Origin of the sequence: Nocardia sp. NPDC058640 (assembly GCF_042716995.1) — a bacterium.
In the GTDB taxonomy this organism is placed as follows: domain Bacteria; phylum Actinomycetota; class Actinomycetes; order Mycobacteriales; family Mycobacteriaceae; genus Nocardia.
Genome location: NZ_JBHXRG010000037.1, coordinates 1 through 48,263 on the forward strand (window position 1 = coordinate 1; position 48,263 = coordinate 48,263).

The following is a 48,263-nucleotide window of genomic DNA, read 5'->3' on the forward strand; positions in this document are numbered from 1 at the left end:
GCACTCGACAGGGTGTGGGAGAGTAGGACACTGCCGGAACATCATTGCGAAAGGCCCCCAACCATTGGTTGGGGGCCTTTTTGCGTTCCCGAACCGTTCGGAGACCGGCGCATCGCGGTCCGAACCATCGATATTTCAGAAAACCCGCGTGCCCGAAGTGCTGGTGAGCGACGATGATCCCACGTCGCTTCGGGAGGTCACCATGGATTGGCTCTTCACACGTCTCGTACTGCCGGCGGCACTGATCGGTGCCGTCGTTGCCACCGCGGCACCCAGTGTCGCCGCCCCCGATCCGCTGATCGGCGTGGCCGACTCCATCGCCGGTATCGCCGGCATCGAACTGCCCGCCACCTACGGGCCCGAGACCGCGATCGTAGTGCTGGGATACGGGTTGCTGCCCGATGGCACGATGCGCGCCGAACTGGGAAATCGCTTGCACGCGGCGCTGATTCAGGCCTACATGTCACCCGAGTCGCCGGTGATCGTGACCGGCGGCAACCCGCGCAACGGCATCACGGAGGCGCAGGTGATGGCCGACTGGCTCAACATCCGCGGCGTTGCCCGGCACCGGTTGCACGCGGAGACCGAAGCCGGTTCCACGGTGCAGAATGCCGAGTTCTCGGCGCGGATGATGGAGGCGCTCGGCGTGACCAAAGCGGTCCTGATCACCTCCGCCGACCATATGCGGCGTGCACTGGACAACTTCGTGGCGGCGGGCATCCCCGTGGTGGCCACCATGACCCCGGATGTCGCCCCTCTCTGGGCGCAGCCGTTCGGCACGGAGAAGTAGACACCGACCCCTGGACCCTCGCGGCATTGTTAGTTATGTCCATGAGCTGTGCTAACTGATCGCCGCGCTGATGTCGGTGCTGCCGTCTACTATGCGACTGGCGTTACTGCGGGGTTGCGCTGTCGAAGTGTGGTTGGCAGATAAGGGGATTCGAATGGACAGGCCTACGTGGGCACCCGAAGGCGTCGACATGGATAAGCCGAGCCCGGCTCGGATGTATGACGCGCTGCTGGGTGGTTCGCACAACTTCGCGGTGGACCGGATGGCCGCGGAGATGGGCATCAAGCTCGTCCCCGACCTGCCGCGCCTGGCGCTGAGCAATCGAGCCTTCCTGCGCCGGGCGGTCCGGTTCATGCTCGATGCCGGGATCCGGCAGTTCCTCGACATCGGATCGGGCATCCCCACCGCGGGCAACGTGCACGAGATCGTCCACGAACTGGACCCCGAAGCGCGGGTCCTCTATGTCGACATCGACCCGGTCGCCGTCGTGCATTCGCGGACCATTCTGGCGGGCAACGACCGGGCGGGCGCGATCGAAGCCGATCTGCGCAAGTCCGACGACCTGCTGGCCGCGGTCCGCGAGACCGGGCTGATCGACTTCGACGAGCCGGTCGGACTGCTGCTCATCGCGGTGCTGCACCTGGTGGCCGACGACGAGGACCCGGTCGGCAAGGTGGCTGCCCTGCGTGAGGCGGTGGCGCCCGGCAGTTTCATAGCCATTTCACATCTCACGTCAGAGCTTCGGCCCGAGGACGCCGGTAAACTGGGTGAGCAGTCGGCGACCGTGAACAAGATCGGCATCATCTTCCGATCCAAAGACCAGATCGTCGAGTTGTTCCAGGGTTGGGATTCGGTCGAACCCGGCGTGGTCGAGCTGCCGTTGTGGCGGCCCGAGTCGCAGCGTGATCAACACGAGCAGCCGGGCCGTTCGTTGGGTCTGGGCGGGGTTGCGCGCAAGGTATGAGCCGCCCGACGGTGGCGGTGCGATAGACGATGGACAGGTGGAGCAGCAGTGGGGTCGTGGGAGTTGGCGGCGCGATGGGCTGATGCCCTCGACGGCGTCGTCGCCCCCACCCTCAATCGCACGCAGATCGAGGAGATGCTGGCCGCGCTGGGCAGCGGCTTGATCGACGCGGCGCGTGGCGGCGAGGATGGCGATTCCGCGCGCCGGGCGGCGCGGATGCTGGTCGCGGCCAACTATCGAGATCCCGCCGCGGTGAGTCGTTCGGTGCGGGTGATCTGCACCGACCTGGTCGACATCGCCACCGACGGCCCCGATGACCCCGCGCTGCCGCAGATCCGCGACCGCGCGATCGGCCTGGCCGCCGACTTCGCGGCCGGGTTCACCGCCGCCCTGCGGGCCGCCGCACTGGCCGAGCAGGAAGCCACGCTGGCCGCGGTACTGGCAGCCGCCAGGGAAGCCGAGCATCGCCGGGCCCTGTCGGAAGCACGTTTCGAGGCGGTCTTCGACGGCGCCTCGGTCGGGATCGGCACGGTCGACATGACCGGTCAGGTGGTGAACTGCAACGCGACCCTGGCCCACATGATCGGTCAGACCCCGGAGACCATGCCCGGGCGCACCGTCGCCGACATCCTCGGCCCACAGAACCTGAACGACGCGTTCGACCAGTTGCAGCGCATGGTCGCCGGCGAATCCGAGAGCTTCCGCACCGAGACCGAACATCTGCACACCGACGGTCGGGTGACCGCGATCGACCTGTCGATGTCGGCGGTACGCGACGCCGACGGTGGCATCCAATTCCTGATCGGTGTCGCGGTCGATGTCACCGAACGCAAGCAGCTGGCCGACCGGTTGTGGCACGAAGCCAATCACGACGCGCTCACCGGCCTGCCGAATCGCCCGCACCTGTTCACCCGGTTGGGCAGTGCCCGGGCCCCGATCGGGATCTGCTATCTGGACCTCGACGGTTTCAAGGAGATCAACGATCTGTGGGGGCACATGATCGGGGATCGTGTGCTGCGGGTGGTCGCCGACCGGATGGTGGCCGCGGTGCGTGGAGTCGATGCCATGGCCGCCCGTATCGGTGGTGACGAGTTCCTCGTACTGGTCGAAAACTGTTCGGGCGAAAAGCAATTGGCGCAGCTGGCCGACGAGTTGATGGCCGCGCTGACCGAACCGCTGGAGGTCGACGGGCACATGCTCGCGGTCGGGGTGAGTATCGGCACCGCGTTCTTCGAGCAATTGCCCTGTGCCGTAGACGAATTGGTGCACGCCGCGGATACGGCGATGTACCGCAACAAGAATCACGCGCGCCGCGACCCGGCCCGGTAGCGGCCGGGCCGGCGCCGATCAGACCAGTTGCGCTTCGCGTGCGGCCGCGCGTGCCAGTGAACGATCGCGTTGCTCCTCGAAGCGCAGCACGTCGCCGCGCAGCCGCTCGAGGAACACCGCCAGGTCCTCGCGGGCTTGTTCGCCGCGCGGCCCGAAGTCGGTGCGCTCGAACACATTCCACTTGCGCAGCACCGGCAGCAGCACCTCTTCCAGATGCTGGCGCAGGTCGTAGATGCCGTGCTTGGCCATCAGCACGCCGTTGCGTCGCCAGCCCGGCATCCCGGCGCCGGGCATCTGAAAGTTCTGCACGATGGTGTTGATCGCCTCCATGGTCTGGTCGGGGGCCAGGTCCAGCGAGGCGGCGCACAGGTTGCGGTAGAAGATCATGTGCAGGTTCTCGTCGGCGGCGATGCGGGCCAACATCTTGTCCGCGATCGGGTCGTCGCACACGCGACCGGTATTGCGGTGGCTGACCCGGGTGGCCAGCTCCTGGAAGGTCACATAGGCCACCGAGAACAGGAATCCCGCGCCCGAGGCGGAGTTGATGTCGAAGCCAGGGGCCTTGTCATCGACCACGGCCATCGCCGAATAGCCGTTGGTCATGTGGATCATTCGCGCCTGTTCCAGCGCCACGGGGTCCACGCCACGGGTCACCACGAGGTAGTCGCGGATCACGATGCCGTGCCGGTTCTCCTCGGCGGTCCAGCGACCCACCCAGGTTCCCCACGCCCCGTCCTTGGAGAAGTTCTCGGCGATCTCGCGATGGTAGGAGGGCAGGTTGTCCTCGGTGAGCAGGTTGGTGACCATCGCCGCCTTGGCCAGCTCGCTCAACGCGGATTGTTCTGGGTCCCAATCGATTCCGCCCAGCGCGGCGAAGTTGCGGCCGCGATCCCACGGCACATAATCGTGGGGGTGCCAATCCTTGGCCATCGACAGGTGTCGGTTGACATTGCCCGCGGCGATGGGTTCCAGCTCGATCAGTAGTTCCAGTTGGGTCAGGTTCCTGGCCACGCTCGTTCGCCCTTTCCGGTTAGTGAAAAGCTCCCAAGTTGCGTCGGTCCGGTAGTGTTGCCCGTCGTCACAATAGACCCGGCGCATCGCGCCTGGAAACGACACGGTGCTCTTACGCACTGTTCGAAGAATTTGGGCGCGTCGCGCCGAGTGCATATACGCTCCACCAGTTCAGCTCCATCAGCGGTTCCCGTTCAGTCGTGGCATAGCTAGAGAGAGTGAGCGAAAAATTATGACGGACATCGTGGTCACGAGCCTGGCGGCGACCACGTCGATCGCGGGCGACGTCGATTCGACCTGGAAGGGTCTGCTCAACGGCGAGAGCGGTATCGACGTCCTGGAAGATTCCTTCATCGACGATTTCGAACTCCCGGTGCGGATCGGCGGACATCTGGCGGTGTCGCCCACCCTGTCGCTCACCCGCGAAGAGGCGCGCAAGCTTTCGTATGTCGAGCAGATGGCCGTGGCACTGGGCCGCGAGGTATGGCGCAACGCGGGCAGTCCCGAGGTGGACCGCGACCGGCTCGGCGTCTCGATCGGCACGGGTCTTGGCGGTGCGGAATCGCTGATCTACGCGCGTGATCGGCTGCGCAACGGCGGTTATCGCAAGGTCTCGCCGCTGACCGTGCAGGCCATCATGCCCAACGGTCCCGCGGCCTGCGTCGGCATCGAATTGGGTGCGCGCGCCGGGGTTTCCACCCCGGTGTCGGCGTGCTCGTCGGGCTCGGAGGCGATCGCCAATGCCTGGCGGATGATCGTGATGGGCGATGCCGACATGGTGGTCACCGGCGGTGTCGAGGGGTCTATCCAAGCGGTGCCGATCGCGGCGTTCACCCAGATGCGGGCCATGAGCACGCGCAATCACGATCCCAAGGCGGCCTCGCGACCGTTCGACCGTGACCGCGACGGGTTCGTGTTCGGCGAGGCAGGCGCGATGATGGTGATCGAGACCGAGGAGCACGCCAAGGCACGCGGCGCCACGATCCACGCGCGACTGCTGGGCGCGGGCGTCACCTCCGACGGATTCCACCTGGTGGCACCGGATCCCGAGGGCACCGGCGCCGCGCGGGCGATGACGCGGGCGATGCAGACCGGCGGGATCACCCGCACCGACGTGACCCACATCAACGCCCACGCCACCGCCACGCCCATCGGCGACACCGCCGAGGCCAATGCGATCGGCAAGGCGATCGGCTCGCACGCCTCGGTGTACGCGCCGAAATCGGCACTGGGACATTCGATCGGCGCGGTCGGTGCGCTGGAATCGGTACTGACCGTGCTCAGCGTGCGCGACAGCATCATTCCGCCCACCCTGAATTTGGACAATCAGGACCCCGCCATCGATTTGGACGTGGTGTCGGGTCAGGCACGGCGCGGGCGTATCGATTACGCGGTGAACAACTCCTTCGGATTCGGTGGTCACAACGTCGCCCTGACGTTCGGTCGGTACTGACGATTCGGCGTTGTTGGCGGCGGCCTCTGGTCACGGTGCGTTGAAAAGGATGGGGAATGATCGGCGAGACATTCGACGACTATGTAGACGAACTGGGGACAATTCGGATTCCCGGTGATCAGACCTTGATCGACTTCGTCGACAAGCACAGCGAGGCCAACGGGGACGATCTGGCCTACCGCTTCATCGACTATTCACGGGAACGCGAGGGCGAATACCAGGAACTGACCTGGCGCGAATTCGGCGTGCGGTTGCGCGCGGTGGCGGCACGGCTGCAGCAGGTGACCCAGCCCGGCGACCGGGTGGCCGTGCTGGCGCCGCAGGGTCTGGACTACGTGGTCGCGCTGTTCGCGGCGGTGTACGCGGGCAATGTGGCGGTGCCGCTGTTCGATCCGGAGGAGCAGGGCCACAGCGACCGGCTGCACGCGGTGCTGGGCGACTGCGAGCCCGCCGCGGTGCTCACCATCGGCAGCGCGGCCGCGGGCGTGCGCAACTTCTTCCGCGAACAGCCCGCCGCGCAACGGCCAAGAATCATTGCGGTGGAAGCGATTCCGGACGCGGTCGGCTCGCGGTGGCGCAGGCCCGATATCAACATCGACAGTGTGGCGTATCTGCAGTACACCTCCGGGTCCACCAGGGTTCCGGCCGGTGTGGAGATCACGCACCGCTCGGTGGGCACCAATCTGCTGCAGATGATCGACGCCATCGGGATCACCGAGAACGCGCGCGGGGTCACGTGGCTGCCGCTGTTCCACGACATGGGGCTGCTCACGGTGATCCTGCCGACCATCGGCGGCAAGTTCATCACCATCATGTCGCCCAGCGCGTTCGTGCGCAGGCCCTCGCGGTGGATCAAGGAACTGGCCGCGCAGGCCGACGGTGCCGAAATCTATTCCGCGGCACCGAACTTCGCGTTCGAACACGCGGCGATGCGCGGGCTGCCCAAGGGTGACGAGAGTCTTGACCTGTCGAATGTGATCGGGCTGATCAACGGCAGCGAGCCGGTGTCGGTGGCCTCGATGCGCAAGTTCAACGAGGCGTTCGCGCCGTACGGGCTGTCCAAGACCGCGATCAAGCCCTGCTACGGGATGGCCGAGGCGACGCTGTTCGTGTCGGCGACCAAGCGCGACGACGAGGCGCGGGTGGTCTATGTCGATCGCGGGCAGCTCAACGAGGGCCGGATGGTGGAGTGCGACGAGCACGCCGCGAACGCGGTGGCGCAGGTGTCGTGTGGGCATGTGGCGCGTTCGCAGTGGGCGGCGATCGTGGACCCGGACACCGGGATCGAGCGCCGTGACGGCGAGGTCGGCGAGATCTGGTTGCACGGTGACAATATGGGCATCGGGTACTGGGGACGGCCGGAGGAGACCGCGGAAACCTTCCACAATCGCGTGATCGCGCGTACGCAGGCGGGCAGTCGGGCGCAGGGTGCGCCCGATGACGCGAAGTGGATGCGGACCGGCGATTTCGGTGCCTATCACGATGGTGAACTGTTCATCACCGGTCGGGTGAAGGACCTGGTGATCGTGGATGGCCGCAACCACTATCCGCAGGATCTGGAATATTCGGCGCAGGAAGCCAGTACGGCGTTGCGGCCCGGTTTCATCGCGGCGTTCTCGGTGCGGGCGGGGGAGTTGCCTGCGGCGGTGCAGGCTGCGGGCAGTGCGTCCGATCCCGACGCGGAGCAGTTGGTGATCGTGGCCGAAAGAGGCACCGGCGCTGCGAAATTGGAGCCGGGGCCGATCACCGAGACGGTGCGGGCGGCGATCGCGCGCAGGCATGGGGTGATGGTGCGCGATCTGCTGCTGGTGCCGGCGGGGTCGATTCCGCGGACGTCGAGCGGGAAGATCGCGCGGCGGGCGTGCAAGGCGGCGTACCTGGACGGGACGTTGCGGGGCGGATACCGGCAGCAGGCGTATCCGGACGCTCCCGAAGAGTGAAAGACGGTCGGCCACTGGGTATTCCGGTGGCCGACCGGTTCAGTTGACGCAGGGGATGGTGTCGCCGAGCTCGGTGGAGATCGGTTGTCCGGCGTCGGGTAGTGGCATCGCGTCGGGCAGCGGCATGGTGTCCGATGTTGTTGTCGGCGGGGAAGTTGTCGCGCTCGGCTCGGCGGGTGGTGTTTCCTGGCCGAAGGCCGCGCGCACCTCACGTTTGATCGCGTCCGGGTCGACGATGTTCACGTCCTGTCCGTCGATCACGTCGTAGCGCACCACCGGCAGCGTGCGGAACTCCACCGGCACCGAACCGGCGGCGCCGAGGTCGCGGGCGAAGTCGAACAGATTCCAGCCCTGCGACAACACCACATCGCGATGCGCCACATCCATCAGCTCCGACAGCTGGTGCAGGTTGGTCAGCGTCCCGGAATCCCTGAGCGACTTGGCCACCGAGGTGAGAAAGGCCTGCTGGCGGTGGGTGCGGTCCAGGTCGCCGTTGAACAAGCCGTGACGTTGACGCACGAACGCCAGCGCTTGCGCACCGTCGAGATGCTGGTGGCCCGCGGGGAAGACCGCGCCGGAGAACTCGCTGTCGTCGACGGCATTGTTCAGGCACACGTCGACACCGCCGACCGCGGTGGCCAGGTCGTAGAAGCCGGCCAGGGAGATCTCGGCGAAGCGGTCGATCGGCACGCCGACCAGATTGCGCACCGTGGTCACGATGGACGCGCGCCCGGCCTCACGACCGCGACGCTCCAGGACCACCGGGTCCGTCTCGCCCCGCTCGATCAACATCGCCTGCACCGCAGCCTTTTTCAGCCCGTAGGCTTCTTTGATCTTGAGCTGGGTGTAGCCGGGGATACCGGTGACCGGGACGTAGTTGTCACGAGGGATCGAGAACGCGACCACCTTGCTCGCATCGGCCGGAATGTGCAGCAGGATCAGCGAATTCGCGTTGTAGCCGCCCTCGGTGCCGTCGCCCGCGTGCAACTGGTCCAGTATCTGTTGCGGTAAGTCGTTGCCGTTGAGGTCTTTTCGGGTATCGAGGCCGATCAGCAGGATGTTCACGGCGCCGCCGCGCGATCGTGGCGGGTCCTCGCCCAGCGCGGTGGAGTGGGTGAAGCCGGTGTCGATATCCTGCGTGGCCGACCAGGCCAGGCCGGTGCCCGCGAGCACGGCCAACGCGGTGCTGGCCACCAGAAGCCTGGCCGCGATCATCGCGACTCGGCGCGCACGGCCCGATTTGGTCGCGCGGTGGCTGGCGGCCACGCGCTTGCCCACCCGCTGTGGCCCGCGGCGCGGCGGCGGAAAGTCGTTGTGCGCGTTCACCGTAGCGCGCTACCCGCCTGCCACTGTGCCCACGGCACACCCCAATCACCGTTCTGCCACACCTCGAGCGGGGCGCCGCCGGTGTTGCGGATCTCGACGACGTCGCCGGGTTGGGAGAAGTTGTAGAACCAGCGGGCGTTCTCGCCGCTGAGGTTGAGGCAGCCGTGCGAGACATTGGTGTTGCCCTGCGCCCAGACGGTGTCGTCGAGTTGGTGCAGGTAGATGCCGTCGGTGCTGATCTTGGTCGCCCAGCCGATGGTTTCCTTGTAGCCCAGGCGCGAGTTCACCGGCAGGCCGTAGGTGGAGGAATCCATGATCACCGGATTGGCCTTCTCCATCACCGTGTAGATGCCCGGCTGGGTCCAGAAGGTGATGGTCTTGCCCGCGACGGTCTCGCTGCCGCCCCGGCCCAGCGAGGTGGGCATGGATTTGATCAGGGTGCCGTTGTCGAAGACCTGCACCTGCTTGTCGTTGTCGTCGACGATCGACACGTGCGAGTCGCCGATGGTGAAGCTGGTCTTGGTGTCCTGCTGGCCGTAGAGGCCGCCGCCCAGGTCCTTGCCGTAGATGTCGGCGGCGAGCGTGACCTTGGTGCCAGAGGCGAAGTATTTCTCGGGGCGCCAGTGCGCGTTGCGGTTGTCGGTCCAGTACCAGGAGCCCACGACGGGCGGCTCGGTGGTGACGGCCAGGTGTTTTTCGGCGGTGGCGCGGTCGGGGACGTCTTCGTCGAAATGCGCGACCACGACCGTGCCGACACCGAAGGTGGTCGATGTCGACAGTGGGACGCCGCCGGTGGTGCGGAAGGAGACCACGGTCTGGTTGTTGGGTGCCAGGGTGGAGAACGAGGAGGTGATCGGGCCGACCGTGCCGGTGACGGTGACCGCCTCGGCGGTGATGGTGTAGGTGCGGCCGTAGCCCAGCGGTTCAGAAGGTTTCCAGGCCGATTGGTCAGGGGTGAGCAGGCCCTCGACGGTGCCGCCGTCTTCGTTTGTCATGGTGACCGAGGTGAGCTGGCCGTCGCTGGTACTGACGCGGACCGGGCCCAGCGGGTCGATCTCGGTCGCACCGTCTTGTGGCGCGACCGAGATCGTCGGGACAGGTGGGGCCGCGGATTCGAAGTCGGGGTCGGTGGGTGTGCCACCACAACCCGCGACCAGCACGAGCAGCCCGGCGGCGAGCCAGGCTCGGAAACGTCGTCGCGACATGTGCCCTCCTGACCTGCGCGCGGGTCAGCTCTGGAGGCCGACCTCGACATCGAGCGAGAGGTTGATCTTGTCGCCGATCACGGCGCCGCCGTCGGCCATCGGCATCTCGGTGGTGAGGCCGAAATCGCGGCGGTTGATGGTGGCGGTCGCGCTGAAACCGGCGACGGGGGCGTCGGCCATGCCGGGGCCGGTGCCGAGGAATTCGACGTCGAGGGTGACCGGGTGGGTGTTGCCGCGAATGGAGAAATCGCCGGTGACCGAGAACTCGGTGCTCAGCGCCTTGAAACCGGTGGCTTTGAAGGTGGCGATCGGGTGGTTGGCGGAGTCGAAGAAGTCCGCGGTGGCCAGATGCCCGTCGCGTTGCGCGTTGTCGGTGGTGACCGAGGCGACGTTCATCTGGACATCGGCATCGGCGGTGCCGTCGGGATGGACCACGAGCGTGCCGGAGAAATCGGTGAAGCGACCGCGCACTTTGCTCACCATCAGGTGGCGCACGGAGAACTGCAGCGTGGAATGGGCGGGGTCGATGACCCAAGTACCGACGGGCAGGCCATTGGAAGGTGCCGACATGATCTCTCCTCACTGGGCGATCCGGCCGATGCCGACCGGCGGGCGTGAAGCGATAACGCCAACCAGCCTAGCCCGCTCGATCACCTGCGGGCCGGTGCTGACCGTCGGTGCGTTCAGGTTGTTTCGCGATAATTCACCGCGACCAGTGCCAGGCAGCAGGCGGTGATCGCGGCGGTGACCAGGTACATCGCGGGGTAGCCGAAACCAGCACCGCTGTGCAGGGCGGACAGCAACGCCGGGACGCCGAAGCCGAGGTAGCTCACCGAGTAGAAGACGGCGGTCAGGCCGGCCAGGTCCTTGGGGCCCGCGATGCGTTCGATCTGCTGCAGGCCTGCGACCAGGCCGATGCCGTAGCCACTGCCGAGGACCACAGCGGTCAGCAGCGTGACCCAGATGCTCAGGGTGGCCGCGGTCCACGCCGCCATGACCATGCCGGTGGTGAGCAACACCAGCGCGACCACCGCGGCGCGGGCGGTGCCGGGGCGGTCGATGCGGCGGGCTACGGATTGGATAGTGAAACCGCAGCCCAGCGTCACCATGGTGACCAGGGCGGAGAAGGCGATCGGGGCCTGTTGCACGCGCGGCAGTAGGAGGGTCGGCAGGACGGCGTAGGCGGTGGCGTTGGCGGTGAACAGCCACAGGGCGATCGGCACCGCCACGCGCAGGAATCGTCGATGTCCGGCGGCGGGGATCTTCAGGTCGTCGCGCAATCGGCCCGAATCAGCTTGCCGGGTCACTGTTTCCGGTGTTCTGAACACCCAGAACGCGGTCGCCAGACACAGCGTCGCGTTGACGAGATACGCGGTGGAATCGGGCAGCGGACCCCACTGGGCCAGGGTGCCCGCAACGCCCGCGCCCAGCGCGAAACCAGCGGTGAGGCTCATCGCCGAGCGGCGAGCGCCCTTGCCCGCGACTGCTTCGGCGAACGGTGGTTGCGACAGTTCCTTGAGCCAGCTCCCGCCGACCGCCATCGCCAATCCGAGCGCGACACCGCTGAGCAAGCGTCCCGCGGCCAGCATCGGCACCGAGTCGGCGCCCGCCGCCAGCAGCAGCGAACCGGCCGCGGCGATCAGCGGCGCGGGCAACATCAGGGGGCGGCGGCCGAAGCGGTCGGAGAGCGGGCCACCGATGAGCAGCGCGGGCACGATACCGAAGACGTAGTAGAACAGCAGCAGGTCGACCGCGGTCAGGGGCAGGCCGTTGAGTTTGTACATCACCAGCAGCGGAGTGAACTCGTTGCCGCCCCACGCGATCGCGACCATCGCCGCGCACACGCCGAGCCACGCGCGAGTCGCGGTGACAGCGCCGGGCCGTTCGGTGGTGAGAATCGCCATCACAGGCCCTTTCCGTCGTGCGCACCGGAAGATCGGCGGGGGTCGATACCCCGCCACCGCGCACAGGGCGAATGGTGGCAACCGGTCTCATTTTAGGTGCGGGCGGTGGCTGTATTACGGTCGGGCTGTGCGTGAGCTGCGGGTTGGGTGTGCGATGTGGACGCACCCGCAGTGGCCCGCGCCCCGGGAACGGTTGCGGGCCTATGCCGGGCACTGTGGGGCGGTCGAGGGCAACACGACCTTTTACGCGACACCGTCCGCGTCGACCGTGCAGTCGTGGGTCGCGCAGACCGCGCCCGATTTCCGGTTCGTGCTCAAGCCGCCGCGTTCGGTGACCCACGAGCGTCGGCTGGTCGACGCCGAGGGTGAGCTCGGGGCTTTTCTCGACGTGATGGCACCGCTCGGGTCGCGGGTGCACGCGCTGTGGATCCAGTTGCCCGCTTCGTTCGGGCCCAATGATCTGGGTGCGCTGGCCCGGTTCCAGCGGGCGCTGCCTGATGGGTTGCGCTGCGCGGTGGAGGTGCGGCATCCGGCCTTTTTCGAAGACGAGCGGGCCGCGGTGCAGTTGGAACGGGTGCTCGGGCGGATCGACGCGGAGTGGGTGCCTTTCGATACGACCGTCCTGTTCGACGGGCCGCCCGGTGATCCGTCGGAGTACGAGCCACGGGCGAAGAAGCCTCGGGTGCCGCGGCGGATGCGGGCGCTGACCGAGTACCCGATCGTGCGCTATCACGGCCGCGCCGACATCGAACGCACCGTGGCGGGCTGGGTTCCATGGGTCGACACCGTCGCCGGCTGGCTGCGGGAGGGTCGCTCGCCGACGGTGTTCGTGCACACTCCCGACAACGCCGCCGCCCGAGAGCTGGCCCGCCGCTTTCACGATGAGGTCCGCGCGGTCGTCCCGGATCTGCCCGCGCAGCCGACTCCCACACCGGACGAACCGATGACGTTGTTCTGAGGCGGTTCGCCCGATTCGGGACTTATGTCGAGAGTCGGTGTTACGCGCAGGTTTCCGGCTGGTCGGGAGGTGGACAACGTGAGGTGACCTGCGTTGATTTCGCGCCCACTTGTCGTACCCCCGTGTCATGCTGTGCGCCACCACTGGGGAGTGGGAGGGCAGCCGAAGGGGACGGGCTTATGTCTACGGAGGAATTGGTGTTGTCGCCTGCACCACATTGCGAGCCGCAGTTGGAGAACGGGGCCATCGTGCAGCGATCCGTGTCGACGAATGTTGCTGCGCCGCATCGTGTTACCGGATCAGCTCGACGACGAGCGCCGGGTGGTACGCCGGCCAGTATCCGCAGGGCTGTGCGTGCGTCGTGCCCGCAAACCTTGCCTCCTACGGTCGAATCAGCTTCGGGGGCAAAACGATTCACCGAACAGGTCCTACGCCTGCTGCTCGAGGTGGTCGACCGACGGAGATCGCCGGGCCACCTGCGCGCCTTCGTCGACGCACGAGCCCTGGCCGCCATCAACACCATGCTCACCCAAGACCTGGTCCCCGGACGAAACCTGGGCAGCGCCACGCTGTCTCGCGTGAAACTCACACCCACCGACGACGGCGCGGCAGAAGTCTTCGCGTCCTATCAACGCGGCCCGCGCACACTGGCCATCGCCGGCCGCGTCGAATCCACCAAGGACGGTTGGCGTTTGGTGGCAGTGCGCATGTTCTGAGATCAGCGCACAGTCGTGACGCCCGAGAAATCATGGCGTGCACCGTGATTTCGGTCCGTGAGGCTGCCCAGAGCGTGATCGGGGTGCAGGCCGAAGTACTGCTTGCGGGTTCTGCTGGTCCAGGCCAGCGCTGCCGCGGCGGCGATGCGGTGGAAGTGGACGGTGTAGCCGCGTTCGTAGATGCGCAGCAGCGCGTAGCCGCCGGGGTATTCCTTCACCGCGGCTACCTCCAGGTATTCGACAGAATCGGGGCGGGAGCGGCGATTTCGGTGAGTGTGACCGCTGTGATGAAGGAAGACGCCGGGTGCCGTTCGGTAGCAGGCCTGCAGGGCGGCCGCGCTCGCGCGATCGAGGACGAATCCGGGGCCACCCGGATTGCTCAGCGCCGCATGGCGACTCGCAGGGTGATGGCCGAAGACCAGGGTCGGCATGTCCGAGTCGGCGGCCAATGTCGCGCGCAGGTGGGCGATTTGGTCGGGGCTGATCATGCCGCCGGCACCTCGTCGACGGGTGGTGTCCAGACCGATCAAACGTAAGCCGCCCAGCTCATGGCAACTGAGCCGGCCGAACGGCCCGAACACCGCACCCCAGTGGTCGCCCGACTCGCGTGGCGCGTCGTGATTGCCGCGGCAGACGAAGTAGTCGCGACCTCGCACACCCCACTCGTCGAGGCGAGCACCCACGCCCGCGCACTGTTCGGCACTCCCGCAATCGGTGAGATCGCCCGCGATGACCAGGTGATCGGCCGCGCGTTCGGGACGACGGACATCGTGGAGCAGCGCCTCGGTCATGACCTGCGGGTAGTGGCCGTCGTCGTGGCGCAGACCAGGTGGCAGCCCGGCCAGGATCAGACCGCTGCGTTCCTCACCCCAGTGTGTGTCGTTGGCGAGCGCGATCGTGCGCAGCAGCCGTCCCGGCGGTGGCGGTGCGGTCGTGAACACGCCCGTGACCTCGGGAGTTCCGGGTCGACGGGTCACCCACGTGCGCCCTGGCACCGCGGTTTCGCCGTCGGAACAGGCGGTGAACCGATAGCGGCGGCCCGGCTCGAGACCGCGCACCTCCGCGTAGTGATGCGCGGTGCGGCGGGCGTCGAAGTAGCGGGTCACCGGTGGGGCCGCACTGTCGGCCGGTGCGAGTCGAACCTCGGTGTCCGACGCCGCCGGGTGCCACCGTCCTGCGCGATCGCGGCGATGGGTGGACCAGGTGAGGATCGCCGTGTCGTGGGTGACCGTCACGACCTCGAGATCGGTGACGACCAGCCGATCGCGCACGCCCGTCCACGAGAACGGCCTGGACATCGGTGCCCGCACTGTCGCCGCGGCGGCACCCGATGCCGCGTTGACCAGCCAGGTGGTGTGCAGTCGCGGATCGAGCATGTCGGGCTCCGTTCGCCGTCTACCGGTGACGGTACGGCGGCGGACTGAACACGCGTGGACGGCGATGTGGCCGGAAACCGCCGAGGTGGCGACCGTGCAGTGATGTGGCCCGTCGCCGGAAACCCAGCTACTCCGAATGCGGCAGGTTCCGGCTCGGTTGTTGGCCATCGCTTTCCGGGCTGTCGCCGTCGAGGCCGTCGGGGAGACGGCGTGCGCCGCTGGCTACCTCACCGATGAGATCGGCGTAGCCGCAAGCCAATTCGTGCAGGCGTTGTTGGGCGGCGTGCAGGTCGGCTTCGGCGCCGCAGGCCAGGGCACGGTAGGTCAGGGCGGCGAAATGGGCCATGCGGTCCACGACGGCGCCGATGCTCTCGGTGTGGATCGGCGCCGAGATGGCGGGAGTGGGGGAGCGCAGAACCACCCAGCGGTCGATTTCGCACACCAAACGCGCACGCGCCCAATCGATGTCGCTGGTGTCACCGGGGAGCTGCTGTTCGCGGCGTTCGTGCAGGGTGGCGAGTTCGTGCGCGGCGCACAGCACGGGGTCGGCATCGCCTGCCACCCCGCAGACCGCCTGCATCATCTGCGCACGGTCCGGCAGTACCGGTTCCTGTTCGGGTCGTCCCGTCGAACCGTCGCCGTCCGTCTCCACTGTCGCCGCACCATCCCCTGCTCGTTGTCCATCTTCTTCCGAAGGACATTCGGCTCGGTCGTGGCGCCGGATAGGTCACGAAATGGCCTCTCAACAGCGAAAACCGGCCGCGAACAGGTGTTCGCGGCCGGTGCGGATCGTCGAATCCGAAGCGGTACTACAGGCTTCGGGCGATGATCTCCTTCATGATCTCGTTGGTGCCCGCGTAGATCAGCTGCACGCGGTTGTCGACCCACATGCGCGCGATCGGGTACTCGTTCATGTAGCCGTAGCCGCCGAACAGCTGCAGACAGGTGTCGGCGATCTGCATGGCTTTGTCGGTGGTCCACCACTTCGCCATGGCCACGGTGGGGATGTCGAGTTCGCCGCGGATGTGCTTTTCGACGCAGTCGTCGATGAACACGCGCGCGATGCGGGCCTCGGTGGCGACCTCGGCCAGCTTGAACTTGGTGTTCTGGAAACTGAACACCGTGCGACCGAACGCCTCGCGCTCCTTGGTGTAGCGCAGGGTGTGATCCAGCGCCACCTCCATGCCCGCGACCGCGCCCATCGACACGATCAGGCGCTCCTGGGGCAGCTGCTGCATCAGCTGGATGAAGCCCTGGCCCTCCTGGTCGCCGAGCAGGTTGGTCACCGGGACGCGCACGTCCTCGAAGAAGAGCTCGGAGGTGTCCTGGCCCTTCTGGCCGATCTTGTCCAGCACCCGGCCGCGACGGAAACCTTCGCGGTCGGCCTCGACCAGCACCAGCGAGACGCCCGACGCACCCTGGGTGGGGTCGGTCTTGGCGACCAGGATGATCAGGTCGGCCTGCGCGCCGTTGGTGATGAAGGTCTTGGAGCCGTTGATGACGTACTCGTCGCCGTCGCGGATCGCCTTGGCCTTGACGGCCTGCAGGTCGGAGCCGGTGCCGGGCTCGGTCATCGCGATCGCGCCGACGACCTCGCCGCTGGCCATCTTCGGCAGCCAGTGCTTCTTCTGCTCTTCGGTGCCGTACGCGAGCACGTAGTGGGCCACGATGCCGTTGTGCAGGCTGATGCCCCACGAGGTGTCCACCGCGCGGGCCTGCTCCTCCATGAGCACGGCCTCGTGCGCGAAGGTGCCGCCACCGCCGCCGTACTCCTCCGGGATGGAGATGCACAGCAGGCCGACCTCGCCCGCCTTGTTCCACAGGTCACGGTCGACGTGGTGCTGATCGCGGTACTTGTCGATATTGGGGACGAGTTCCTTGGCCATGAACGCACGGGTCATGTCGCGCAGGGCGTCCAGGTCCTCGTTCATCCAGCTGGACCGATTGGCGGCCATGCAGTCTCCTAGTTCGGCTCGGCACAGCACCGGTCCAGGCGTGACCGGTGGTTACGGTCACCAGTGTGCAGCAGTATTGGCGCGGTGACAATAGTGGCGGCGAATCAGCCTCTCACCAGCGGATCATCGGCAGCGGTGACAGCGGATGGATCAGTGCGCGCCGGATCGTGAGCTCCACCAGCTTGTAGTGGAAGCCGCTGTCGGGGTAGCGCCGCGTCAGGGTCGAGTAGGCCGAATACGGCAGGCCGAAGCGGATCGCGCCCAGGGACACGTCGATCAGATCGGCGCGTCGGAACAGCTCGACGGGGTCGGTGGGCTTGCCGGCCGGGCGGATGCGGTGGTGGTCGTGGATCATCGAGCCGACGACCTCGGTGAGATCCTCGCGACGCTGCGCGATCAGCCAGTCGCACGACAGCGCGCACGACGGTTCGAGATAGTCGAAAGTGCCTGCGGCCCAGATGCCCAGATCGTGGAAGACCGCCGCGGTGCGGAACTCCTCGCGAGTGCTCGGCGGTGCACCGGGTTCGCCGCTGTGGGTGAACAGGAGGTCGGTCAGGCGCAGCACCCGCAGCACGTGATGGAAGTAGGCCTTGCGGTCGTCGCCCAAGCGCGCGGTCCACGGCTCGAGTCGGTGCGCGATCGTCTGATCGAGTTCGCCTGTGTGCTGGGTCAATTCGTCACTCCGCCATCGATCTCACGGGCGTGCGCGAACCCCCGGCACCCCCGGACCCAACCCTAGGTGCCGCCGGTTGCCGCCGCCCGGCGAACCGATGATTCCCGCGCGGTTTCGACACCTGCGGTAGCGGGCGATTATCTTCGCCTATCCGCGCTCTGACCGAAAATGTTGCGCGTGTCGCGCGCGGCGCGCCGTATGCGAGGCGCTGTGGGGGAGCATCGGTTTCACACTCGAGGGTATATCGACTAAGAATGGTCCGTGCCGTTCACACGTGTGGTCACCTGCCTGCCTTTGCGCGCCCTCGGCGGTGGTCTGGCATGACGATCGAGTCAGGTCCCGCCACCGACGACGTCAGCCAGCTCGCCCTGCGAGTCGAACGTGCCCGGGGGCGTCTGGCCTACCAATTCGATCCCGCGCTGACCGACGCCCTGTCGGAGTCCGAGCTCGCCGCCGAACGTGAACTCGCCGAACGCATCCGCGAACAGGATCGCGAACAGCGCTGGAAGCACACCCAGGCGATGGCGTCCGCGTCGGACCGCAGCCGTCAGACCACCGAAGCGATCGAGAAGGCCGACATGCGAGATCTGCTGCTCGCCAGAAAGGCGATGGCCGCCCAACGACGCGAATCCAGCCCGCACGCCCGGCTGGCCTCGCTGTACCGGCACCGGTCGTGGTCGCTGAAGGCGCTGGCGGGCGTGGTCGGCGCGGGCATGCTGTGGTCGGCGGTGAACGTGCAGCAGAACATCGCGCCCGGTGGGCCGAGCGACCCGCTGTTCTGGTTCAGCTACCTGCTCGAGGCGATGATCAGCGTGTGTCTGATCATCATCATGGTCGGCACGAACAAGGTCGCCGAGTGGGGCGTGATCGACAACCGTCGGCAGGTCGCGCTCGCCGAACTCGCATTGCTCGGTCTCACCGTCACTCTGAACACGTATCCCTATGTGCGCGACGGGCGTTGGTACGACGTCGCGGTGCACGCGGTCGCGCCGGTGATGATCGGTGTGGCGCTGCTGATCCATGACGCGGTCAGTGCTCGCTACGGTCTGGCGATCACCCGTGCGACCAGCCAGGTCAGGGATCTGCCCGACCCGGCCGACACGATCCTGGCCCGCCAGACGACCGAGGGCATCCGCCTCACGTACACCCCGCCGATGACCGGCATGGCTCGCGCCGAGGCGCCCGCTGCCCTCGAACTCGCTGCTCCCGTTACCCGCGAACCTGCCTGGACGCCTACGGAACCGGTCGCTGCCACCCGTCCCGCGGAGAAGCGCAAGCGTTTCGGCATCGGCAAGCCCGCCGCTACGGACAAGGCCACCAAGCGGGTTCCGGCCGCTCCGGTGGTCGCGCCCGAACCGCCCAAGGCGCCGGTAGAGCCTGAGGCGGTCAAGCCCGCCGAGGTTGTCCCCGCAGCGCGTAAAACCGCCATCTCCGATATCGAAGCCCGCGTCGAAAAGGCTTTCGCGGAAGCGAATTTCGGGTATGAGGCGATCGAACCGACCAGCATCTACGACACCGGGCAATTCCGGATCGCGGAAAGTCTGGAGCAGGAACTCAACGATATGCGTGAGGCGCGGCGTCAGGCGCGCAAGGAGCGCACGGGGTAATCGATCATTTGATAGCGAAGAAGGTCTTGGAGTCGTTCATAGTCCAGGACTCTTCGACTATGACGGCACCCTTGTCGATTTGGTCGGCGGGTACTGAGAAGCAGACGTTTCCTTCATCGCCTGCGTCTGGATACAGCTCGTCCACATCATTCAGCGAGTCCGGGATCACGCCGCAACTGTCGCCCGTGTCGTAGGTATTGCCCTTCGATCCGTAGAACTGGTAATCCAGATCGATCCACGGCAAACCGGTCTCCTCGCCCACATACTTCGCGGCCGTGCGAATGATCACGAACTGTCGGCCGCTGGCCGGTGGATCGTTGAACTGATTCTCCGCGAGCACGTCATCGGTGGCGTTCGTATCCACCGATATGACGCTGACCTGCCAATCCTCGCCCACGTCAAAGGTCTCACCGAGCGGAACCGGCTTCTCCCGAGTCCCGAGATCCTCACTGTCCTGCATCAACGCAACACTGTGCTCCCGCGCAGTGGGCACCTGCCCGAGCGTAGAATACGCCACCGGCAGCACAAGCACGCCCCCGATAGCGGCTGCGGTGATCAAACAATTCTTCATCATGATTACTTCTCCCCAACACGCACAACTCGTGCGACATAGTTCGAAAGTCCGACCGCGCCCCGCAGCGATCCGTCGGTGACCATGCCTGAACAACCGGACATCCGCCCGGCGCCGGTACAGCCTTGTCGTGGCAATTGACCACGGCGAAGCGCTTGCACCGCAACACAATTACCACCGCGGCACAACACGCCCGTTCGAGTATCCTCCGCCCGACAGCAGTTCTAAACCTTTGTCCGCCCGATCGTTATGTTGGTATCGACTAACACAGTTGCCGAATAATCAGCCGAAGAGGCCGCCGCCGGTTCCTGCTTGTTGGCCGGCGCCGGTGCCGCCGATCAGGCCGCCGGGTGGGAGTTCGGAGGGTTGGACGATGACGAAGCCTCGGCCGGTGAAGGTGAGGGTGCTGGCTTCGCCGGTACTGCGGCCCATGAGGCGGCCCAGGCCGAAGGAGTCGTTGCGTTTGATGCCGGTTTGGAGACTGGAGGACCAGGCTACGGCGGCGTTGGGGTCGGCGTAGGTGGCCTGGTCGACGGTGAGGACTACCGGGGTGCCGTGGGTGGTGATCGCGATGCGGCCGCGGCCGGTGAACACGCAGTTGAACAGGCCGGCGTTGGAGGCGTAGCCGGCGGCGCCCTGGACTCGGCCGACGTCGTAGCGCAGGGTGGAGTCGAAGGCCAGGACGTTGGCGCCGTTGATGGTGAGGCCGTCGGTGCCGTCCAGGTCGATGATGTGCACGTCGGCGGCGGCGTTGGCCAGGAACAGGTCGCCGCGGCCGGTCACCTTCATCAGCGGTACGCCTTCGCCGGTGAGGTGTTGGCGGATGGCGCGGCCGATGCCGCCGGAGCCCAGCGCTTCGAATTTCAGGTCGCCCTGGTAGGCCACCATCGACCCGGCCCGCGCCATCACCTCCCCGTTCATCCCGACCTTGACCATCTTGCCGCCCTGCTTCTGGATGCCTTGGCCGCTGACCTCGGCATGGGAGGGGTCGAACAGGTCGCTGTGCACGGGGCGGGCTCCTTGCTGAGAGGCATACGTCGGGGCGCCGGGGTTGTAGCCGGGCGGTGGGTAGCCGGGTGCGCCTGCTGGGGGCGCTCCGAGTGGTGGGGCGAATTGGCCGGTCTGCGGTGCGGGCTGGCCGGGCTGCTGGGCGAATTGGCCGGGCGGCGGCACGTTGGACCCCGGTTGGTGCGGATGACCGGGCGCGCTCTGCGGCGGATGACCGGACCTCGGCGTCGAGCTTCCCAAATTACCCTGTGCTGCTACCGGTTCAGGCTCGTCGTCGAGATTCACGCCGAAAGCCGAAGCGATACCGGCCAATCCGTCGTCGTACCCCTGACCGATCGCCCGGATCTTCCACACCCCACCCCGACGGTAGACCTCCACGCACACGACACCGCTCTCGGTGGTGAGCCCGGAAATCGGGAAAGTCAGTGCGGTGGAACCGAATTCGATCGTGGTGGTCAGTGCGCCGACCGAGGCGAAGGTCGCGGGTCCGCGCCCGTCGAGGCTGGCGGTGACGACCACCTTGTCCACATCGGCGGGCAACGCCGAGGTCTGAACCGACACCACATCCGACCCACCGTTGCCGTGCCGGTACACCACGCCGGGCCCGGTCGGCTGGTTGAAGAACACGAAGTCGGCGTCGGAGCGCACGGTGCCTGCCGCGTTCACCAGCAGCGCCGACACGTCGACCGACGCGGAACTGGTCACGGTGACGGTCAGCTGATCGCCGGGTGCGGGCCGGTTTTCGCCGGGAGCCAGCACGGTCACGACACCACGCCCGAACAGGAGGCGGATTGTCCGATTCGCAGGAGTTCCACGAGTTCGATAGTGCCGTGTCGGCGCCCACCGCGCCACCATCGAACGCGGAATCTAGTTACCGCTGCGAAGGGCCACCGTTTCGCATTACGCTGCGGGGATGAGCTCTGCCGTGCACGGATTCACCGATGATGCCCTGGGAACGTTGGACGCAGTCGGTGTGGCAGCGGCCTTGCGTGCGGGGCAGGTGAGTCGGTCGGAGGTGCTCGAGGCCGCGATCGCGCGCACCAACGCCGTCGATCCGAGCCTGGACGCCGTGCAGATGACGTGCTTCGAACGCGCCGCGGCGACCCCGGAAACCGCGGGCGTGTTTTCGGGAGTGCCGGCGTTCGTCAAGGACAACACCGACATCGCGGGCCTGCCCAGCTGCCACGGCTCGGCCGCGTTCACCCCGCGCCCGGCCACGGTGACCACCGGCCCCGGCGCGCAGTTCCTGCATTCGGGCGTGATCGTGCTCGGCAAGTCGACCCTGCCGGAATTCGGCCTCACCGCCAGCACCGAGTTCCTGCACCGAGCCCCGACCCGCAACCCGTGGAATCCGGAGTACTCGGCGGGCGCGTCCTCGGGCGGTTCGGCCGCACTGGTCGCCGCCGGTGTGGTGCCGATCGCGCACGCCAACGACGGCGGCGGTTCGATCCGGATCCCGGCCGCGGCCAACGGCCTGGTGGGCCTGAAAGCCACCCGCAACCGCCTGCTCGACCAGCCGGGCGCGCGTCGACTGCCGGTCAACCTGCTCGCCGAGGGCGTGGTCACCCGCTCGGTCCGCGACACCGCGCACTACCTCGCCGCCGTCGAACAGTTCGGCGCGAATCCGAAGCTCGAGCCGGTGGGCCTGGTCGAAGGTCCGAGCGCGCGCCGACTGCGGATCGGCCTGATCACCGCGGACATCTTGGGCCGCCCGGTGCATCCCGACAACGGCGCGATCCTGGCTTCAGCGGCGAAGGTCATGGCAGGTCTGGGCCACGAGATCGTCGAGATGCGCCTGGAAGTCGACCCGCAGTTCATCGAGGATTTCAAGCAGTACTGGGCTTTCATGGCCGCCGCGATGACCCTGTCGTTCCGACTGGGCCACCGCGGTCACTTCGACGCGAGCAAGCTCGACCCGTTCACCACCGGTCTGATCGGGCTGGTCAAGCGCAATCCGCTGGGTGCGGCGGCGTCGGCGTGGCGGTTGCGCAGCGGTCCGGCCACCTACGACAAGCATTTCGCGCAGGTCGACGTGCTGCTGACCCCGGTGTTGGCGCATCCCGCGCCGCGCATCGGCGAACTCGCGCCGGGCCAGCCGTTCGACCAACTGTTCACCAAACTGGCCGACTACGCGGGCTTCACCCCGCTCAACAACGTCGGTGGGGCCCCTGGCATTTCGCTGCCGCACGGCCTGCTGCCCACCGGTCTGCCCGGTTCGGTGCAGCTGGCCGGTCGTCGCGGTGACGAGCGGACCCTGCTCGATCTGGCCTACCAGCTGGAAGCGGCCAGCCCGTTCCCGCGGATCACCGACCGTCGCGCCGCCGCGGGTGCTGCCTGATCAGTTGTTGCGGGTCGCGACGTTGATCGGACGCAGGCGGCCGGGGCTGTCGGTGCCCGCGTCGAAAGCCCAGTGCTCGCCATCCCAGCCGGGGTGATCGATGCGCCACCGGTCGACCAGGCGCGCGTCTTCGAGCGAGGCGACGACGCCGGCCGAACCGGTGTACTGCAGTCGCTCGTACTTGTGCCGGGTGACGGTGTCGACGGTAGTGGCCAGTGCTGACATTGATCCTCCGAGATCGAGGGGGAACGGGTGACGTGACGAGTGCGGGACCCAGACCTTTCAGTCTGAGTGCTGCGGTGGCGCGTCACCGCTCGCTTCGAGAGTATTCCGCGCGCCGCGACCTCGCGCAGGTTTTGAAAATCCTGTTCTTCGGATTATTGGATATCCGGTATGAAATCGCCGCCGCACCCCGATTGGTTACGGCGGTGGTGACGATTCACCAGCTCGGGCGCACCCGACCGGGCGTGACCACACGCGCCAAACCCTTCCTGACCTGGGCGAGCGCGGTGGGGCCGAGGGCGTCGGACCAATGTCGAGTGAAATCCGCCAGGGCGGCGTCGGCGGCGCGCGTGCACGCCCAGCCGCGGTCGGTGAGCGTGATCAGCCGGGCGCGCGCATCACGCGGGTGCGGATTGCGGTCGGCGTAACCCTTGGTGACCAGCTCGTCGACGAGCTGGCTGGCGGCCTGTTTGGTGACGCCGAGGTGTTCGGCGAGCTCGCCGACCGTCGCGCCGTGCGGTGCCATCCGCGCGAAGGCGTACCCGTGCGTGGGCCGCACATCGGTGAAGCCCGCCGCCGCGACGCCCGCCTGCACGGCGTCGGTCACCTCGGCCGCCGCGGCGAGCAGCAGCAGGGGTAGATCTGCGTTTTCCGGCACGACAGTCATTGTGGCACTTGACAGGATGGTCAACCTAATTGACTATATAGACAAGTTACTTGACCTTATGGAGGTTCGAATGCCGGTAATCCACGCCACCGACGCCCAGGTGCACGAGCTGCACAACGCCCGCTTCACGTCCCTGATCCGCCCAGGAACCGGCAGTGCCGAGCTGTGCGTGTGGCAGACCGAGATCGCCGCCGATTCGGTCGGCCTGCCGCACCGCATCCTGGGGGAGGAGGCGTTCGTGCTGCTGTCGGGCGAGGTGACCATGTCGATCGACGGTGACTCCGCGCCGATGAAACCGGGCGACGCTGCGGTCGCGCCAGCCGGTTCGATGATCGGAATCTCCAACTCGACCAGCGAACCCGCTGTCCTGATGGTCACCGCGTGCGTCGGCTTCGCCGGGGAACTGCCCGATGGCTCGACTTTCACCCCGCCTTGGGCATCCTGAGCCGTCTACGTGGCTGTTTAAAGCCCAAAACTTGAAAGTTCGGCGACCCGAACAATATAATTTTGGGATGAAGGTTGGGTTCCACCGTTCGCCGGTGCGACGCCGAGTACTCGCGGCGTCTGTTTTGAGTGTCCTGGCGTTCGCGCTCACCGGCTGCGGTGGCATCACCTCCGCAGAGGACGACGGCAAGAAGGTGGTCCTCACGACCTTCACCGTGCTCGCCGACATGGCACGCAATGTGGCAGGCGAGCACCTGCGGGTGGAATCGATCACCAAGGTGGGCGCCGAGATCCACGGTTACGAGCCGACGCCGGGCGACATCAAAAAGGCCGCCAAGGCCGATCTGATCCTGGACAACGGGCTCAACCTCGAGGCCTGGTTCGGTCAGTTCGTCGCCGACCTCGACGTGCCGCACGCGGTGGTCAGCGACGGCGTGACCCCGATGAACATCGGCGAAGACGCCTACCGCGGCAAACCCAACCCGCACGCCTGGATGTCACCGGTGAACGCGCAGATCTATGTCGACAACATGGTCCGCGCGTTCACCGACCTCGACCCCGAACACGCCGACGCCTACCGTGCCAACGGTGACGCCTACAAAACCCAGCTCGGCGCGGTGCGCGACGATCTGGTCGCCGCGGTGAACGCGCTGCCCGCCGACCAACGCGCCCTGGTCACCTGCGAGGGCGCGTTCTCCTACCTCGCTCGCGATGCCGGCCTGACCGAGAAATACATCTGGCCGGTCAACGCCGAACAGCAGGCCACCCCGCAGCAGATCGGCTCGACCATCGACTTCGTGCGTCAACGTCGGGTGCCCGCGGTGTTCTGTGAATCGACGGTGTCCGACGCGCCGATGCAGCGCGTGGTCGAAGCGTCCGGTTCGCGATTCGGCGGCGTGCTCTACGTCGATTCGCTGTCCGAAGCCGACGGGCCCGTGCCGACCTACCTGGACCTGATCCGCCACGACGCGAACGTCATCGCCACAGCGCTGTCCGGAGCTCCGAAATGACCGCGCCGGTAGTCGAAATCCAGGACGTGACAGTCCATTACGGTGACGTGCTCGCCCTCGACAACGTCGAACTGACCTTGAAGTCGGGCCGGGTCTGCGGGCTGATCGGCATGAACGGTTCGGGCAAATCGACCCTGTTCAAAACCGTGATGGGCCTGGTCGCGCCCGATCGTGGCCGGGTGCTGATCAACGGCGCCGCGCCCGCCGCCGCACGCAAGGCGGGCAGTCTCGGGTACGTGCCGCAGTCCGAGGATGTGGACTGGAGTTTTCCGCTGTCGGTGCGCGACGTGGTGATGACCGGGCGCTACGGGAAAATGGGGTTCACCCGTCGGGCGAGCAAAGCTGATCGTGCCGCCGTTGACGAGGCACTGGCTCGCGTCGACCTCACCGAGCTGGCCGACCGGCAGATCGGCCAGCTGTCCGGTGGTCAGAAGAAGCGCACGTTCGTGGCGCGCGGCATCGCCCAGGAGGCCACGATTCTGTTGCTCGACGAACCGTTCGCCGGTGTCGACAAGCGGTCCGAGGCGACCATTACGGCGCTGCTGCGCGACCTCGCCGCCGACGGCGCCACCATCCTGGTGTCCACCCACGACCTGCACGCCCTGCCTCAATTAGCCGACGAGGCAGTGCTTTTGAACCGCCGGGTGCTCGAACACGGCGACCCCGCGGTGGTGTTGCGGCCGGAGAACTTGGCCAAGGCCTTCGGCCTCGATGTGGAGGAGAACCGATGAGCCTCGAGGAGTTCTTCATCGAACCGCTGCGCTACCCGTTCATGGTGCACGCGTTGGCGACCACGGTCACCGCCGCGCTCGTGTGCGCGGTGCTGTCGTGCTGGTTGGTGCTGATCGGCTGGTCGCTGATGGGCGACGCCGTGTCGCACGCGGTACTTCCCGGCGTGGTGCTGGCCTACATCGTGGGCTGGCCGTTCGCGGTAGGCGCGGTGATCTTCGGGTTCCTCGCGGTGGCGTTGATCGGCGTGGTGCGCGACACCAGTCGCGTGAAAGAGGACGCCGCGATCGGCATCGTGTTCACCACACTGTTCGCCTTCGGTCTGGTCCTGATCTCGAAGACCCCCAGCCAAACCGACTTGAACCACATCGTTTTCGGCAACCTGCTCGGCGTGAGCCGCGGCGAAATGATCCAGATCATGATCCTGGCCGCGATCGTGCTGATCGCCCTGCTGCTCAAACGCCGCGACTTCACCCTCTACGCCTTCGACCCCACCCACGCCCACGCCATCGGCCTCAACCCCCGAATCCTGGGCACGGCCCTGCTGGCCCTGTTGGCCCTGACCTCGGTAGTGGCCCTACAAGCCGTCGGCGTGGTCCTGGTGGTAGCCATGCTCATCATCCCCGGCGCCACCGCCTACCTACTCACCGACCGCTTCTCCCACATGCTGATCATCGCCCCCACCATCTCGGTCCTGTGCGCGGTCACCGGCCTCTACATCAGCTACCACCTCGACACCGCCGCCGGCGGCATGGTCGTCGTCACCCAGGGCGTCGCCTTCGCGTTCGTTTACCTCTTCGCTCCCCGTCACGGAGTAATCGGCCGCCGAATCACCGCCGCCCGCGCCCGCGCCAAGGTCGCGATCGCCGACTGAATTCAGTTCCCGCAGAACGGAACTCGGGTAGCCGAACACCAGAACGGCGACTACTGTCAGCCAGTTGTCCATGGGGTCATCCGACCCCGCGGTGAGCTGTGAAGGGTAGACGCTCGATGCTCGGTATGGGTGTGGTCGATTCGGTTGCGTTGGAACTGGATTCGTTGGGCGGGCGCCCACGACAGGTTCGGCGCGCACAACAGTTGGCGGTGTGGCAGTTGATCTATGGCACCGGGGCCGTCGTGCTCGCCGTGACAGCCGCGGCCATCCTCCCCCCGCAATCGCCGATGGTCGGCATGGCAGGCAGCGTGCTCATCGCCTGGCCGCTGACGGTCCTGCTGGCTGCGTTCACCCTGAGTTTCACCCAGCGTTCGCGATACGCGCACGCACTGGGCTGGTACGGGGCAGCACTGGTGATCCCGTTCGCCGCACTCGGCGTGCTCACCCTCCCGATCGTCGTCACGTCGGTGGCGATGATCGTCCTGCTCGACCGCCCCGCCTCGAAGCACTGGTTCGAGGTTGCCGAAACCCCCGAACTGCGCGCTTTCCGCAACCACACCACCACCCTGCCCGCATGGACCGACAGGTTCGTCACCCCGATCCGCGTCGGCTGGACCGCACTGCTCGGCGAGCGCTGAGGCTTCATCGGGTCGGTATCGACTTGCAGGACAGGCAGTATGTCGGTGGGTCCTGCGATGATCAGACCATGAATGTCACCGGGGATGACGTCCGCGCCTACGTCCTGTCGCTGCCACAGACCGCAGAGCAATTCGCTTGGGGTATGCCGATTTTCAAGGTCGCGGGCAAGTTGTTCCTCACGTTGCCGGAGGAGGAGACCTCGATGGCGGTGCGGTGTCCGATCGTCGAGCGTGATGAGCTGGTGCTCGCCGAGCCTGCGAAGTTCTGGATCGCGTCGCACGAGGCGGGCAACCCTTGGGTGCGGGTCCGGTTGGCTGCCCTCGACGACCGCGAGGAGTTGCAGGCCATCGTCACCGACTCGTGGCGCCAAGCCGCCCCGAGGGAGCTGCTCGACAATAGGTGAAGCTAAGCGGCGAGCAGCTCGCTCTTGCGGTACAAGCCATTGACGGGCTCGTCGGAACCTTCGACTGAAAATGTGACGTGGACGTTGTCGCCCGAGACGCTGGTCACCACCGCATCCATCACATACAGGCTCCATCGGACTCGGACCGGATCTCCCGGCTTCACCTCGGTGTTCTTCGCCTTTGCCATCGAGCCCACCTCCTATCCGTGCCAGCCGGTGCTTGCTACCTCTGTCAAGTATGCCCCGGTCACTTTGTCGAATCCAGTGGCAGCGCCGTCCAACGATCGGCGCCATCGTTTGAAGGTGGCCAGGTCGAGCGGTTGTGCTGCTTTTACTGCGGCCAGCTGGGCGTCATTGCGATGTGCGATGGCGTTGCGTGCACTGTTCAAGCTGGTCAGAGTCGCGTTCCAGCCCTTGCCCCGCGATGGGTAGGCGGCATGCACCGCTGACCACAGTGGGAATCCGAGGAGTTGGAAGTCCGCGCCGAGTGCGCTCGGCTGTGCGTTGCCCTGATCGAGCTTCCGCCCACGAACGAGGGTTGCCCGCAGAGCGGTGATTCGAGGGTCGGTCGCAGGGCCGAGACTGAGCGCGAAGACATTTGCTGCGTCGTCGTGGAGGTCACGGCAGTAGCCCTGGAACTCTGCCGCGAGACTGACGAACAGGGCCAGGTTCAAATGTTCGGTCGCGTACTGGCGTCCACGGCGCCGACCCGTGACAGCACCATGGACTGCTTCCAAGCTGTCGAGTGCGGCGCAGCGTCGATTGGACCATCTAGCGAGCGCAGCGGAATGGGTGCGTGGCACGCGAGGACAGTAGAGCGCTCCACGCGTGCCCGTCAAATCATTTGGCTATCAATCGCTTACGGTGAAAATGTGCTGGTGGCGGTGGGTGGGTTCGTAGCGACCGGTAGGCTCGGACCTCCTATGGCACTCAGCGCAACACTGCACAACTTCGCCGTTCAGCTCGCCGATGTGGATCGGGGGGTGTATGAGGATCTGGAATTGCGGGTCGCTCGGCATCCTTCGGAGACGGCGGAATACATGATCACCCGGATCCTCGCCTACTGCTTGCAGTATGAGGAGGGGATCGTGTTCAGCGATGGGGGGATTTCGGCTACCGATGAGCCCGCGGTGCAGGTGCGGGATATGACGGGGCGGACCACCGCGTGGATCGAGGTGGGGGCGCCGGACGCGGATCGGATTCATCGGGGGAGCAAACTCGCTGGTCGGGCGGTGGTTTACACCCATCGGGATCCGGCGAAGGTGCTCGCGCAGTATGCGGGCAAAAAGATTCACAACGCCGCGCAGATTCCGCTGGTCAGTTTCGATCGCGCGTTCATCGACGAGGCGGCGGCGCTGGTGGACCGGCGCAATACCGCCACCCTGTCGGTCACCGAAGGGGTGCTGTATCTGGACCTCAACGGCACCAGTTTGCGCACCGATGTCACCGAGCAACCGCTGGGCTGACCCCGGCACGGAGTAACTTGGCGGGCACCGGTGATGCTCGAGCCGGTGTCGTGGAGTGGAGGTCGCGGTGCCCGGTGTGATGAGTCGGTTCGTGATTCCGGGATTGCTGCGGGTCACCCGGCGCAACCGGAACTATCTCGACGCCGAACGGGCGACGGCGTATGTGCGTGAGCGGGCGTTGCGGCCGGTCGCCTACGGTCCGTCGGCCAGACTTCGCGGTGTCGAGGTCTCGGTGGTGCACGACCGTGGCTGGCCGATCTACACGCTGACCCCGTCGGACGGGATCTCCCGCGGCGGCCTGGTGTACGCGCACGGTGGCGGCTGGGTGGGCGAAATCGCTTCGGCCCATTGGCAACTCGCGGCCCGCATCGCCGCACAGACCCATCTGGTGGTGACGGTTCCGATCTACCCGCTGATCCCGTTCGGCACCGCGGCGCAGGTGGTTCCGCGCGTCGCCGACCTGGTCACCGCGGCGGCCGAACGGTACGGCCCGACCTTCCTCGCCGGCGATTCGGCGGGCGGTCAGATCGCACTGTCGGCGGCCCTGCACCTGCGCGACGCCGGCCACACCGTGCCCCGGACGATCCTGATCTCGCCTGCACTCGACCTCACCCTGGAAAATCCCGAGATCGACGACGTCCTGCTGCGCGACCCGTGGCTGGGGCGTGACGGCGGCTTGGTGTTCGGCAGGCTGTGGAGCGGCGAACTGTCGATGAAAGACCCCCTGGTCAGCCCGCTTTTCGGCGACTTCGAAGGGTTGGGTGCGGTGACCGTGTTCACCGGCACGCACGACATACTCAACCCCGACGCCCGACTGTTGGCGGCGAAGATGCGCCAGGCCGACGTCGACCTCGACTACAACGAGGAACCCGGCCTCGTGCACGTCTACCCGCTGACCCCCACCGCGGAAGGCGCACACGCCCGCCGCCGGATCATCACCACGCTGCGCGCCGAACTCGATGCGGCACACAGCATTTCGTGAACTCAGCGCGCGGACAGATGCACGTTGAACAGAATCGTCAACTGCGTAACCGCCTGGTCGAACGGATGCGGTGACTTCAGCGCCCGACTGTGCACAATCGTGCCCTCGATAGTGGTGAGCAGAAACCCCGCCAGCGACACCGCAGTGGACCGCTCGATCCCCGCGGCCACGATCCCGTCCGCCAGCCTAGCGGTCCACTCGGCAAACGCCTGACCTGCGATGGACTGCAATCCGGGGTCCAGTTCGTCCAACGCCGCGGCCATCATGAACGACCCCGCCGCATAGTCGGACTTCTCCAGCGGCACCCGCCAGAAGGCGAGCAGATCGGTCAACCACTGCTGCGCGGAAGGCGCGGTCTGCAATGCGTCGGCCATCGCGCTCACGTGTGAGTACACCAGTCGCGCCACGATCCGCGCCGCGGTCTGCACCAATTCGCCTTTGCCCGAAGGGAAGTGCTGATACAGCGAGTTGCGCGACGTGTTGCTGCGCTTGAGCAGTTCACTCAGCGCTGCCGCGTGGACGCCGTGTTCCTGGACGGTGCTGATGGTGTGTTCGATGAGTCGGGCGCGCGGTCCGGCTGCCATCCGATCTCCTCCTACCCCTTGATTGAACCGATCGGTTCATGTTAGACCTATTCCTACGTGAACCGATCGGTTCATGCGGAGAGGATGTCATGCCCACCCCTATCGCCACCGCGGTTCCGGTCACCCACGCGGGAATCTGTGGTCTCGGTGTATATCGGCCGCGTCGCGTTGTGCCCAACTCCGAGATCGTCGAGGCGATCGAGTCCTCGGACGAGTGGATCAAGACCCGTTCCGGGATCGCCGCCCGGCATTGGGCCGAACCCGACGAGACGATCGTGTCGATGAGCGTGGCGGCTGCCAGGGACGCGTTGAAGGCGGCCGGGCTCGACGCCGACCAGGTGGATGCGGTGGTGCTGGCGACGTCGTCGCAGATGGTGCTTGGCCCGTCGGCGGGCGCGGTGGTGGCCACCGAACTCGGTATGCACGACACCGCAGCGTACGACGTTTCCGCGGGGTGCGCGGGTTTCTGTTACGCGCTGGCCGACGCGGCGAATCTGGTGCGCGCGGGTCAGGCGCGGAATGTGCTGGTGATCGGGGTGGAGCGGCTGTCGGATCTGCTCGACACCACCGACCGTAGTTGCGCGTTCATCTTCGCCGACGGCGCGGGCGCGGTGGTCGTCGGCGCGGCCGAGCAGGAGGGGATCGGCCCGGTCGCGTGGGGCTCCGACGGTAGCCGCACCTCGGCGATCAAGCAGGACAAGGACTTCGCGCAATACTTCGCCGAAGTCGCCGAGGCCGAAGCCAGCGGCGGCACCTCGCAGCGCCCGTACATCCGGATGAACGGCACCGAGGTATTCCGTTGGGCTGTCACATTTTTGGAGCAGGCCTGCCGCGCGGCACTCGACAACGCGGGCATCACCGCCGCCGACCTGGACGCGTTCGTCCCGCACCAGGCCAACATCCGCATCACCGACGCCCTGGTCCGCACCCTAGACCTGCCCGACACGGTCGCCGTAGCCCGCGACATCATCGACACCGGCAACACCAGCGCCGCCTCGATCCCGATGGCCATGGAACAACTGCTCCGCTCCGGCGCCGCCAACCCCGGCGACACCGCCCTGCTACTGGGCTTCGGCGCGGGCCTGGCCTACGCGGGCCAGGTCGTCCACCTACCCCCGATCGCCTAATTCATCAACGCACGCAGATATCGGCGACGGTAGAACCGTTGCGCGACAAGCAGTATCGGAAAGGCGAAACGCCAAGGTCCAGCCGGTGCCGGTCTGGTCAACGACCGCAGGGTCAGCGAAACGGTACCGTCCGAATCACGGTGGACGACAAAGGCTTCCTCGCCGCTCACCGGATGCCCTGGCAGGGTGCCATACGCGAACCCACACCGGTTGTCGGTGGCGACCACTGCGACCACGCGAACCGGTTCGTGGATGGACAGCCGTCCCCATCCCGCGCTGATCCGGTACTGCGCGCCAGCCGTCACCGGCCCGTCCGGGGACACGCGAAAACCACTGCGCCGCTTGATACTCCACCGCATCAGCGCTGCCGATGCCGCAGTCCATACCTGCGCGCCATGGCCGATCACCACCGTGGTCTCGAACCGGCGGAAACCGGGATATTCGCCGGTCCAGTCGTCGTCGGCGGGGCTGGTCGCGCCGACGGGTTCGTAGGTGAGCGCCTCGTGCATGAGGGTGACGATAGGCGCTCCAGTTCAGGCGTTCGCTTTCTCGCGCTCCGACCGCTGGGTGACCGGGATGGCGTAGGCGGCGCCGTCGCGGATGCCGAATTCGAAGCGGCAGGGGAACAGCGACGGCAGGCCGGTGGCGCGGAGGTCGAAGTTCGCGGCGAGGGTTTGCATGGCCCAGTTCTGTAGGGAATCCGGGAGTTGCAAAGTGGTGCCGTCGACGCAGCACACGTAGCAGTGGGTTTGTTCGCCGTCGATGGGCAGGGGGTTGCGCAGGCCCACCGCGCCGATTTCCAGAATGCGTCCGGCGTTGTGTGAAGTAGGCACGCTCGGCAAATCCAACTCGATGTCGTCCATGCGGAAAACCGTATCGCAGCAACTATTCAGGGAACACCGAAATCGCGTGCCCTTGACGAAATTCGCCGATGTCGCACATGTGCGAAGACAGTGCGACTTCGCGGTGGAGACAACAAAGGGGCGCGGCGCGTCACCCGCCGGGCCCCTTCGTTGTGGAGGCTGTGGTTATCCGAGGGCGAACCGCAGCAGAGCCTGCCGGTCACCCTGCTTGATCTTGCCCTTGCGGTCGAGGACCTCGAGCTGCCAGATCGCGCCGTTGCGGAAGGTCCGTGCGATCGCGTTGGCGTTGTCGGAGCCCAGCAGCGACGGCCAGATATCGGCCACGGGCTGGGTGTCGCCGCCGGTGGCGTCGTAGATCTTGAACGAAACGTTGTTCGCCTTTTCGAAAGAGGAGCCCTTCTTGAATGCCGCCGCGACGAACACGATTCCGTCGATGCTGGACGGAATATCGGCGAATGTCACGTGCACGGTTTCGTCGTCGCCCACGGCCGCACCGGTCTGCTCGTCACCGGTGTGCAGTACGGCGTTGTTGCCGATGGGGTCCAGGGAATCCAGGCCTGCGAAGCGCACCGGCTCGCTGCCCTGCATGAGAATGGCGATCAGGTCGAGGTCGACACCGCGCTTGCGCCGCGCCATTCCGAGAATTCCACCGCTGGCACCCGCCGACGGATCCCAACTCACCCCCACGCTCATCTTGGTGATACCGGCGAGATCGGCTGCGCCGTCTTCCTTCTTGAGAGTAATCACGTTTTTCAGGCTACGGACTCCACTGCCCGCGTGCACCCCGGCGACAACGGTCACGGTTCGAGGCGACGCCACGCGGCGAGAAATGTCAGCGCGGTCAGCACCGATCCGGCCGACGCGAAAGCTGTTGCGCCGAGGTAGATGTTCCACTCGTCGTCGTCGATCACGGTGTGCACGCCTTCCTCGGCCAGCGGCACACCCCACAGCACCGCGCCCATCGCCAGCGTGAGCAGCGCCGAGCCCACCATCAACACCGTGACCACCACCGGAATCACCTTCGCCCGCCCGGTATATCGGCGAACCGACCCGCGACGCACCAGCCACCAGGAGAACAGGCACGCGATCGCCAGCGAGATCGCGTCGGCGGCGAGGGTGTCGCTGAGCCGGTGCCATTTCGCGGTGAGTGTGTAGTGCCCGATGCTGACCGCCCAGGTCAACACCACGAGCATGGCCAGGCCCCGCCATCGATAGGGCACCACGATCAAGGTCGCGAACAGCACGGTCATCGCGATGGTGGTGTGCCCGCTGGGCAGGCTGTTGGCCGCGAAATGCCCTGTCACTTCGACCAATTCGGGCCGCGGGAGGATGTATCGTTTCAGCCCCTGCACCACCACCTGCCCGGTGACGATGATCCCCACCCCGGCCACCATCAAGTCCACGCGCCGCCGCACCGCCCCGATCGCCGCGATCACCACCACCGCGATGACCAGCGAATACACGGTGATCTGCGCCAGGTGCTGCGACGCCGCCGTGGCATCGCGCGTTGCCGCCTGATCCGCTCCGCGCAGGGCGGCGTTCTCCAACGCCTGCCCGGTTGTTGTCCATACCGCGAGTAGGTAGGTCAGCGCGGCGATGACCGTCGCGGCCAGCGCCAACAGGGGCCAACGACGGACCGGGACAGCGGCTTCGACGACGGTCATTCGGTCAACGTAGCGCGCGAGCCGCCTGTTACCCGGAGTTGCTGCCGTGTGTTGCCAAGTACACGAGCACGATCACCGAGAGGGCCAGCGCGCCGAGGATCCCGCCCGCGATGGTGTCGGCGCGGTTGGTGGCCTTGCCGTGCTCGATGCGGTCCCAGCTGATGAACGCCGCGGCCACGGCGCCGACAGCGGCGGGCGCGGCGAGGAACTCGCTGAGAAACGGAATGAACGAGAAGACGCAGGCGGTGATGCCCAGGATCAGCGCTGCCAACCCCATGCCGTTGCGCGGCGGGGGCGGGGCCTGCGGTTCGGGCATGGCATGAGGGTAGTTCAGCGGTGCGGTGCGAGGACGGCCGTAAGCGCCGCTGAGTCGGGACCGGCTGTGGAAACATGGCGCACATCACTGCGAATACAGGGGGAATCCCATGGCGTACCAGGGCAATACCGTCTTCTCTGAGGTGCGTGATCGCATCGCCTACCTCACCTTGAACCGCCCGGACCGACTGAACGCGATCACCGCCGAGATGGCGCGCGAGATCAGCGAAGCCGTCGCCGACGCGAACGCCGATGACGAGGTTCGGGTCATCGTGTTGCAGGGAGCCGGGCGGGCGTTCTGCGCCGGTTACGACCTGAAGATCTACGCCGAGGGTGGCGCGGGACATCAAGGGCCCGTGTGGGATCCGATCAAGGACTTCCGGGCAATGAAGATAGTGACCGACTACTTCCTGTCGCTGTGGCGTTCGCCGAAGCCGACGATCGCGAAGGTGCACGGGTACGCGGTTGCCGGTGGTTCCGACATCGCCTTGGCGTGCGACATGGTCGTGATGGCGCAGGACGCGCGGATCGGTTATATGCCCGCGCGAATCTGGGGCTGTCCGACCACGGCGATGTGGGTCTATCGACTGGGCGCGGAACGGGCCAAGCGGATGCTGCTCACCGGCGACACCATCGACGGGATCAAGGCCGAGCGATGGGGACTGGTGATCGACGCCGTGCCCGCCGACGAACTCGACGCCGCGGTCGATCGCCTGGCGCGGCGGATGTCGGGCGTGCCGACCAACCAGCTGGTCATGCAGAAGATGATGATCAACCAGGCCTACGACAACATGGGCCTGCAGAGCACCCAGAACATGGCCATCCTCTTCGACGGCATCACTCGGCACTCGCCCGAGGGCCGCTGGTTCGTGGACTTCGCGCAGGAGCACGGCTTCGATGCCGCGGTGCAGTGGCGCGACAGCGGTCGCTTCATGCCCGATGGTGGCGGGGATGTTCCCGAGCGCGACGAGATCGACGAGATGCGGCGTGAGCTGGAGGCTCGACGGTCCCCGAACTCTTGAAATTGACGCCGACTTCAACTATACCCAGTAGGGATTGCACCCATTGCGAGAGTGGATTTCGAGGGCGATGAGTTGACTGACGTCATCAAGGACGACCTGACCAGGCGGATCGCGGCATTGCTCGCGGCCAACGACCCGGCCGACGAGACCGAGTTTCTCGGCGCACGGTTCGACGCGGGGTTGGCCTGGGTCCATTATCCGGTGGGGCACGGCGGGCTCGGGCTGGCGCAGACCTATCAGGGTGACGTCGACGCGGCGCTGGCCGCGGCCGGTGCGCCGGGCCCGGCGACGGGGCGCAACGGGATCGGCTTGGGCATGGCCGCGCCGACCATCGCCGCCTTCGGCACAGAGGAGCAGAAGCGAAAGTTCCTGCGGCCGTTGTTCATCGGTGAACACATCTACTGCCAGCTGTTCAGTGAGCCCGGTGCCGGATCGGATCTGGCGGCGGTGGCCACGCGGGCGGTGCGCGACGGCGCGGACTGGATCGTGGACGGGCAGAAGGTGTGGACGTCGGGCGCGCAGAACGCGCAGCTGGCGATCCTGGTCGCGCGCACCGACCCGTCGGTGCCCAAACACGCTGGGCTGACGTACTTTCTGTGCAATATGAGCGACCCCGGTGTCGATATTCGTCCGCTGCGGCAGATCACCGGTGAAGCGGAGTTCAACGAGGTCTTCCTCACCGGGGTGCGGATTCCGGACGAGAACCGACTCGGTGCCGTGGGGGAGGGGTGGCGGGTGACCACCACGACGCTGAACAACGAACGGGTGGCGATCGGCTCCGGTGCGCCGCGCGAGGGCGGCATGATCGGCAAGGTGGCGCAGGCCTGGCGCGACGAACCGCAGCTGCGTGATCCGGCCATGCACGACCAGTTGCTGCAACTGTGGGTGGAGTCCGAGGTCACCCGGCTGACGGGGATGCGGTTGCGTCAGCAGTTGGCCGCCGGACAGCCGGGGCCCGAAGGTTCCGCGATGAAACTAGCTTTTGCCCGCCTGGCACAACAACTTTCGGGCTTCGACATCGAACTGCACGCCGAATCCGGTCTGCGCTACGACGATTGGACGATGCGTCGACCCGAACGCACCGACTTCACCGGTCGCGGAACGGGTTACCGCTACCTGCGCGCGAAAGGTAACTCGATCGAGGGTGGTACCTCGGAGATCCTGCGCAACGTCATCGCCGAGCGGGTGCTGGGTCTGCCGCCGGAGCATCGCGTCGACAAGAACATTGCCTGGAAGGACCTGCCCCGATGAGCACCGCCGACTTCGCCTATTCCGATACCGAAGAGGCGCTGCGCGACAGCGTCCGCAAACTGCTCACCGATCGGTGTCCGCCCGCTGCGGTGACCAGTGTCTATGACGGTGCACCGCACGACTTTTCGCCGTTGTGGACGGAACTGGCTCGCGATCTGGGCGTTGCCGGATTGCTGGTGCCCGAGGAACTCGGTGGCGCGGGCGCCGGTGCGCGGGAAGCCGCGGTCGTGATGGAGGAGATCGGGCGGGCCGTGGCGCCGGTGCCGTTTCTCACCAGTGCGGTGTTGGCGACGGTGGCATTGCTTCGCGCGGGTGACACCGCGCTGGTTCGCGAACTCGCCGAGGGCAATCGCACTGCGGCACTTGCGGTTCCGTTGTCGACAGCGCCCGGCGCGGTCTCCACGCAAGTGCTGGTCGTCGACGGTGTGTTGACGGGCGTGGTGACCAGTGTCGCCGGTGCGCTGGAAGCCGACCTGCTGGTGGTTCCAGCGCACGGTCCTGACGGTCTCGAGCTGCACGTGGTCGACCGCGACGCCGCCGGAATCACCGTGACCGCGGTTCCGTCCTTGGACATGACAAGGCCGCTGGCCGACCTGTCGTTCGCCGCGGTGCCCTCGGTGCGAGTCGGAACCAACGGCGCCGAAGCGGTCGCCGAAGCCATCCGCTGCGGCGCCGTGCTGCTGGCCTCCGAACAGTACGGTCTCGCGCGCTGGTGCTTCGAGACCACGCTGGCATATGTGAAGCAGCGCAAGCAGTTCGGCCGAGCCATCGGCTCCTACCAGGCGATCAAACACCGCCTCGCGGACCTGTATCTCGAGCTGGGGTCGGCCGCGTCGGTGGCCCGCTACGCCGCCGACACCTACGCCCGCGGTGACGCCGACACCGACATCGCCCTCGCGCTGGCCCAGTCATACTGCAGCGACATCGCCGTCCACATGGCCGAGGAATGCATCCAACTCCACGGCGGAATCGGCATGACCTGGGAATATCCGGCGCACCTTTACCTGAAGCGAGCCAAGAGCGACCAACTCACCTTCGGCACCGGCTACCGTCACCGCGCGAACCTGGCGGACCTGATCGACCTCCCCGCGGCATAGACCCCCGGCGGCCGGTCACAGCATTGTCATGGTTGGTGTCGGCCGCCTCGGGTATTTCTCGGTGGTAGCAGCCTGTTCGGGCTGTGGATCGAGAAGGGATAAGGTTTGTCGATTTCCGCGGACGAATCGAAAAGTCGAAACCCGAACAAAGGTTATGTCGCCCTGCTGGGGTGGAGTCTGAACGCTGTCGAGGCGATCGATCGTTTCGACAGAAGGTATATTGTGGTCGCCCCGGAGTGGGCGGAACCCTATTGTGTAGAGCACGACATTCCCTATATTCCCTGGAATTTCGAGCGGCTCAACGATCGCTCGATGGAGATCGCGGAAACCCTGAAGGACAAGGGCGTCGACGTCGCGATTCCGATCTTCGAGGAAACCGTCGAATGGGCGGGCGCGATCAATTCCGTCCTGCTGGACAATCCCCGCCTGCTCGGGCAAGCCATGCTGCTGCGCGACAAGTCGTTGATGAAGCGACGCGCGCAACTGGGCGGTATCCGGGTCGGCATCTTCGAAGAGGCGCACGAACGCGACGACGTGATCCGCTTCCTGAAGCGGGTCAATCAAACCCTGCTCAAGCTCGACGGTGATCCCAACGATCCGATCCACCTCAAGGCGTTCGACAAGGCAGGCTGCCTGGGCCATCGGATCATTCGGACCCCCGACGAGATCGACTCGATCCCCGACGACGAGTTCCCGATGCTGATGGAATCGCACCTGGACGGTTGGGAGTTCGCCGTCGAGGCCTGGGTGCACAACGGCAAGATCTGCTTCCTGAACATCTCCGAGTACGTGCGGCTGGGCTACTCGGTGTTCGTGCCCGCCACGCCCGAACTGGAGAAGTACCGGCCCGAGATCACCCGCCAGGTCGAGAAGCTGATCAAGACCTTCGATATCGAATTCGGTTTCATCCACCCCGAATACTTCGTCACCAGCGACGGGGAGATGTATTTCGGCGAGGTCGCCTACCGGCCACCGGGTTTCAAGGTGTTCGAACTGCTGGAACGAACCTACGGGTTCAACGCCTATCACGCCCTGGTGCTGGCTTTCGACCCGAAAACCACCGACGAGGAAATCGACGCGTTCTTCCCGAAGGAAGTCGTGGACGCCACCGGTCACGCGGGGTGCTTCGGGGTGTATCCGCGCAAGCAGGTGGTCAGTGAACTGTCGGTGCCTGCGGAAACCGAAGATCACGATTACTTCGAATCGCACGAACTCACCGCACCGCAGGCCGAGAAAGTCACCAAACGCACCGCATTCGGCAACCACTGGGGCCTGCTCTATTTCTTCGGCGAGGATCCGTACGCTCTGCGGGATCTGTTGAAGCGACAAGAAGAACTCGACTTCTACATCTGATCAGCGTGCACGGGGAGGATCGGCGATTGAGCCAACACAGCAGCGGAACCACCCTGGACAGGCGCCTCGCGACGCTGGACCACGCCACGCGATCCCTGTCCGACGCAGGCGATTTCGGCAAGCAGGTGAAACTGCCCAGGGTGCTGGACGCGCTGCGGCGGGTGCTGTTGCTGCCCGGTGGGTGCGCCGCCGTGCGCGACCGCGCCGAACAGTTGGAGACGGCGGGTCTGTTCCTCGGTACCGATTGGGCGACACCGCAGATCCTCATCCCGGCGCTGAGCACCGGCTCGTTGCGCAGCGCCAATCCCGACACCGTGGTGGTCGAGGCGGTCAGCGATCTGCGGTTGCTCGCGGTTGCCAAAGGCGACTACGAGCATCCTTCGATCTCCGCCGAGCACGCCAATGATCATCTCTCCCAAGTACTTGCGGTCAATCTGTCGCTGCTGTTCACCCCGCCGTCCGAGGCCGAGCGGGCGCAGCAGGGGCGGATGGCGCAGGTGTCGCGGGAGTTGCTGCACCATCTGGTCGCCGAGGTCGGGTACGAGAAGGTGCTCGAGAATCTGGTCGACGAGATCTGGCGGATTCTGCGGCAGCGGCCCATTCAGGTCGATTCGGTCAAGCGGATGATCACCCAGATCGCTGTCGCGCGGGCGAATCCCGATGTCGATCTGGGTGCCAGCAGTCTTGGAGCGGATCGGTTGATCAGCAGTCTCTACGGTACGACCGAGGGGTGCAGGGAAGATCCCGGCGTCGAAATCTACGCTGCGCGACTGGAATCCATGGACGACAGCGCGTTGCAGTACGAGGCAACAGGATTCGCGCGGTCCATGCACGACACCGGTCTGGTGTCGCCGTATCACGCTGTGCTGCTTCGCTTTCTGCTCGGCCGAGGTGAGTACCTGCTCGGTGAGGCGATGGGCTTGTCCAGCACCGGGCGCGACAGTCTGCTGTGCTATCACGAGCTGGTCCACGCCCTGATCGACCAGGCCGTGCATGTCGAAACCGCGCAGTGCGTCTACGGGCTCACACTGATGCTCGAACGCGGCATCCTGTATCAACCGCCGGTCGCGCCCGCGCTGTGGCGTCAACTGGCGCTGCGACTTTCACCGTATTCCCAGCAGCGATTGACCCAGGTGTTCGGCCCGACGCCGCACGCGCGGGCCTGGCTGCTGTCGGGAATGCTGTCGGTGCTCGGGCTGCCGTTGGGCATCGGGCAGGGCGACAATCCCACCTGCCAATCCGCGCGAGCATTATCGATGTGGGCCTACAACGACCCCGACTATCTGCTGCAAACCCTGGTCTGGGCCGCCCGCGACGACGAAATCGTCATGCATTTCGAAGGCCAACCCCTGTCCTCCCGTCCCGACGGCGACGCGGCCCCCTTGCAGACCGACCTGGACCCGGTCTCGCTGCTGGTCGTCCCGCACCTGGACCGCATCTACGCGGAAATGGGCCGACGCTGCCTCGGCCGCGACGGCGACCCACACCGCTGGATCAACCCCGAATTCCACGGCTGGTGGTCCGGCCGCGGCTTCCGCATCAACGTCGACGTCACCACCGGCCACCTCACCGACCTCGACCAATTCCAACGCCACTTCTACGCCGGCTACCACCCCTTCTACAACGGCAACCAGCCCGTGATCCACCCCCAACCCGCCGGCATCGCCGTCACCGACAGCGGCGCCCGCTTCGTCGGCTGGCACGCCATCACCATCCTGCGCGTGAGCCTGGACCCCCAACAACAGATGCGGGTCTACTTCTACAACCCCAACAACGACAGCGGCCAAGACTGGGGCGACGGCGTCGTAGTAGGCACCGCAGGCCACGGCGAACGCTTCGGCGAAGCATCGCTACCCTTCGAACAATTCGCCTCCCGCCTCTACATCTTCCACTTCGACCCCCTCGAACCCGGCGAATCCGCAGCCGTGGACCCGGAGGAACTGGAACGCGTGATGGGCTACATCCGCCGCAGCTGGGGAGCCGACCGCCTACCGGAGACCGATGCCGCGGTTCCAATCGTCCAAGACGGCGACGGTGAGCGGTCATAGCGTGGGGTTATGACAACAACACGGATTTCCGGCGAGCGGTCGGTTGATGACGAACTCTTGGCTGTGCTCGATGAGTGGCAGGTGGCCATTGTGGCCAATGACGCTGATCGGATCGGGTCGTTCATGGCGGACGAGTGGGTGATGGTGTCCGAGAACGGGGTGACCACGGGGGAGCGGTTCTTGTCGTTCGTTCGGTCGGGGGATCTCACGCATTCGGCGATGCAGCGGGTGGGGCAGGCTCGGATTCGGTATCACGGGGAGCTGGCGTTGTTGACTACGCGGGCGACCAATGTTGCCCACTATCAAGGGGTTCGGTTCGATGCCGATGAGTGGACCACCGACGTGTTCACCCGTCGGGACGGGCGGTGGTTGTGTCTGTTGACGCAGATCACCGCGACTAAGCTCGACTGAGCACTACCGTTTTCGGGGGAGTGCGGCGGCGAAGTCGACGCCGCGGGCGACCCATTCCTGTAGGGCGGTGACGTCCTCGACGAGTTCGGGGGCGACGTAGAGCCAGCCGTGCATTTCACGCCCGCCCATCACCATCGGAACGACCGCCTCACCGTCGATGAGCGCCGCGCTGTCCGCGGGATCGACGCGCACCAGCAGCCCGCCCTTCCTGCTGGCGGCAACGGCCATATTGCCGCCGATCAGGAAGGCGAGGCCGCCGAACATCTTCTTCTCGGCGAGATCGCCGCACGAGAACACGAACTCTCTGACCCGCTCGGCCAGCTCCTCGTCGTATGCCATGAGCACAGTGTGCGCCAGGGCACTGACAAGTACTGGCGCAATCAACCTGCTAACTGGCTGATGCGGGTGGCGGCCAGGAGGTGGGGGTCGGCGATGATGGCTGGAACAGCACAAATGTGATTTCCGCCGGATATGTCATCCGGCGGGGCTTCGGGGTGGTTCAATCTGTTCGGGCGTTTGTCGACAATCGGCAACGCGGTAGTTAATCGTGGTGGTCGAGTGCGGCATCGTCTCGACATGAGCAGAGGACCGAGTTTCCATGCGCAACTTGATGAAGCGTTCGTTGACCATCCTGGCGGGGGCAACCCTGGTGTTGGGTGCTGCGGCGTGTTCCAACGACAGCTCGACGCCGTCGCCGAAGCCCAGCACCACGACCGCCACCACCACCGCAGCGCCGGCCGCGACCACCACCGCTGCGCCGCAGCCCACCACCGAGCAGCGTGGCGCCGACGGCTCGACCGGCAACAACCTGGGCGCGGAGTACTGCGCGAAGAATCAGGATCCGGGCTGCCCGGCCGGCAGCTACGTCGGCCCCGACGCGATCCCGAATCCCAACGGCAACGGCACCTGGGTGCCGTGCGAGGGCTCGATCTGCACCAACCCGAACCATGGCGCGGGCACCCCCGAGCCGACCACCCCCGCCCCCGTCGTCACCCCGACCTCCACCCCGGCGGATTCCGCGCCGGTCGCGGGCGCACCCTGCGAAGGCGACGGCCGCTGGGTCCATCTCGAAGGTGGCAATGCCGGGCATTACGGCACCGAATGGATGTGCCAGCACTGACGCGCGGCGTGATCGCTCCGGTTGTCCGGAGCGGTCACGCGCCGCACAGCGCGTGACCGACCAGCTCGCTCGCCCGCACTTCCTGGTCGAGCATCTTCTCCTGCAGGGCTGAGGTCTGCGAGACCACGACGCTGCGTTTCCCGTCTGCGGTGACGCCGTCGCTGGTGATGAATCCGGCATCGCCGCCACCGTGTCCCCAGTACTCACCGCCGCAGGGGAGCGGGCGTTTCACCAAACCCAAGCCGTATTGCCCACCGGGCCACAGCATTTCGATCTCCTCGGAGACCTCGACCGTCTTCTTCATCTCGTCCAGCTCGGCAGGGCGCAGCAGTGTGCCGCCCAGCAGCGCGCGGTAGAAGGTGTTCATGTCGGCGGTGGTGGAGATCAAATTCTCTGTGCCGTCGAGGATTTCGGTGGTGTCGACGAAGGCGGTGGTGCCCGCGAACACCGAGTAGGCGCGGGCGTGCGGGTCGGGCAGGGTGGTTTTTCCCTTCGGCCACACCGAATTTCGCATGTCCAGTGCCTGGAAGATTCGCCGATCGGCCTCGGCCTGCCAGTTGTTGCCGGTGACCTTCTCGATGATCGACTCGGCGAGCAGGAAGTTCGTATTCGAATACGCCCACCCTTCGCCGGGCGCGAAAGCGGGAGCTACCGCCATCGTCCGCTCGATCAACTCCTCGCGCGAGTAGGCGTCGAACCGGTGCTCGAGATACTGCTGTTCGGAGTCGAAGCCCGGATAGTCGTCGAGCAACCCGCTGGTGTTCTGCAGCAAGTGGCGAACCGTGATCTTGTTGCCCCCGGTGACCACCGCAGGTAGATGCTTGTCCACGCTGTCCTCCAGCGACAACTTCCCCTCGCCCACCAGCTGCAGAACCACGGTCGCAACGATCGGCTTGGTCGCACTGGCAATCCGGAAATACCCGTCGTCGGGCACCGGTTTCTCCGTCCCGACCTGCGCCACCCCGCTCACGGCCACCGAGCTACGACCCGCCTCGTCCACCGCTCGCGCCTGCGCACCACTGACGCCGAGCGCGGTGATCGCGTCCAGATCCCGCTGCAGAACCGCAGTGCTGTCGCCCGACGCGCTCTCGTCAGCGGGCTGCTCGCAAGCTGCAACACCGAGCATCAAAGCCGCGGCGATACCTGCCATCCGATACCGCCGAACCGTCGCGTGCCGACGCGCCATATACGCGAACATGGTTGTCCCCTAACGTCTCTCACGACCCTAGTGACCCGTCGAGAACGTTCATGTTCACCGATTGACGGCTGGTACGAGCCCTCAATTGTCACGTCTTCACAGAAGATGTTCGTTGTGTTAAGCATGTGTATGACAAAATTCAAGATCGCCAGTGCGGCAACAGGTTTCGCTGCCGCGATGATGATGCTGGCAGTCCCCGGCACCGCTGCCGCCGCCGATGCCGCGCGTGTCACCGGGGGTCCAGGGAAGATCACCGTGTCGGCGGAATCCGACTACCCGTGCTGGAGCGCGTACGCCCTGATCGACGGTCAGCTTCAGAAGCCGCTCGCCCAGGCCCCCAACCCGGAGTTCGTCATCACCGGTGTCGCACCCGGCAGCCATCACGTCGTCGTGGTCTTGCAGGTCGCCGAGGGTGCGCAGTGCTTCGACAACCCGCACGGCATCGAGGTCTACAACGGTCGAGTCGAGGTCACCGCATCCAACCCGATCCTCGACCTCATCGAAAGTGGCAGCGCTTAACCAAGATTCACACCGGTGGCCGGATTCGATTGCGCAGCAAGGCAATCGAATCCGGCTACTTTCGTTTCGCGCGCAGGCGATCGCGTTCCGCGCGCAGCGACGCCACGACGTCCTCGAGTTCGAGGATGCGGGCTACCGCGGTGAGGTTGACGCCTTCGTCGGTGAGGGTGGTGATGCGGTGCAGGCGGTGCAGGTCGTCGCCGCTGTAGCGGCGGGTGCCGCCTGCGCTGCGGGCGGGCGCGATCAGGCCGTGCTGCTCGTACAGGCGCAGGGTCTGGACGCCGATGCCTGCCAGTTCCGCGGCCACGGAGATCGCGTACACGCCCTGGGCGGCCGATGGTGTGTTGTCGTGCGGGGCGGCCATCCGTGTCCTCGATTCCTTCGTCTGTCTACAAGATTACTTGTTTCCGGCACTTGCACTCACCTAGGTCGAGTGCTAAATAATATCTATGTCAGATGACAGAGGTTATCTGATGAAGAACCTACCGAGAATGGAGTAGTTGGAGGTGGCGACCATGTTGATGCGAACCGATCCGTTCCGTGATCTGGACCGCTGGACTCAGCAGGCGTTCGGCACAGCAGCACGGCCGACGGCGATGCCGATGGATGCCTGGCGCGACGGCGAGGAGTTCGTCGTCGAATTCGACCTGCCCGGAATCGACCCCGAATCACTGGACCTGGACATCGAACGCAATGTGGTGACCGTGCGCGCCTCGCGCCCCGCGATCGACTCCGATCGATCCATGATCGCCGCGGAACGCCCACGCGGTGTCTTCAGCCGCCAACTGTTCCTCGGCGAAAGCCTCGACACCGACCGCATCCGCGCCGACTACCGCAATGGTGTACTGCGCCTTGCCATCCCGGTCGCGGAAAAGGCCAAACCTCGCAAGATCGAGATCGCCCACGAACGCGAACCCCAGGTGATCAACGCCTGAGCCAGCGACGGGGATGATTGCGACCAGAAATGAACGCGAGGTGACCGATATCGAACGCTCGCAACCTCTTTCAGCGAGCTGACTCTTCAGTGGCCGGGCCCCGGTGGCCCGGCCACCATGTTTGTGCCTCAACACGATACGAGAACCGCGCTTCTCGCGACTGCCCCGCTGTTTGCCGTGACCCCAAGGTTTTTGGGGCGACCTCGCGTCCATGCGCTGCGGTATCTTCCATGCGATCGCCGCACCCTGATCGGCGCGCAGAGGAAGCACACACCACATGTTCAACAAGTCCATTGCGGTCGCCGCGCTGTCGGTGAGCGCCGCTGCCGTGCTCGCGGCACCGCCCGCCGCCGCCGACCCGGTCAAATGGGGCGCCGTCTCCCTCAGCGTGTGGGGCAATGTCTACGCGTTTTCGGTCAACCACCCGACGGAAGCCGACGCCGTTCGGGCCGCCGACCAAGCGTGCAAGGGTCAAGGCATCATCGACTGCCGGATGGTGGTGACGTTCGCGAACGGCTGCGGTGCCGTCGTGACGAGCCCGCTCGCGATCGTCGCAGGGTTCCCGATCGTGGGCTTCGGTAAAGGGGCGACTCCAGCGGAGGCATACGCAGACGCCACCCGCAACCTCCCCACCGGCACCGGAAGCGCTGGCTCGTTCGATGGCGAGCACGCCTGCACCCGGCTTTGATCTCGTTCGCGCACGGTCCTCGGAAGATGTGGGGGCTGACGCCCCCTTGTTCTGGCCCAGTCAGTGGCTCTCCCACTGTCCACGAAACCTCGAGGCTCAGATTCCGCCGCTGAACTCTTGCTGGTGACAGCGATATCGTTTCTTCAGCCGATAGCGCCCGGTGAATCTCAGCGGGCTGTCGGTGCGGTTGGTTGCGTGAAGATGTCGTCGGCCGGGCCCGCGGCCGGGGATTGGAAACCGTCCTCGGCGAACCAGTCCCACCGCAGGATCCGAGCCTGAACAGGTGTCGGAATTCGGCGCAGGACACCTGCGATTCGCGCGAAGCGACCACCGCCTTCGAGGACGGATCGGTGTTGGGCCAGTGCGTTCATGCGTTGCGATGCGTACGCTCCGACGTCGATGCGGTGGGTGATGTTCGCGCGGGCGGTGAAACCGTTGCTGATCTCGGTGGTGTCATAGCCGAGCCAGCGTGCTGGTCGGGTCAGTCTCGCGAACAGTTCTCGTGGGATCGTCGCGTCGAGTACCCGAGGGACGCCTGCCTTTTTCGCCGCCAGGGCGCCGACCTCGTGGACACGAACGTGGTCGCGGTGGCCGTATCCGCCATTGCGGTCGTAGCTCAGCAGGATGTCAGCGCGTTCCTGCGCGAGGATCGTCGCCAGGCGTTCGGCGGCCTCGTCGACGGAGGCTCGGACGAATCGGGTTCGGCCGGGTGGATCCGGGTACAGGATCGAACCGTGTCCGCTATCGGCGTAGCCGAGGTGTTCCACCCTGCTCACGCCGAGAACCTTAGCGCTGCAGTGTAATTCGTGCAGCCGTGGTGCCAGGGCGCCCTCGAACTGTTCCACATGGCCGTCGGTGGCAACCACGATGACGGTGCGGTGGCCGGCGTGCGCAAGTTTCGCCAGCGTGCCGCCGGTCAGGATGATCTCGTCGTCGGGGTGGGCGTGGAATGCCACGACTGTCGCCATGAGGCCAGTATTGCGGCCGGAGGGCCGGGTGGCAGCCGATCAGGGAGCTAGTCGCGGGCGCGGCCGAGGGCTGGTTTGGTGCGCCACAGCTCAATTCCGATGTCGACGAGGTCGACTCGGTCGAGGTGCGCGACCTCGTCGAGCAGATGCCAGGCGGCGAGGTCGGTTGAGCCGTCGGTTTCGTTGCGGAGTTCGCCTCCGGTGACGCGGCCTTCGTAGACGATTCTGAGGCCATGGAAGTCCGCGAATTCGCCGTGTGGGCGCGGGTATTGGTGGTTGATCGAGTCGATGCCGAGGAGTCTGACAGGTTCGACGGTGTAACCGGTTTCCTCGGCGACCTCGCGAATGGTTGTTGCGATCGGGTCCTCGCCGTGGTGCATTCCGCCGCCCGGCAGTGTCCACTGAACCTTTTTCATCCTGCCGCCACGGCTTTACGCTCGTAGTCCTGGAGTACGCTGATCGCCTTCACCAGGCGGGTGGTCTTGTCCGGGCAGCAACGGAGCTTGCGCAGGATCTTCCATACTTTGAGCTGGGCGAACG

53 protein-coding genes and 2 pseudogenes are annotated in these 48,263 nt (G+C 66.1%); 28 read left to right on the top strand and 27 right to left on the bottom strand.

Features of this window, described 5'->3' with window-relative positions; genetic code table 11:
• Positions 1-202 precede the first annotated feature (202 nt).
• The 3 genes from ACFWU5_RS25855 to ACFWU5_RS25865 all read left to right on the top strand — a co-directional run bounded on the left by ACFWU5_RS25855 (position 203) and on the right by ACFWU5_RS25865 (position 3,083).
• Positions 203-790 (top strand): YdcF family protein, encoded by a 588-nt coding sequence (locus tag ACFWU5_RS25855; RefSeq protein WP_379244781.1) that lies wholly within the window; start codon positions 203-205, stop codon positions 788-790.
• A gap of 154 nt (positions 791-944) precedes the next feature.
• Positions 945-1,754, top strand: a complete 810-nt coding sequence (locus tag ACFWU5_RS25860) for an SAM-dependent methyltransferase (protein WP_379269352.1) — start codon at positions 945-947, stop codon at positions 1,752-1,754.
• 48 nt (positions 1,755-1,802) lie between these two features.
• Entirely contained in the window at positions 1,803-3,083 is a 1,281-nt protein-coding gene (locus tag ACFWU5_RS25865) for a diguanylate cyclase domain-containing protein (protein ID WP_379269354.1), read from the top strand.
• 18 nt (positions 3,084-3,101) lie between these two features.
• Here the strand turns inward: ACFWU5_RS25865 and ACFWU5_RS25870 are convergent, their stop codons facing one another.
• The gene (locus ACFWU5_RS25870; RefSeq protein WP_379269356.1) at positions 3,102-4,094 is read right to left on the bottom strand and encodes an acyl-ACP desaturase; all 993 of its coding nucleotides are present in this window, start codon (positions 4,092-4,094) and stop codon (positions 3,102-3,104) included.
• Positions 4,095-4,299: 205 nt separating this feature from the next.
• Between ACFWU5_RS25870 and ACFWU5_RS25875 the strand changes: the two genes are divergently transcribed.
• On the top strand, positions 4,300-5,547 hold the full coding sequence (locus ACFWU5_RS25875) for a KasA/KasB family beta-ketoacyl-ACP synthase (RefSeq protein WP_379245128.1): 1,248 nt from the start codon (positions 4,300-4,302) through the stop codon (positions 5,545-5,547).
• 56 nt (positions 5,548-5,603) lie between these two features.
• Positions 5,604-7,487 (top strand): long-chain-fatty-acid--AMP ligase FadD32, encoded by a 1,884-nt coding sequence (gene fadD32, locus ACFWU5_RS25880; protein WP_379269357.1) that lies wholly within the window; start codon positions 5,604-5,606, stop codon positions 7,485-7,487.
• Between the two features lie 39 nt (positions 7,488-7,526).
• On the opposite strand, the gene ACFWU5_RS25885 is transcribed toward fadD32, so the two are convergent.
• The 4 genes from ACFWU5_RS25885 to ACFWU5_RS25900 form a co-directional block, all read right to left on the bottom strand.
• Positions 7,527-8,813 carry an LCP family protein gene (locus tag ACFWU5_RS25885; RefSeq protein WP_379269359.1) on the bottom strand — a complete coding sequence of 429 codons (1,287 nt, stop codon included), beginning with the start codon at positions 8,811-8,813 and terminating at the stop codon, positions 7,527-7,529.
• Entirely contained in the window at positions 8,810-10,018 is a 1,209-nt protein-coding gene (locus ACFWU5_RS25890; protein WP_379269360.1) for an Ig-like domain-containing protein, read from the bottom strand. Before ACFWU5_RS25890 ends, ACFWU5_RS25885 begins: the two co-directional genes overlap by 4 nt.
• 24 nt (positions 10,019-10,042) lie before the next feature.
• The gene (locus tag ACFWU5_RS25895) at positions 10,043-10,588 is read right to left on the bottom strand and encodes a YceI family protein (RefSeq protein ID WP_379269362.1); all 546 of its coding nucleotides are present in this window, start codon (positions 10,586-10,588) and stop codon (positions 10,043-10,045) included.
• A 113-nt stretch (positions 10,589-10,701) separates the two neighbouring features.
• On the bottom strand, positions 10,702-11,922 hold the full coding sequence (locus ACFWU5_RS25900) for an MFS transporter (protein ID WP_379269363.1): 1,221 nt from the start codon (positions 11,920-11,922) through the stop codon (positions 10,702-10,704).
• A gap of 127 nt (positions 11,923-12,049) precedes the next feature.
• On the opposite strand from ACFWU5_RS25900, the gene ACFWU5_RS25905 reads away from it, so the two are divergent.
• A complete protein-coding gene (locus ACFWU5_RS25905; RefSeq protein ID WP_379269364.1) occupies positions 12,050-12,880 on the top strand; it encodes a DUF72 domain-containing protein in 831 nt (276 codons plus the stop codon).
• A 350-nt stretch (positions 12,881-13,230) separates the two neighbouring features.
• A complete protein-coding gene (locus ACFWU5_RS25910; protein ID WP_379269366.1) occupies positions 13,231-13,596 on the top strand; it encodes an Rv3235 family protein in 366 nt (121 codons plus the stop codon).
• A gap of 2 nt (positions 13,597-13,598) precedes the next feature.
• Here ACFWU5_RS25910 and ACFWU5_RS25915 read toward each other — a convergent pair whose 3' ends face one another.
• The 4 genes from ACFWU5_RS25915 to ACFWU5_RS25930 form a co-directional block, all read right to left on the bottom strand.
• Positions 13,599-14,972, bottom strand: a complete 1,374-nt coding sequence (locus tag ACFWU5_RS25915) for a metallophosphoesterase (RefSeq protein ID WP_379269368.1) — start codon at positions 14,970-14,972, stop codon at positions 13,599-13,601.
• A 127-nt stretch (positions 14,973-15,099) separates the two neighbouring features.
• Positions 15,100-15,624, bottom strand: a complete 525-nt coding sequence (locus tag ACFWU5_RS25920; protein ID WP_379269369.1) for a DUF4254 domain-containing protein — start codon at positions 15,622-15,624, stop codon at positions 15,100-15,102.
• Between the two features lie 157 nt (positions 15,625-15,781).
• Complete coding sequence (locus tag ACFWU5_RS25925) at positions 15,782-16,927, bottom strand: acyl-CoA dehydrogenase family protein (RefSeq protein WP_379269371.1); 1,146 nt, start codon at positions 16,925-16,927, stop codon at positions 15,782-15,784.
• Positions 16,928-17,039: 112 nt separating this feature from the next.
• Positions 17,040-17,600 carry a hypothetical protein gene (locus ACFWU5_RS25930; RefSeq protein WP_379269372.1) on the bottom strand — a complete coding sequence of 187 codons (561 nt, stop codon included), beginning with the start codon at positions 17,598-17,600 and terminating at the stop codon, positions 17,040-17,042.
• 320 nt (positions 17,601-17,920) lie between these two features.
• Here ACFWU5_RS25930 and ACFWU5_RS25935 point away from each other — a divergent pair, with 320 nt between their 5' ends.
• Positions 17,921-19,207, top strand: coding sequence for a hypothetical protein (locus tag ACFWU5_RS25935; protein ID WP_379269374.1), 1,287 nt, complete (start codon positions 17,921-17,923; stop codon positions 19,205-19,207).
• A 4-nt stretch (positions 19,208-19,211) separates the two neighbouring features.
• Here ACFWU5_RS25935 and ACFWU5_RS25940 read toward each other — a convergent pair whose 3' ends face one another.
• Complete coding sequence (locus ACFWU5_RS25940) at positions 19,212-19,781, bottom strand: hypothetical protein (protein WP_379269376.1); 570 nt, start codon at positions 19,779-19,781, stop codon at positions 19,212-19,214.
• Positions 19,782-20,060: 279 nt separating this feature from the next.
• Positions 20,061-21,551: an AIM24 family protein gene (locus ACFWU5_RS25945; RefSeq protein WP_379269377.1), complete on the bottom strand. Its 1,491-nt coding sequence runs from the start codon at positions 21,549-21,551 to the stop codon at positions 20,061-20,063.
• Positions 21,552-21,699: 148 nt separating this feature from the next.
• Between ACFWU5_RS25945 and ACFWU5_RS25950 the strand changes: the two genes are divergently transcribed.
• Complete coding sequence (locus ACFWU5_RS25950; protein ID WP_379269379.1) at positions 21,700-23,124, top strand: amidase; 1,425 nt, start codon at positions 21,700-21,702, stop codon at positions 23,122-23,124.
• On the opposite strand, the gene ACFWU5_RS25955 is transcribed toward ACFWU5_RS25950, so the two are convergent.
• The gene (locus ACFWU5_RS25955; RefSeq protein WP_379244820.1) at positions 23,125-23,349 is read right to left on the bottom strand and encodes a hypothetical protein; all 225 of its coding nucleotides are present in this window, start codon (positions 23,347-23,349) and stop codon (positions 23,125-23,127) included.
• A 214-nt stretch (positions 23,350-23,563) separates the two neighbouring features.
• Positions 23,564-24,013, bottom strand: a complete 450-nt coding sequence (locus tag ACFWU5_RS25960) for a MarR family winged helix-turn-helix transcriptional regulator (protein WP_379269381.1) — start codon at positions 24,011-24,013, stop codon at positions 23,564-23,566.
• A gap of 70 nt (positions 24,014-24,083) precedes the next feature.
• Between ACFWU5_RS25960 and ACFWU5_RS25965 the strand changes: the two genes are divergently transcribed.
• From ACFWU5_RS25965 to ACFWU5_RS25990, 6 genes are all read left to right on the top strand, one after another.
• Positions 24,084-24,458 carry a cupin domain-containing protein gene (locus ACFWU5_RS25965; RefSeq protein WP_379269382.1) on the top strand — a complete coding sequence of 125 codons (375 nt, stop codon included), beginning with the start codon at positions 24,084-24,086 and terminating at the stop codon, positions 24,456-24,458.
• A 67-nt stretch (positions 24,459-24,525) separates the two neighbouring features.
• Positions 24,526-25,467 (top strand): metal ABC transporter substrate-binding protein, encoded by a 942-nt coding sequence (locus ACFWU5_RS25970; protein ID WP_379269384.1) that lies wholly within the window; start codon positions 24,526-24,528, stop codon positions 25,465-25,467.
• Entirely contained in the window at positions 25,464-26,198 is a 735-nt protein-coding gene (locus tag ACFWU5_RS25975; protein WP_379269386.1) for a metal ABC transporter ATP-binding protein, read from the top strand. The genes ACFWU5_RS25970 and ACFWU5_RS25975 overlap by 4 nt, the downstream gene beginning before the upstream one ends.
• Positions 26,195-27,070 carry a metal ABC transporter permease gene (locus ACFWU5_RS25980; RefSeq protein ID WP_379269388.1) on the top strand — a complete coding sequence of 292 codons (876 nt, stop codon included), beginning with the start codon at positions 26,195-26,197 and terminating at the stop codon, positions 27,068-27,070. Before ACFWU5_RS25975 ends, ACFWU5_RS25980 begins: the two co-directional genes overlap by 4 nt.
• A gap of 116 nt (positions 27,071-27,186) precedes the next feature.
• Complete coding sequence (locus ACFWU5_RS25985) at positions 27,187-27,708, top strand: hypothetical protein (RefSeq protein ID WP_379269389.1); 522 nt, start codon at positions 27,187-27,189, stop codon at positions 27,706-27,708.
• Positions 27,709-27,776: 68 nt separating this feature from the next.
• Entirely contained in the window at positions 27,777-28,112 is a 336-nt protein-coding gene (locus ACFWU5_RS25990) for an MmcQ/YjbR family DNA-binding protein (protein WP_379244838.1), read from the top strand.
• 2 nt (positions 28,113-28,114) lie between these two features.
• Here ACFWU5_RS25990 and ACFWU5_RS25995 read toward each other — a convergent pair whose 3' ends face one another.
• Complete coding sequence (locus ACFWU5_RS25995) at positions 28,115-28,300, bottom strand: hypothetical protein (protein WP_379244840.1); 186 nt, start codon at positions 28,298-28,300, stop codon at positions 28,115-28,117.
• Between the two features lie 12 nt (positions 28,301-28,312).
• The gene (locus ACFWU5_RS26000; protein ID WP_379269391.1) at positions 28,313-28,915 is read right to left on the bottom strand and encodes a hypothetical protein; all 603 of its coding nucleotides are present in this window, start codon (positions 28,913-28,915) and stop codon (positions 28,313-28,315) included.
• A 120-nt stretch (positions 28,916-29,035) separates the two neighbouring features.
• On the opposite strand from ACFWU5_RS26000, the gene ACFWU5_RS26005 reads away from it, so the two are divergent.
• Positions 29,036-29,578, top strand: coding sequence for a YaeQ family protein (locus ACFWU5_RS26005; protein ID WP_379269393.1), 543 nt, complete (start codon positions 29,036-29,038; stop codon positions 29,576-29,578).
• Positions 29,579-29,657: 79 nt separating this feature from the next.
• Entirely contained in the window at positions 29,658-30,560 is a 903-nt protein-coding gene (locus ACFWU5_RS26010; RefSeq protein ID WP_379269394.1) for an alpha/beta hydrolase fold domain-containing protein, read from the top strand.
• Positions 30,561-30,562: 2 nt separating this feature from the next.
• Here the strand turns inward: ACFWU5_RS26010 and ACFWU5_RS26015 are convergent, their stop codons facing one another.
• Entirely contained in the window at positions 30,563-31,144 is a 582-nt protein-coding gene (locus ACFWU5_RS26015) for a TetR/AcrR family transcriptional regulator (protein WP_379244844.1), read from the bottom strand.
• A gap of 89 nt (positions 31,145-31,233) precedes the next feature.
• Here ACFWU5_RS26015 and ACFWU5_RS26020 point away from each other — a divergent pair, with 89 nt between their 5' ends.
• On the top strand, positions 31,234-32,271 hold the full coding sequence (locus tag ACFWU5_RS26020) for a beta-ketoacyl-ACP synthase 3 (RefSeq protein WP_379269396.1): 1,038 nt from the start codon (positions 31,234-31,236) through the stop codon (positions 32,269-32,271).
• Here ACFWU5_RS26020 and ACFWU5_RS26025 read toward each other — a convergent pair.
• The 5 genes from ACFWU5_RS26025 to ACFWU5_RS26045 all read right to left on the bottom strand — a co-directional run bounded on the left by ACFWU5_RS26025 (position 32,268) and on the right by ACFWU5_RS26045 (position 35,114).
• A complete protein-coding gene (locus ACFWU5_RS26025; RefSeq protein WP_379269398.1) occupies positions 32,268-32,780 on the bottom strand; it encodes a DUF1990 family protein in 513 nt (170 codons plus the stop codon). The genes ACFWU5_RS26020 and ACFWU5_RS26025 overlap by 4 nt on opposite strands.
• 24 nt (positions 32,781-32,804) lie before the next feature.
• Entirely contained in the window at positions 32,805-33,134 is a 330-nt protein-coding gene (locus ACFWU5_RS26030; RefSeq protein WP_379244849.1) for a hypothetical protein, read from the bottom strand.
• A 165-nt stretch (positions 33,135-33,299) separates the two neighbouring features.
• On the bottom strand, positions 33,300-33,881 hold the full coding sequence (locus tag ACFWU5_RS26035) for a TerD family protein (RefSeq protein ID WP_379244851.1): 582 nt from the start codon (positions 33,879-33,881) through the stop codon (positions 33,300-33,302).
• Positions 33,882-33,931: 50 nt separating this feature from the next.
• Positions 33,932-34,798 (bottom strand): phosphatase PAP2 family protein, encoded by an 867-nt coding sequence (locus ACFWU5_RS26040; protein WP_379269400.1) that lies wholly within the window; start codon positions 34,796-34,798, stop codon positions 33,932-33,934.
• A 28-nt stretch (positions 34,799-34,826) separates the two neighbouring features.
• The gene (locus ACFWU5_RS26045) at positions 34,827-35,114 is read right to left on the bottom strand and encodes a hypothetical protein (RefSeq protein WP_379269402.1); all 288 of its coding nucleotides are present in this window, start codon (positions 35,112-35,114) and stop codon (positions 34,827-34,829) included.
• A 109-nt stretch (positions 35,115-35,223) separates the two neighbouring features.
• Between ACFWU5_RS26045 and ACFWU5_RS26050 the strand changes: the two genes are divergently transcribed.
• The 6 genes from ACFWU5_RS26050 to ACFWU5_RS26075 all read left to right on the top strand — a co-directional run bounded on the left by ACFWU5_RS26050 (position 35,224) and on the right by ACFWU5_RS26075 (position 42,295).
• The gene (locus tag ACFWU5_RS26050; protein WP_379269403.1) at positions 35,224-36,135 is read left to right on the top strand and encodes a crotonase/enoyl-CoA hydratase family protein; all 912 of its coding nucleotides are present in this window, start codon (positions 35,224-35,226) and stop codon (positions 36,133-36,135) included.
• Between the two features lie 72 nt (positions 36,136-36,207).
• Entirely contained in the window at positions 36,208-37,386 is a 1,179-nt protein-coding gene (locus ACFWU5_RS26055; protein WP_379269405.1) for an acyl-CoA dehydrogenase family protein, read from the top strand.
• The gene (locus tag ACFWU5_RS26060) at positions 37,383-38,483 is read left to right on the top strand and encodes an acyl-CoA dehydrogenase family protein (protein WP_379269407.1); all 1,101 of its coding nucleotides are present in this window, start codon (positions 37,383-37,385) and stop codon (positions 38,481-38,483) included. Before ACFWU5_RS26055 ends, ACFWU5_RS26060 begins: the two co-directional genes overlap by 4 nt.
• A gap of 312 nt (positions 38,484-38,795) precedes the next feature.
• Positions 38,796-39,836, top strand: coding sequence for an acetyl-CoA carboxylase biotin carboxylase subunit family protein (locus ACFWU5_RS26065; protein WP_379269408.1), 1,041 nt, complete (start codon positions 38,796-38,798; stop codon positions 39,834-39,836).
• A 26-nt stretch (positions 39,837-39,862) separates the two neighbouring features.
• A complete protein-coding gene (locus tag ACFWU5_RS26070) occupies positions 39,863-41,884 on the top strand; it encodes a hypothetical protein (RefSeq protein WP_379269410.1) in 2,022 nt (673 codons plus the stop codon).
• Positions 41,885-41,893: 9 nt separating this feature from the next.
• Positions 41,894-42,295: a nuclear transport factor 2 family protein gene (locus ACFWU5_RS26075; RefSeq protein ID WP_379269412.1), complete on the top strand. Its 402-nt coding sequence runs from the start codon at positions 41,894-41,896 to the stop codon at positions 42,293-42,295.
• A 3-nt stretch (positions 42,296-42,298) separates the two neighbouring features.
• On the opposite strand, the gene ACFWU5_RS26080 is transcribed toward ACFWU5_RS26075, so the two are convergent.
• Positions 42,299-42,634, bottom strand: a complete 336-nt coding sequence (locus ACFWU5_RS26080; RefSeq protein WP_379269414.1) for a TfoX/Sxy family protein — start codon at positions 42,632-42,634, stop codon at positions 42,299-42,301.
• A 439-nt stretch (positions 42,635-43,073) separates the two neighbouring features.
• Between ACFWU5_RS26080 and ACFWU5_RS26085 the strand changes: the two are divergent.
• Positions 43,074-43,415: pseudogene (locus ACFWU5_RS26085) on the top strand (hypothetical protein); the annotation flags it as partial.
• 34 nt (positions 43,416-43,449) lie between these two features.
• On the opposite strand, the gene ACFWU5_RS26090 reads toward ACFWU5_RS26085, so the two are convergent.
• Positions 43,450-44,565: a serine hydrolase domain-containing protein gene (locus tag ACFWU5_RS26090; protein ID WP_379269415.1), complete on the bottom strand. Its 1,116-nt coding sequence runs from the start codon at positions 44,563-44,565 to the stop codon at positions 43,450-43,452.
• A gap of 177 nt (positions 44,566-44,742) precedes the next feature.
• Between ACFWU5_RS26090 and ACFWU5_RS26095 the strand changes: the two genes are divergently transcribed.
• Positions 44,743-45,132 (top strand): hypothetical protein, encoded by a 390-nt coding sequence (locus ACFWU5_RS26095; RefSeq protein ID WP_379244879.1) that lies wholly within the window; start codon positions 44,743-44,745, stop codon positions 45,130-45,132.
• Positions 45,133-45,187: 55 nt separating this feature from the next.
• Here ACFWU5_RS26095 and ACFWU5_RS26100 read toward each other — a convergent pair whose 3' ends face one another.
• The gene (locus tag ACFWU5_RS26100; RefSeq protein WP_379269417.1) at positions 45,188-45,496 is read right to left on the bottom strand and encodes a MerR family transcriptional regulator; all 309 of its coding nucleotides are present in this window, start codon (positions 45,494-45,496) and stop codon (positions 45,188-45,190) included.
• A 151-nt stretch (positions 45,497-45,647) separates the two neighbouring features.
• On the opposite strand from ACFWU5_RS26100, the gene ACFWU5_RS26105 reads away from it, so the two are divergent.
• Entirely contained in the window at positions 45,648-46,067 is a 420-nt protein-coding gene (locus tag ACFWU5_RS26105) for an Hsp20/alpha crystallin family protein (RefSeq protein WP_379269419.1), read from the top strand.
• A gap of 277 nt (positions 46,068-46,344) precedes the next feature.
• The gene (locus ACFWU5_RS26110) at positions 46,345-46,755 is read left to right on the top strand and encodes a DUF4189 domain-containing protein (RefSeq protein ID WP_379269421.1); all 411 of its coding nucleotides are present in this window, start codon (positions 46,345-46,347) and stop codon (positions 46,753-46,755) included.
• A gap of 167 nt (positions 46,756-46,922) precedes the next feature.
• On the opposite strand, the gene ACFWU5_RS26115 is transcribed toward ACFWU5_RS26110, so the two are convergent.
• The 3 genes and pseudogenes from ACFWU5_RS26115 to ACFWU5_RS26125 form a co-directional block, all read right to left on the bottom strand.
• Positions 46,923-47,723, bottom strand: a complete 801-nt coding sequence (locus ACFWU5_RS26115) for a PIG-L deacetylase family protein (protein WP_379269423.1) — start codon at positions 47,721-47,723, stop codon at positions 46,923-46,925.
• Positions 47,724-47,770: 47 nt separating this feature from the next.
• Positions 47,771-48,139, bottom strand: a complete 369-nt coding sequence (locus tag ACFWU5_RS26120) for an NUDIX hydrolase (RefSeq protein ID WP_379269425.1) — start codon at positions 48,137-48,139, stop codon at positions 47,771-47,773.
• Positions 48,136-48,263, bottom strand: a pseudogene (locus tag ACFWU5_RS26125) (IS5/IS1182 family transposase); the annotation flags it as partial. The pseudogene ACFWU5_RS26125 and the gene ACFWU5_RS26120, both read right to left, overlap by 4 nt.

Coding starts and splice junctions, on each gene's coding strand:
- ACFWU5_RS25900 (WP_379269363.1), bottom strand. CDS start 11,922: ATGGCGATTCTCACCACCGAACGGCCCGGCGCTGTCACCGCGACTCGC.
- ACFWU5_RS25955 (WP_379244820.1), bottom strand. CDS start 23,349: ATGTCAGCACTGGCCACTACCGTCGACACCGTCACCCGGCACAAGTAC.
- ACFWU5_RS25925 (WP_379269371.1), bottom strand. CDS start 16,927: ATGGCCGCCAATCGGTCCAGCTGGATGAACGAGGACCTGGACGCCCTG.
- ACFWU5_RS26060 (WP_379269407.1), top strand. CDS start 37,383: ATGAGCACCGCCGACTTCGCCTATTCCGATACCGAAGAGGCGCTGCGC.
- ACFWU5_RS25860 (WP_379269352.1), top strand. CDS start 945: ATGGACAGGCCTACGTGGGCACCCGAAGGCGTCGACATGGATAAGCCG.
- ACFWU5_RS25890 (WP_379269360.1), bottom strand. CDS start 10,018: ATGTCGCGACGACGTTTCCGAGCCTGGCTCGCCGCCGGGCTGCTCGTG.
- ACFWU5_RS26080 (WP_379269414.1), bottom strand. CDS start 42,634: ATGGCATACGACGAGGAGCTGGCCGAGCGGGTCAGAGAGTTCGTGTTC.
- ACFWU5_RS25970 (WP_379269384.1), top strand. CDS start 24,526: ATGAAGGTTGGGTTCCACCGTTCGCCGGTGCGACGCCGAGTACTCGCG.
- ACFWU5_RS26015 (WP_379244844.1), bottom strand. CDS start 31,144: ATGGCAGCCGGACCGCGCGCCCGACTCATCGAACACACCATCAGCACC.
- ACFWU5_RS25855 (WP_379244781.1), top strand. CDS start 203: ATGGATTGGCTCTTCACACGTCTCGTACTGCCGGCGGCACTGATCGGT.
- ACFWU5_RS26045 (WP_379269402.1), bottom strand. CDS start 35,114: ATGCCCGAACCGCAGGCCCCGCCCCCGCCGCGCAACGGCATGGGGTTG.
- ACFWU5_RS25915 (WP_379269368.1), bottom strand. CDS start 14,972: ATGCTCGATCCGCGACTGCACACCACCTGGCTGGTCAACGCGGCATCG.
- ACFWU5_RS26005 (WP_379269393.1), top strand. CDS start 29,036: ATGGCACTCAGCGCAACACTGCACAACTTCGCCGTTCAGCTCGCCGAT.
- ACFWU5_RS25990 (WP_379244838.1), top strand. CDS start 27,777: ATGAATGTCACCGGGGATGACGTCCGCGCCTACGTCCTGTCGCTGCCA.
- ACFWU5_RS25995 (WP_379244840.1), bottom strand. CDS start 28,300: ATGGCAAAGGCGAAGAACACCGAGGTGAAGCCGGGAGATCCGGTCCGA.
- ACFWU5_RS26040 (WP_379269400.1), bottom strand. CDS start 34,798: ATGACCGTCGTCGAAGCCGCTGTCCCGGTCCGTCGTTGGCCCCTGTTG.
- fadD32 (WP_379269357.1), top strand. CDS start 5,604: ATGATCGGCGAGACATTCGACGACTATGTAGACGAACTGGGGACAATT.
- ACFWU5_RS26100 (WP_379269417.1), bottom strand. CDS start 45,496: ATGGCCGCCCCGCACGACAACACACCATCGGCCGCCCAGGGCGTGTAC.
- ACFWU5_RS25895 (WP_379269362.1), bottom strand. CDS start 10,588: ATGTCGGCACCTTCCAATGGCCTGCCCGTCGGTACTTGGGTCATCGAC.
- ACFWU5_RS26010 (WP_379269394.1), top strand. CDS start 29,658: ATGAGTCGGTTCGTGATTCCGGGATTGCTGCGGGTCACCCGGCGCAAC.
- ACFWU5_RS26095 (WP_379244879.1), top strand. CDS start 44,743: ATGACAAAATTCAAGATCGCCAGTGCGGCAACAGGTTTCGCTGCCGCG.
- ACFWU5_RS25940 (WP_379269376.1), bottom strand. CDS start 19,781: ATGATGAAGAATTGTTTGATCACCGCAGCCGCTATCGGGGGCGTGCTT.
- ACFWU5_RS26025 (WP_379269398.1), bottom strand. CDS start 32,780: ATGCACGAGGCGCTCACCTACGAACCCGTCGGCGCGACCAGCCCCGCC.
- ACFWU5_RS25965 (WP_379269382.1), top strand. CDS start 24,084: ATGCCGGTAATCCACGCCACCGACGCCCAGGTGCACGAGCTGCACAAC.
- ACFWU5_RS26050 (WP_379269403.1), top strand. CDS start 35,224: ATGGCGTACCAGGGCAATACCGTCTTCTCTGAGGTGCGTGATCGCATC.
- ACFWU5_RS26110 (WP_379269421.1), top strand. CDS start 46,345: ATGTTCAACAAGTCCATTGCGGTCGCCGCGCTGTCGGTGAGCGCCGCT.
- ACFWU5_RS26115 (WP_379269423.1), bottom strand. CDS start 47,723: ATGGCGACAGTCGTGGCATTCCACGCCCACCCCGACGACGAGATCATC.
- ACFWU5_RS25980 (WP_379269388.1), top strand. CDS start 26,195: ATGAGCCTCGAGGAGTTCTTCATCGAACCGCTGCGCTACCCGTTCATG.
- ACFWU5_RS26075 (WP_379269412.1), top strand. CDS start 41,894: ATGACAACAACACGGATTTCCGGCGAGCGGTCGGTTGATGACGAACTC.
- ACFWU5_RS26065 (WP_379269408.1), top strand. CDS start 38,796: ATGGAGATCGCGGAAACCCTGAAGGACAAGGGCGTCGACGTCGCGATT.
- ACFWU5_RS25975 (WP_379269386.1), top strand. CDS start 25,464: ATGACCGCGCCGGTAGTCGAAATCCAGGACGTGACAGTCCATTACGGT.
- ACFWU5_RS25960 (WP_379269381.1), bottom strand. CDS start 24,013: ATGACTGTCGTGCCGGAAAACGCAGATCTACCCCTGCTGCTGCTCGCC.
- ACFWU5_RS26020 (WP_379269396.1), top strand. CDS start 31,234: ATGCCCACCCCTATCGCCACCGCGGTTCCGGTCACCCACGCGGGAATC.
- ACFWU5_RS25950 (WP_379269379.1), top strand. CDS start 21,700: ATGAGCTCTGCCGTGCACGGATTCACCGATGATGCCCTGGGAACGTTG.
- ACFWU5_RS26090 (WP_379269415.1), bottom strand. CDS start 44,565: ATGGCAGGTATCGCCGCGGCTTTGATGCTCGGTGTTGCAGCTTGCGAG.
- ACFWU5_RS26030 (WP_379244849.1), bottom strand. CDS start 33,134: ATGGACGACATCGAGTTGGATTTGCCGAGCGTGCCTACTTCACACAAC.
- ACFWU5_RS26120 (WP_379269425.1), bottom strand. CDS start 48,139: ATGAAAAAGGTTCAGTGGACACTGCCGGGCGGCGGAATGCACCACGGC.
- ACFWU5_RS25985 (WP_379269389.1), top strand. CDS start 27,187: ATGCTCGGTATGGGTGTGGTCGATTCGGTTGCGTTGGAACTGGATTCG.
- ACFWU5_RS25935 (WP_379269374.1), top strand. CDS start 17,921: ATGACGATCGAGTCAGGTCCCGCCACCGACGACGTCAGCCAGCTCGCC.
- ACFWU5_RS26105 (WP_379269419.1), top strand. CDS start 45,648: ATGTTGATGCGAACCGATCCGTTCCGTGATCTGGACCGCTGGACTCAG.